This window comes from Candidatus Thiodictyon syntrophicum (genome assembly GCF_002813775.1).
Lineage (GTDB): Bacteria > Pseudomonadota > Gammaproteobacteria > Chromatiales > Chromatiaceae > Thiodictyon > Thiodictyon syntrophicum.
This window is the reverse complement of sequence record NZ_CP020372.1, coordinates 341,951-399,621: the sequence shown is the minus strand read 5'-3', so window position 1 is coordinate 399,621 and position 57,671 is coordinate 341,951. Positions and strand designations below refer to the sequence as shown.

Sequence of the window (57,671 nt, the reverse complement as noted above, 5' to 3'; positions counted from 1 at the left end):
ATTTGACCTGGGGACCGACGGCGAAGACCTGGCCGCGGAAGCCGTTCAGGAAGCTGTAGCCATTGAGTTCGTCATCCGTGGTCTGCTGGTAGTAGTAGCCGCCGACGCCGAGGCTCCAGGGGCCGGTGTGATAACCCACCGTATAGTCCAGGTGGAATTCCTGGCCCGATTGGTAATTGGTGTCGTGGTTCTCGGTATTGAAATCGTACATCAGCTTGGCGGACAGTTCCAACCCGCCGTCACTCAAATACGTGAAGGCGAAGATGGGCTCGAAGGTCCAATAATTCCGCCCGACATTGGCCAGGTTGTGCTGATTGAAATCGCCGGTCGGCACATAGATGTCGAGGCCGGTCGTCACATGCCAGTTCTTGCCGTGCCAGCCGAGGATAAAGGGGTCGATGATCAGGTCACCGACGCCGAAACGGGAGTCGGTCTCCCGGGCGAAGGGCGCCGCGATCCGGCGCGACACCTCGACGTTGACCAGCGGCACGAAGAGGTGGGCCGCCCAGTTCGCCCCCAAGATCTGGAACTTACTGACATGGATCAGGCGTAGCGTGTCGGCGACGACGTTGAGGTTGAAATCCGTGAAGAGCCGCTCGCCGCTGTCGTCACGGAAGGATGAGGCGTTGTACCAACTCAAATAGTTGAGGAAATAGTTGCCGGGTGGCGGCAGCGCCCCGACCATGAAGTCCTCAGCGCCATTGGGATAATGGCCGCCGCCCCCTTCGGTGGCCGCGACGGGCGGGGCCAGGCCCAGGGCGGCGGTGAGTCCGGCGGCCACGCAAAGGGCGCGGGCGCTCGATCCGGTCGCGGGGTCCGGCCGCCGCGCGGGGGCTAGGGATTCAGGCATGTTGTTCAAGTCCCAAGTCTGATTGGCAAGAAGGTGCCCGTGCGGCAGCGCCCATCACCAGGCCAAAGACCGAGTACGGCGCTCACCGATGACGAACCGGTGGGGCGCGGCAGTATCCCCCAAACGGCGTGCCTTTGGAAGTCAGCGAAAGATCGCGCGCGCGGGCTGTAAAGCGTCTGACAAATCAGCGGTGCGGGTGAAAGGGCCGCGGGTCACAGTGGTCGTTGGCCGCGGCGCAGGGCTCGTTCAACCACTCGTAAAAGGCGCGGGGGTCGCCGTCGATCGCGTACCGCACCCGCTCGACGCTTGGGAACTGGCGCAAGGTGCGGTCCAGTTGGGTGCGCAACTGCGCGGCTCCGCAACTCGAGGTTGCCCCGGACAGCAGGTCACGCGGATCGTTAAGGTCCACGTAGGCCGTGCCGGAGGCAATGCGAACCCGCTTGAGCAGACCGGCGGTGGCGGACGAAAAAAACGAATAGTACCCGGCCTGGCGCTCATCCGGCGTGGGACCGGCAAACAGGCCGCGTAACGCCGTCGTGGCCACCGCCGCGGTGCGGGGTACGGTGCGGGTGACCGGAAACACCGCCGCGCAGTCCCGCGCATCGGTGTTCAGGCCATCGTTGTTGAAGTACAGTGTGAAGCTGGTCAGGTTGGCGTCCACCGGCGCGGCGCCCGCCGCGGCGAACGTCATCAGCAGCGACAGGGCCGCCGCCCACATGGGGCCGGCGGCCCGGTCGCCGCACCCGCGGTACCACGACCGACGCGCCATGGATCTCGCGGCGGTCATCGTCAGTCCGGGATCGACAGCAGGTTGCGCTCCGAAGACCAGACCAGCGTCACATCCTCATCGACGGCCGTCTCGAACAGCACCAGGTCGCCCTGCATCACGCGCAGTTTCCGGCCTACGGCGGCCTCGTCGCCACGCGCTGAGGTCTGCAGCAGCGCGGCCGTCTGCTCCAATACCTTCTCGGCGTAATCCGCCTCCCAACCACCACCGGCGAGCGCCGCACCGCGGTCGTTCGGCCTGCTCCGTTTGTACTTGTGGCCGACGCTGAAGGCGATCAGGCCGCCGGCGGGAAAGCACCGCTGGATGCTCTCGTACAGCAGCCGGGCCAGCGCCGCCTGCCCGCTGTCGCTGCGAATGATGTCCGCCCGTTGCGGATTGCTTGCGAACAGCGGCTCCAGCAGCACCGCCGGCATACTGGTGTACTTGACGTTAGCGTCGCCACGGCCATTCCAGCCGCCGACCAGGAGGCCCTGGTCTCCGCCGATCCTGGTACCAAAGTGCGTGGCCACCTCCTTGGCGTACCAACGCCCCCAATTGCGGCTGGTCTGCGAGGCATTGGACCCCACCACCACGACCGCATAATCCGCCTGTGCCGATGCGCTACTGTTGAAGTGGTGCTCGACATAGGCTACCGCTTGATCGCGGTTCGCCTCGCGCTGACGGTCGATGTAGTCGCCCTTATAGAATTTCACGGTATACATGGTGTGATCTCCAACTCGAGGTAATGTCGTTAGGGAACGGTTTACTGTAAGTTAAATAACTCCATTAGGAACTGCCGACAACGACAACGATTGTGTTCGTGTTTAGCTTTTCTTGACTCGTTACCTGACGATTCACCCAACTGGCCGGCGCGCACCGCCCGGCAATACGCCTGAGTTTAGATCATGTCGACCTCTTGGCAAGGTCATTCCCAACATTCTTTTTTTTGTTCGCAGAGGACCCGCCGGCCGGGTGACGCAGCGCACCGGTGTCACCGGGCGACGCTCAATTACTGCGTTCGTTGGTCCAGGTCAAGCCCGGCCGGATAAAGGTCATGATCGGGACCCTGGCGGAAGCTCGGGGCGAGGCTCCGGGAGGAGGACCAGCCCCCGCCCGGGACCTCGCGACCGCCGCGGGTCGGCTCGAGCGGCTTGCATCGGCGCGGCCGTCTGGCCAGAATCGCCCAATGCCTGACCGCGAACCCACGCCCATGACGACCCTGAGCTGCCGGTGATGTCACGGACCCTCGCCCTGCTGCACCGCCTGTTCACGACGCGGTATCGGCCGCTGCCGCTGCTGCGCGGCTTTCTGTCGCGGGCCCAGGTCCAGGCGGACCGCTCGGCGCAGGTGACCGCGGTGGTCCTGGATGCGGCCGACAGCGCGCAGGTGTTTGGCGTGCCGCTGGCGCGACGGGGCATTCAGCCGGTGTATCTGCGGGTCGAGAATCGCGGCACAGTGCCGTTGCGCCTGCAACTGTCCAGTATCAGTCCCAACTATTTCACACCGCTGGAGGCCGCCGGGCTCAATCACTTTTCGATCGTCAGGCAATTGTCCGCGTTCGGGGTCGCCGGCTGGCTCTTCCTGCCGCTGTTGGTGCTCCTGCCCACCAGGCTGATCACGGCGCGGCGGGCCAACCGCCGGATGGACGAGTGCTTTTGCGCGCAGGCCTTCCACCTGCGGCCGATCCCGCCCGGGGCGGCGACGGAGGGCTTCGTGTTCACGCCGCTCGATTCAGGCACCAAGATCGTCCACGTCTGCCTGCATGAGACGGGCGAGTCGCTTGCCTGCGCGGTGCGGGAGCACGCGGTCCGCGAGGCGGCGCCCGCCCCTGCCGCCCCACCGGCGACGGCCGCCGCGGCGGTCAATTTCACCTTCGCGCTCGCGGTGCCCGGCATTGACGCCGACTATCTGCGCCGCGACTTCGCCGATCTCAATCCGCCTGATTCGCTCATCGATTGCGATGTGCCGACCTTGCTGGAACGGCTGGCGGCGCTGCCGGTCGCCACCACGAACCGGCGGCAGACGCGCACCGGTGACCCCCTGAACCTGGTGGTGGTCGGCGAGTTCGAGACCCTGCTCAGTGCGCTGGCGGCGCGCTGGGACGAGAGTGAGACCCTGACGCTGGCCACCTGCGCGAAGACCGCCCGCGCCTTCCTGCTCGGCGCCCAGTACCGCTACTCGCCGGTCAGTCCGCTGTACCTCTTCGGCCGCAGCCAGGACGTGGCGTTGCAGCGCAGCCGCCGCTCGATCAACGAGCGGCTGCATCTGCGCCTGTGGCTGACGCCCCTGCGCCTTCATGGGCGGGGTGTCTGGGTCGGGCAGATCAGCCGCGACATCGGGGTGCGCCTGACCAGCCGGGCCTGGAACCTCACGACCCATCGCATCGATCCCGATGTCGATGAGTCACGCGACTACCTGATCGAAGACCTGACCCAGGCCGAACGGGTGGTCGCGGCCGGCTATGTCGACGGCGCCGGCGCCTGCGCCGCCGCCGCGCCCCGGCACAACCTGACGGGCGATCCGTACTTCACCGACGGCAAGCGGGCCGCGATCCTGCTGTCGACGGCCCGCACGACGCCGCGCTTTGTTGCCTGGGGTTGATGGGTATGGCGACGGGGCTCAGGTCCTGGGCCACAGAATCATCTGAGTACAGCGGAACAGGGCGATCTTGCGCCCGTCGGCCTCATCGGTGACCACTGCATCCCAGACCTGGGTCGTGCGTCCCAAGTGCTGCGCCGTGGCGAGGCAGGCAATACTGCCTTCCTTGACGGTGCCCAGGTGATTGCTCTTGAGTTCAACTTCAACTCAAGCATCTCGATGCCCAGGTAGCCGGGCAGATACTCGGCTCCCCGTTCATTGAAGAGCTCAATTGAGACGCCCTGACGTAGACTGCCCATCGGTCATATCCTCACTGGTTGATCCGGATTCCGGTTGATGACGCGGAGCGCCCGCGCGGCATTCCCACGCGGAGCGTGGGAACGAGAAGCCCATACCGGGTAGCCGCGTACTTGACTCGACGGCATTGCGGTACACCTGGTCCGGCCTTGATCAAAATCCCGGCCAGGCCGCGCCGGTGAACGGCATGCGCGCCGCCCCCTGGGAGCGCCGCACCCCAGTGCGGCGCGGCCTCGCGTGCGACCGCGGCGTGGCGTGCTGCGGATAGGCCGGGCCGCACTGGGGTGCGGCGCTCCCAGTGCCGGAGCGATGATCGCGGCCCTCGAGTACCACCAGGCGCAATTGTGCGGTCCGTTGGGGTAGGGTGCGCCGCGCGCACCTTGAGAGGCCGCGCCCGCGTGCCGTGGTGAGTGTCTCCGGCGGCGCCATGGTGCGCACGGCGAACCCGACGGCTCGGTCATTATCCCGGGCAATGTGCCAACGGCGAGCACTTTTCCCATGAGCGGTAAACCGCGGTCTGTCGCCGATTCTTCCCCTGATGCCTCGTCCAGATTCGTGGGGATACCTCAGGGTCTGTGCCCGGTTCTTTTCGGCTCTTCCTGCTCTGTGCCCGGTCTTCTCTTGCGGCTCGGAGTAGCGCTACATAGCATACACATGCTAGTACCTTGTTGCGCCTAATCTTGCGCCGCTCAAGCGCCGAAGGGGCGCGACATACCAGCCCAGGGCAACGCCCTGGCTATGACGGATAACAGACCCCAGCCCTGAAAGGGCCTGACATAAGGAACCCCGCCGTTGTGTGACGCCCTTTCAGGGCTGGACCGAAAAAACAATCTTAACCCAGGGCGTTGCCCTGGGCTGGTATGTTCGACCCCGTTGGGGTCGGTATACAACATAAGGTGGAATGGGGTACGAGAACCTGGAGCTAAGCCCCGAAGGGGCGCGACATACCAGCCCAGGGCAACGCCCTGGGTATGACGGATAACAGACCCCAGCCCTGAAAGGGCGTGACATAAGGAACCCCGCCGTTGTGTCAGGCTCGGAGTAACGCTACCGATCATATGCGGTTTCCCCGCGGTCGGGAAGACGTTTCAAAAGCCTTTGCGGCTTGGAGTAGCGCTACGGGTTGACTCGTAAAGGGTACTGACCCCTTTACTCCCTTAAAGGGTACTGACCCCTTTACTCCCCTTGAATGGATTCACCAATGCCGCATCGAAAGGCAAGAAATCCGACACGTTTCTCGTCACTACGACCAGTCCGTGAACGAGTGCCAAGAACACCTTGTTCAACCGAGCGCAGTCACCGAACGCCTGCGTGCATTGCCGCGCGCGGGGATGGAGAAATCGGCGCGCGCGGACTCATGCAGCAACAGTTCCTTGAGCGAAGGCCTGGCGGCTGCCGTGAGCCGCCGCCACTCGTCGATGGACACCAGCACCGCCGCCTCGGCCCCGCGCCTGGTTACCATTTGTGGACCCTCCGCCAGGCAGGTGTCGAGGAGTTTGCGCAAGCGTGCCTTCGCGTTCTGAACAGGCCAAGTTTGCACGGGCATCCCCACTAATGACTAGTCTTCTCATCAGTTTAGCACGCCGCTGCGCCGCGGGCTGAGCTCCTGGCTGAAAAATAGCCGATTAATCAGAGCGGCAATGCGCCCTGTGTGGCTTTGCAAGGTGACAGTCGAATTGCTTGTCGCCACGGCCGCGCGCCTCCTGACCTGGATGCGCGCCGCCCCCTGGGAGCGCCGCACCCCAGTGCGGCGCGGCCTCGCGTGCGACCGCGGCGTGGCGTGTTACGGATAGCCCGGGCCGCACTGGGGTGCGGCGCTCCCAGTGTCGGCGCGATGATCGCGGCCCCCGAGTACCACCAGGCGCAATTGTGCAGCCCATTGGGCGTAGGGTGCGCCGCGCGCACCTTGAGAGGTCGCGCCCGCGTGCGGTGGTGAGTGCCCCGGGCGGCGCCACCGTGCGCACCGCGCACCCGACGGCTCGAGAGTCAAGGGTTTGCAAGATGAAGTTTCAATAGCCTTTGCGGCTCGGAGTAGCGCTACTGTTGGGACCGGCTTGGCTGGGAGCCCGTCACGGTTTCAATAGCCTTTGCGGCTCGGAGTAGCGCTACCTTCCTGATGTTGCCCAATCGGAGAATTTCGGAAAGTTTCAATAGCCTTTGCGGCTCGGAGTAGCGCTACGTGTTCGGTTTTGACATCAAGCGTGTCGTGAGCGACAGTTTCAATAGCCTTTGCGGCTCGGAGTAGCGCTACCCCTAAGCTAGGTGAGATTATAGAGGTTGCTATGGTTTCAATAGCCTTTGCGGCTCGGAGTAGCGCTACGTAATGGTGGCGGCCGGGGTGGTCACAGTGTCCGTTTCAATAGCCTTTGCGGCTCGGAGTAGCGCTACTCAATTCCGATGTTATCAACCAGCTGTTCAACGTCTCGTTTCAATAGCCTTTGCGGCTCGGAGTAGCGCTACTACCCAACCTGTTCGGAGACGATCATGAGTGAAAAGTTTCAATAGCCTTTGCGGCTCGGAGTAGCGCTACGGCAGCGGGGAATCCTTCCGAGTATCAGATTGTTTCAATAGCCTTTGCGGCTCGGAGTAGCGCTACGGGGCGCACGTTCGTGGACGGACGCAACAGCGATTGTTTCAATAGCCTTTGCGGCTCGGAGTAGCGCTACCCTTGTAATCGCCAAGGCCTGCGGAAATCCGGAAAAGTTTCAATAGCCTTTGCGGCTCGGAGTAGCGCTACGTTTTTCGCCTTGTCGGCGTGGAGTGCCCTTTCGCTGTTTCAATAGCCTTTGCGGCTCGGAGTAGCGCTACGCAGCAACCCCGTCCTGAGAACCATCGCCGCCCTGATGTTTCAATAGCCTTTGCGGCTCGGAGTAGCGCTACTGGTGCGGGATCGGAATAACGTCCTTCCAGATGCTGTTTCAATAGCCTTTGCGGCTCGGAGTAGCGCTACGATCTTGAGGAGAGTCTCAATATCCTGGCGAAAGGTTTCAATAGCCTTTGCGGCTCGGAGTAGCGCTACCAACTTCGGCAGCTCCTGGACGGTGAGGATACCCTGTTTCAATAGCCTTTGCGGCTCGGAGTAGCGCTACAAGTCTACGAATTGGTAACTTTGCACTCCCTCCTAGTTTCAATAGCCTTTGCGGCTCGGAGTAGCGCTACACCTTATGTTTTCGTCTACAAAGATGGTTCCTGGGTTTCAATAGCCTTTGCGGCTCGGAGTAGCGCTACAACGGCGCAGCAGACGGTTTTACTTTCGCCGATGGAGTTTCAATAGCCTTTGCGGCTCGGAGTAGCGCTACGGAGTGCTGGCATGGGTATTCAATGTGGTGCTTGGGGTTTCAATAGCCTTTGCGGCTCGGAGTAGCGCTACTCCGGACTTCATTTTGCCAGTCCGCCCCGCGCCTTGCAAGCCGGAATCGGGAACCTGCGGAAGTCGCGGCCGGGCGGGCGGTCCCGGCGTCCGCCGGGGCCTGGGTGCAGGCGCTAAGATGCTGATTGTTAAAGAGCCGGGAACCTCTGACCGGAGTCGTCCTGAGGTCCTTTCCGTAGTGTGCTGGTTCTGCTGGACTTGCGGTCGGCGGCCGACACCCGCGCCGGCCGGCCCGGGAGGTTCCCGGATCACCGGCGAGGGCCTGACCGCCGGCGCGCGATGCGCGGTCTGTCGTGCGTCACCAGGCCGGCCTCGTTCATCGTTGCGGCCGGCGATGCGCAGTTGGAGTCCAAGGCTTCAGCCTTGGCGTGCCCATCCAAGGCTGAAGCCTTGGACTCCGGCCGGCCGGAACTATGACCAGGGCCACCAGGCCCCCTTGTGCAAGCGCGACCGGGGGGCCGGGTCCAGTCCCCCGCTCACAGGATCACCACCAGGTCCCGCCGTCCCAAAGGCGCGCCGTCCAGCCGGTGCGAGTCCGCCAGCGCATCGGCGGTCAGGCGGTAGAAGCGGACCTCGGCGTCGGCCGCGGCGAGGATGGCGCGCAATTGCTCCTTGATCGCCGCGAGTTCGCCCTGGCGTGCCAGATGGACCTCGAACACCGAGTATTGTACCCGCTCGCCATAGCGTTCCAATAATTTGGCGACGCGGGTGCGCTCGCGGTCGTCTTCGATATCGTAACAGATCAGATAGGTGTACATGGTCACTTGATGCGGAAGGCCTGGAACTGGCCCTCGCGGCCGTTGAGCTGGGCGATGAGGGTGCGGGCCATGCGCCACAGGTGGTCATAGAGGGTGCCGCGGCTGCCGTCGGCGGCGTTGTCCAGGGGTGCGATGAGGCGGGCGGAGAGGGCGGCGAGGTAGCTGTGCAGGGCGGGGCGGCTGAGCCGGCAGCCCTGTTGCGGGTCGAGCAGGAAGTCACCGGGTTTCAATTCGCCGCGATTGATCATGCTGAGCGCCTGGCGTTCGACCAGGTGGCGGAAGCACTCCATGAGATCGGAGGCCAGCGCGGCGTGGCGGCCGTGGCCCTGGTGATAGAAGCCCTGGCTGGGCAGGAGGCCGGCGGCGCGCAGGACGGCGTCGGCGCGTTGGTAGATCAGGGTATAGCCCAGCGAGAGCAGGGCGTTGAAGGGGTCCGGCGGCGGGCGGCGGCGCCGGTTGGTGAAGCCGAAGTCGGGGGGCAGGATGCGCACTATCCCTTGAAAGAAATGGGCGGCGGCGAGGCCCTCGATGCCGTTGAGTTCCATGAGTCCGGCGGCCCCCGGGACCCGCTGGGGCAGGGCGCGCAGGGACGCCAGTGCCAGCTCCAGGTCGGCGTCGGTGCGGGCGCGTTGGCGCAGGACCTCGACCTGGTTGTGGATGCGGGCGCTGACCACCTCGCGGGCCAGGGGGAGGGCGAAGGCGGGGTTGATGAAGGACGCGCGCTGACGCAGCCAGAGGGCGGCGCCCTCGGGTCCGGGCCATTGGTTGCTGAGTACGCCCTGATAGCGCCCGCCGCGGCTGGCGAAATGGATCGGCACCCCGGCCTCGAGCGCGGCGGTGAGGGTGGGGCCGGTGATGCGCTGGCGGCCGATGAGCAGCACGGCGCCGATCGCGGCCAGCGGTTGCTCGTGGGTCTGGCCCGCGGGGCTCGCGATGTGCAGCCGGCCGTTGCTGGTGCTCAGCAGGCTGCCCTCGGTGGCGACCAGCAGGGTGCAGGGTTCGTCGCTCATGGCTTCGGGCGCGACGAGCCGCTGCACGGGTTGGGCGCCGGGTGCCGGGGATGTGGCGGCGGCCGGGTCCGGTGGTGGACGGCCGCCCGGGTCCGCGGCCGGGCGGGCGGCCGGGCGGGCGGCCGGCGCGGGGGGAGCGCGGTTCCCGGCGGGGACGGCCGGCAGGTAGGTGATGGGCGCGTTGTCCAGCACGCGCGGGACGCGGTGCGCCAGCCGCGCCAGCCAGGAGGCGGGGGGCAGGTCGTCCAGGCGCAGCGGGGCGTCCACCTGGCGGGCGGCCTTGGCGACGTCGACCGCCAGGTCGCGCAGGAAGGTGTAGCCGAGGAAGCGGAAGCCGCGGTCGAAGCGGGTGATGCCGCTCTTGTCCTCGTTGAGACTCAGATCGATCTCGGCGAGTGACTGGCGCACCCGCGCGGCGGCGGCCTCGGCCTCCTCGCGCGAGCGGCAGGCGATGACGAAATCGTCGGCGAAGCGCACCAGCCGAAAGCCCATGACCTCCAGGTCGGCGTCGAAGTCATCCAGGAGCAGATTGGCCAGCAGGGGGCTCAAGGGGGCGCCCTGGGGGAGCCCGGCGGGGCGCTCGATCTGTTCGCCGCGAAAGCCCACCGGCGCCGCGACCCAGGCCATGAGCTGGTCCACCACCGGGTCGTCGGGGAGCAGGCTGCGCAGGCGGGTGTCGAGCCGGGCATGGGAGACGCTGTCGAAAAAGTCGTCGATGTCGGCCTCGTACACCCATTCGTAGCCCTGGCGGTAGAGGGCCTGGAGGCGGTCGCGGGCGTCCCGGCGGGAGAGGCCGCGCCGGTAGCCGAAGCTGGCGGCGGAGAGCAGGGGGTCCAAATCGGTGCGCAGGACCTGCAGGACGGCCCGCTGGGCGACGCGCTCGGCGAAGGGCGGGACGGCGAGCGGGCGCGCCGACTTGCCCTCGCGCTGCAGGATCCAGCCGCGCAACGGCTCGGCCCGGGGGCCATAGGCGGGGGCCTGGGCGCGGTGCGGCGGCGGTGCGGACGCCGCCGGGTCGGCCGCGTCGGGTAAGGCGTCGGCGGGCCCCGGCGCGGGCGGGGCGAGTGCGGCGGCGCGCAGCCCCTGGGCGACCGCATCGAGCAGTTCGTCGATGGGTGCCGTGTGTTCGGACCAGGCGAGCGCGGACAGGTCCTCGTCCAGCGGGTCCAGCTCCGGCGCGGCCCGGCCATCGGCGTTGGCGCGGATGCTGCGGTAGGCGAGTTCGACATTGGCCGGCTCGGCGGCGCGTGCCAGGACGCCGCGCGACGGGCGCCGCGGCGGCCTGGTACCGGCGCCGGTGGCGGTCTCCAGCCGGTAGCGGCCCCAGCCGAAGGTGCGCCGCTGGCCGATGCCGACATATTGACCCAGCACCAGGGCGGGCAGGGCGGCGGCGTCGATCAGGTCGAGCGTCGCCCGGCCGATGACCCCGCCCATGGGGTTGGCATCGCCGTCGGCGTCGTAATAGGCGGTGTCGAACCAGCCGATGTCGTCCTCGGTGACCAGGACGCGCGAGGCCCCGCGGGGCTGGGCGGCGGCCCCGACGGCGCTGAGCAGGGCGCCCAGGGTGTCGTCGATGCGTTGGCCAAGCAGGTCGCCGACCAGTTCGCCGCGGTCATGCACATAGCGCCCCTCGCCCTTGGTCGGGCGCCCGGCCTGCTTGGGGCGCAGGAGTCGCGCCGGGGCGAGCAGGCGCAGGGTGGTGGGCGGGTGCGCGAGATAGAAGTCCAGTTCGCGCGCCAGGGCCGCCGCGTCATAGGGCAAGAGCCGCGCGACCCCCTCATAGCGCCCGCCGGTGAGTGCGTCGGCCGCGGACACGAAGCGCAGATTGGCCCCGAGCGCCAGGCCGTGGACGGCCCCCGGGAGCCCGGCGGGCAGGCGGCGCAGGCGCTCCACCAGGGTCTCCAGCAGCGTCTCGCCCCCGCGGCAGGCCCAGAGCGTGATCCGGTAGCTGTCGCCCTGGGCAAAGGGCACCCGACCACTCTCCGGCGCCTCCAGCCACAGCCGCGCCTCGTCCGCGAGCGCGTCGCCCATCAGGTGGCGCACCAGCGCGCCTACGAGCGGCTGGTGGAAGAACCGCAGGCGGGTGGGGGCGGTGAGGGTGAAGGTCAGGTGGAGGCCGCGGATGGGGAGGATAGGCAAGGGGGAATTCATGGCTGGATACCCCTTACCTGATATCCTCGCTGGGATACCTGTCCGGCAAGCGACTGCCGAGTGCCTCGTAGACCCGTCGGAGACTGTCCGCATAGAGCCCCGCCGGGTTTTCGATGCCCAAGGTGTCGAATACGTTGGTAACCAGCGGTGTCGACAGGAAGCGTTCGCCCGGTACCTCAGTTATAGGATCGAGGTTCCAGAGTGGGCCGATGGGTGTCCCCTTCCAGTTACAGGACGTGGTTGCCAGTTTGATCACCATGCCTTCGTCCCGCAGGGCGGCATGGCTTAGCTGATTACGGTGGTCGCGCAGGCTCGCACCAGCGACGGCATGTTGCAGGAAGCCCTCCAATTGCTCAATAGCAAGTCCCATTTTATCCCAGTCCGGTCCTCCGATGTTAAACTGTTGCTCCCGGAGCCATAACCGGGCCTTTTTCGCTTGCGCTCCGAATACGGCCAGGCGCTCGGGCTTGTAGTTGGTCTGCAACTGCGGGGGCAGGAGCCGGTTGACGCCAGGCCCGATCGGCGCGCCACGCGCGTCGAGATAGACCCCGTCATCGACCCGGACCTCGGCAATGGCGTCGATGACCGCGGGAATAGCGCGGCAGAGCATCAGGTGCAGCGCGTGCTCGGAAAAGGCAGTGGTAGCGGCGAGAGCGTCGGGTATGCGACGATCAAGGCGCCCGCCTTGGAGTGCCGCTTCGACCTGAAACGCGCGATGAAGAAGCGTCGCAATGCCGGGCCGCAGGATGGCCGCCGGGGGTTGGCTGAACAGTCCCTCGTCACAACGCCCGCTGCGGAATAAACGGTCGATCCGCTCAACCGCCTCGAGCCATTGATCTTCGCCCTTTCCCCGTAGGTGCGAGACCGTGCCCCAGGCCCCGTAGATATCGCCCTGGGCGATCAGTCGACCACATTGTGCACGTGCGAGAATCGATGTCGTCGGTGTGACGAACAGGGGCTCCTTGTCAAACATGGCGATGGTGAATTCGCCCCCGCCCTCGGTTTCGATGTATTCGCGGCGACGGGTCGGAAAGCGCAGCTCGGCGCTCGCGACGATGCATGCCTTGGTGTCGTTGGAGCCGCCGGTCACGGCCACCAGGGCGCATCCGGCTCCGAAGTCGTGCCCGGCGTCGGCAATGGCATCGTCGATGTGGCGTGCGAGTTGTCGATGCAAGGGATGATCGGGGGTGCCCGCCTTGCCCTCGAAATGCGAGAGACCGGCCATCAGATTGACCCAGCGCGCCCCGTCGCGGCCGTCAAAAGGCTTGCCGTCCGCGAGATAGTCGAGTCCGAACAGCGGTGCCAGCCACCGGGCGAGGACCTCGCCTGTCATGAACGGCTCATTGTTAAAGTAGCTACCGGCGTACTCCTTGACCTCATCCGTAACATTGGGCGATCCCGCCGCGGTGAGTCGCAGTTCGTACTCGCGCGGGGTGATCCGGTCCGTCGCAAATACCAAGATGCGCCGGACCCTGAGCTTTCGCTCATCCCTGGCGGCCATCATCTCGGGGATCAGACGCTCGATCTTGGCCGGAGTCAGCAGTAGATTGCATTGATCGTCCAAGAGCATCGCGTGGCTTTGTGAAAATCGCTCACCTTGCTGCAGCTGATCAAGGAAGGCGAGCAGGCGCTCGTTACAGGTTGGCAGCGGCATCACATGGCTGGTGCGGATGGCGAGCCCTTGTTCATGTGTGACCGTGCTGATCCTGTCCGTCTTTCGCAACCGGTCCAGGTCGGTTGGCAAAACAATCCGGTAGCCCAAGAAATCAGATCCTCCGCCAACGATACCGTTCTTGAGCCACGCGTGGAGTCGGCGTCCGCGCAGACTGTCGCGGAAGCGATCTCTATCCGTGTCAGTGCTTGGCGGCAGCAGGCGCTTGATGTCCTGATCGCCGGTGCTGATGATGAGTGCCAGGTCGAGCGGGCGCATGGGAATTAGTCCTTGCCGGTGTGTGGAGGGGTGTTAGCGGCGATGTTTCACCGAAATGTCATACCTATTCGCTGAGCTGCCATGGCTGTTCGTCTGGCCACACCGGCCAGGCGAGATTGCGCTGATCCGCTAACGGTTGGGGGCGCCGACGCTGGTCCGAGTGGGCACGGCGGATCGCCGTATGATAGTTGTAGATGGTTTCTTCGGCGTCGGGTTTCGGACGCAACAGCGGGTAAGCAACATTCTGATCCTGCTGCCAGCGAATGGCGCGCAACCAATCCCTCAGTTGCAACCGCTTATCTTTGGTGACGGCGATAAACGAATCCACCTGGCGGGCTTGCCAATCGACCAGGTCAGCTATCGCTACCAAGCGGGGTCCAGCGTCCGCTGCCTCGTCGGGTGAAGCCTCGAGCAATAGTGCAGATGACAGATTGAAAGCGACGCTGCCGAACCCAAGCGGGCGGGCGTAGCCGAGTTTGAGCGCGAAGGCCGGTTGCTTTGCCGACGGCTGCCTCTGCAATGCCTCAGTGACCCATTTCTTGATCTTCTTCGTCTCCTTATCGAGGAGACCATCCGCCAACCCGGCCAGCACTTCGGGTTGCAGCGCGACCAGCACCGCACCGAGTTCCCAAGGTTCCAGATCGCGAAAACGCAGGGTGAAGCGAAAGCACGTCTCCGGTCGGCTCGCGTAACGGGCCAGGGTCGCCTGCTCGCTCGCGCGCGCCTGATCGCCGACGGCCAGACAGGGTGAGGTGGAAGCGATAACCCCGTCATTGATCTCGACCGCTTGGTGTCGGTAGAACTTACGACCATTCAGCGGTACGCCGGACTTGACGCCGGGGATTCCGGGTAGGTCGCCATAGGTTCTGGTAGCGCCGGGGATCGCCTCGACGCCGGTCTGATCGAGGTAGTGTTCCACCGCGCTCGGCTTGGGTTGACCAAGGATCTTGAGCGGCAATAGCCATGCGGCGTCGCCCGCCGCGCCGGCAAGCCTTACGAAGCGATGCTCGGGGGTTGACTTGTCGTCCGTGACGACCTCAATGGCATGATTGATGGCGATGCGGCCGGCAAGCCGCGCAAAGTTCTGCTCGCCGATCCTCTCATTACCTGACTCGTCGCTGCTGTCGATCGCGTAACCGAACAGGAGGCGTGCGCCACTGAGTTTGCCGGCGGCACTGTCGGTGCTGTCGGCAACCTGTTCGCCGACCAGGGGGCTTAGCTCCGCACGGTTCTTATGTGTCCGGCGTTCGACCCCTGTTCCATTCTGGAGTTTCCGCACTGAATCCGCATAGCGCCAGCGATAGCGGAAATTGTGACCCAGCGAGACGATTGAGTCATTGTCGGCGGTATCGATCTCGACATAGATGAGCTGATTCAGGACAAATTCCTGCGAGGTGTCTTTCAAGGCTTCGCGTATCCTGCTCTTGGTGGCCGAGGTCTGCGCCTCGTCTGAACCAAAATCACCCGGATGTCCGGCCAGGTGGCCGTATTTTTCGTCGCCGAGTTCGTGTGCGGTTTCGCGATATTGCTCGATTACCAGATCGGGGACGGGTTTCGTCGCCGCTTGCTGGAGTGACTCAAGCGGAATCAGTGCCGTCTTGTAGGTCTTCTTTGGTGTTGCATGGGTGTCGCTGCTGAATGTCCGCGCAAGCTCACCGCGACCGTCGGTGCCGCCACGGTACGCCACAACCAGTTGATCAAGCCGGGAGCCTGGCATAGTTTGACCTTTGCGGGTTTCGAGGCGGTACTTCTGGGCGTTTAGGGTGTAATCGCAAAGCGGGGTACCGGCGGGAATCGTATGGCCATGTTTAAGCGGGAGTTGATCGCCACTGGCCTGCTGCACCATAATCGCCTGACGTTCCGGGCCGAGAATGGCTATTTCAAGCGGATCGATTGCGACGACCACGGCCTCGCGGCAGCAATAGCGCAAAGCGCCCTCCGGCCATTCCTGATTGGGCCGGTAGCTGAACCAATGATCGGCGACACGCTCCATGGGTGCGTTCAGGATCGCTGCGAGCGATTGGCGCAGCACACCCTTGATGCTGCTACCCGGGATCAGAACGCGCCGCTTCGTCCAGTCGTTGGCACTGAGTGATCGGCCTGGTTGCTCCAGCTGGTTAGCCCCGGTCAGATTCAGTATGGCGGGCTCGAGAATCGTCTTGTCGTCGGGGTAATCAATGTCGAGTACTGAGCGTCGCTTGGGATAGCGATACTGCCCGACCAGCAGGGGTGTCAGCGCTTTCACTTCTAAATGCAGTTCGCCCGAGAGGCGTTTTGCGGCTCCCTGACCGTCGTGGAAGACGGCTGGAAACAGAGGGCGGCTGGTGTCATTGCTCGCAATGATAACCGGTACGAAGGTGTAGGGCGCCTTACGGTTGCTGGGCGTTGCTTCGGCCGGGCGCTTGCCCGCATAAGCCGGATGCGGCCCCGGGTTGCCCTGCGCAGGACGGATCTCTGTCGCGTACATGACACCGTCATTGTCACTCGGGTGGAAGTGCACTTGGGTATTGGGGAGCAGCTTCATACCCTGCTGCTCGGCGGCAACGTGGTCTCTTGTGAAGGCGTACTGCTTGCCGTTGGAGTCTTTGATGACGCCGGGTTTGTTCGGCAGTGCCATCGACAGGATCTTTCCGCTGGTCATGATCTGTGCCCCCTCGTTTGCGTTAAGGTCCAGCCGATGACGACGCCGGCGCGGCGCAACAGGTTAAGGCCGAATGTCTCAATAGCGGCCGTGTTCTTGATCCCGAAAAATCGCTGTTGGTCCTGCAACAGCAAGGCGTCGACCGGGTCCAGGGTAAGTCCAGGTGTTGGTTGGGCCTGCGTAGCCTCGATTGCGCGACGGGCGTCCGGGTCGGGTGGTTCGCTCCCGGCGTTGACGTCAAAGGCCCAAAAACTCCACCGCGTGCCCCCATCACCCTCGTCGATGAGATACAGGCTGCCCCAGGGCCAAAAGAGCCGGGCCTCGTCGATGGCGATGCCGGCGGGCGGGTTGAGCGGACCGGGATGCAGGAGCGGATGGAGCTTGGCCGGTGCGGGCCGCTCATTCGTTTCGCCTGGTTTGTCGAGGCCGCTGCCGGGGCGGGGTTCATACCAGGAGTGATGGGGTTGCGGCAGGTCCAGAGCGGCGATGCAGTCGCGGATGTCGCCGGGGTGGCTGCCATGGGCGAGTACGCAGGGGGTCGTCATGGTGTCACTCCATCGGTTTGATCGTCGGCGCCCGCAGCGGCGTCGGGGCACGCGTCCGGCTGCCACTCCCAGCGCACCCAGCCGTGGCCGCGCCATTGGCCGCCGCCGATGGGGACCTGGCGTTGTTCGCCGAGTTGCCTCAGGGTGTCGATCAGCCGGTCGAAGTCGGCCAACTCGTTCGCGTTGCGCGCCTCAATAAAGTAGTGGAAGCGAAAGACGCCTTTGATCAGCGCGAGGCGGTTGAATTTCTGCGCACCGCAGGTGGAGGCGGTGAATTCGTCCTCGGCGTGCTGCTCGATCAGCCAGGCGCCGCCGGTGCGTGTCGGGTCCTCGCCCTCGAGTTCAGCGTCGGACAGCAGCAGCCCGGCGCTGTAGCGGGCGGTGCCGAACAGGCGGTCGACGGCGCTGTCCGGCGCAGCGCGGTCCTTGGCCCGGGCGCTGTGCAGGCCGGCCGGGGTGTTGGGGTCGATGATGGTGTGGTCGCCGCGGCGGCGCTCCCACCAGGCCAGGGTGTGACGCAGCGGGCCGCGCAGGCCGGAACCGGGCAGGAATGGTCGCGGGGCGCCGGCGGCGCCGTCCCGCGGGCAGGTCCAGGCCAGGATCAGGTCGGGCTCCGGCGGCTGGCCGTCCTTGCCGGTCGGCAGTTGCGCAAAGGCGCTGTTCAGTGCGTCGTCCTGCATCCTGAGCATGGCCTCGCCGCCGCCGAGTGAGAGTGTGTCGAGACCCCAGGGGGTGTCAGTGCCGCTGCCGATACGCTCGGTCCCGATGTGGATGGTGCCGGTGCCTGAGCGGATGAAGCGGGGTCTGGTCGTGATCGGGCACTCGGACTTCAGGGCGGCGCCCCCGTCCGACTGGATGCGTTCGGCCGGAATCTTCTCGATGGCCTTCAGTGGTTCCTCTTCGGCATTCGGCCAGTGCCGGACGTCCTCGGGGAGCAGCCGGTAGACCAGGACATCCGTGAGCAGGCACCAGCCGAGTCCGCGCGCGACGTCCCGCCCCACGAAGCAGCGATGCTGCTGCTGCCATTCGTCGAGGGTGTGCAGGGCGATGGATAAGGCCAAACCATTGCTGGTGTCGCGGTATTCGTCGATCTCCAGGAGGAAGGGCCAACGGGTGCCGGCCGGGATGGTTTCGGTGTCGAACTTGGTGCCATGGGCCGCGGCGCCGGTGTCCTGGCGGATGCCGACCCCGGTGCGGATCTCGGGCCTGGGCGGCGGCCCCTCGAGGTGGCTGTGGTAGAAGCGCCAGACGGATTCAAACAGGCGGTCCTGGTGCGTGCCCCGTGGCAGCGCGCGACGATCCCGGTCTTGCTCATCGGGGCTGCCGGCGGTCACACTGGGGGGTAGTTCGTCACCGACGATGGCCCGAGCGGTGGCGATGAAGGCGCCGGCCAGCCCGGTGCCACGCAGGATGAGCCGGTCCTGGCCGTCGCGGGCGAGTGGGGCATCGGCCATGGCATGGGGATCGTTACCCCCGATACTGAGTGCGGTGGTCTGCACCAGCGTGGCCCGGATCAGGGTCTTATAACGTTTGGCGTCGGTCACTGGGCAGCCTCCTCAGACGTGCTCCCGTGCGGGTTGGTCCCCGGCTCGGGCGCCGTGGGTTGGGGGTCCTCCTCGTCGGCTGCGGCGTACCGTCGCAGTTCACGCAGGAAGAGGTCGGCGTCTTGCGTAACGCGCCCGGGGCTCACGCAGCTGCGTTGCAGGGCATCGATCAGGCCGTGCGTCGGCGTGAAGACCTTGCTCCAGGTTCCGCCATCCCGGCGTTTGCCGACGCGCTTGGCGTAGTCAAGGAGGGCCTCGCTCAGGCCGGCGAAAGAGGCCCCCTGCGGCAGGCCTGCGACCACCCCGCGCAGGTTGCCGCACTGGCTGCGCGTCAGACCCCGGGACCGGCCGGGGTCGTTGGCGAAGGCGGCGGCAAGTTCGACGGCATAGCGCTCGGCACTTGCGAGCAGGTCCTCGCGCCGGCCGATCCGCGCGCGTCCGGCCGCGTGGCCGGGGTCCCGGGCCGGGGCCGCTAAGGCGTCCAGATCCCCGGCCGCCGGGGCAAAGTCGAGCAGGAAGCGTCCGCAGCCCTCCCAGCGCCGCTCACCGATGGCGTCGCGGCCCTTGAGACGGTCGCGCAGCAGGCCGGCGAGGGGGCCATCGATGCGCAGGGTCGAGCCGCGCCGGAGCGCGATCTTCGGGGCCATCGGCAGCCCGGATGCGGCATTGAAGCCGATGTAGCGCTGGGTGTCGCTGAAGCGGCGTTGCTTGGCGTGTTGCGCGGGCGGTGGGTCCGGCTCCAAGGCGTCGCAGAGGGCCGCGACGCTGAACTGGGTGTGAAAGCCGAGCCTGAGCGGATCGCGGATGATGGTGTCGGTGGTCAGGGTGATGCGCAGTTGGTCGGTCTCGGCCTCACCGCACTGGTGCAGCGGCGCGTGCGTGCCGCTCGGCTCGGCGGTCTGGCCGCTGATACGCAGGCACCAGCCGATCACCTCCACCGGGCCGCCGCCCCGGCCGACCCGCAGTACCCCGGTCGGCCCCGCTGTGCCGCACAGGCCGGGGAGGACGTCGCGCAGTTCTCTGAGGTCGCTCGTCGAGTCGGCAGACAGGTCGGCAATAAAGCAGGTGCCGGCCGGGATCTGTTCCGTGGTGAACAGGGCGGTGTCGGTCTCTTTGATGTCCCTGAGTGAGGTGCCGCGCTGGTTGCGCATCCGCAGACCGACCGTCGCATCGAAGGCGTGCCAGCCGGACTCGCCGCCGTCTGCGCTGAACAGGTAGGCCTGGGGCTTTGGTCGCTTTGCGCGGGTCTTGTCCTGGGGCGGCGCGTCGCTGGTGGGCTCGGCAGGGTCCGCGAGTTGGTCGATGAAGCCTGGGCTTGTCTGCGCGTGCGGGTGCGCCGGGCCGGCCCAGTGCGGCCAGACCCGGTGATCCTCCAGGCCCGGCTTCGGGGTGTAGAGGCACAAGGGCAGCGGCAGGACCTGGAACCCGGCCAGTTCATCGGCGTCCACTGGTCGGTGTTGCGGGGGCAGGGGATAGGCGGGGCCGATCCGCACCCGGCGTTCGAACAGGGCGGCCGGGTGCCGGCCCTGGTCGAGGGCATAGCGCGCCAGGCTGCCGAACAGCATCCGGCCCGGGATGTGGCTCTCGCTGGGGACGATGTTGCCCGGGAAGCCGGTGGTGGGGATGCACAGGGGGGCGAGCGCGCGCAGCAGGAGCCGCAGACCGGTCGCGGGTTGGTTGGGGTCGGCCGGGGCGAACCCGGCGTCCGCCGCGAGCCATTGGAAATCGGCGATACGGATCAGGCCGCTGCCGCGCGTGCGCTCGCTCCCGAGGCGGTCGGTCATGCGTCGCACCTGGGCGAAGGCCAGCGCCAATTGCGGGTCGTCGCTGTTCAGGTACCCGATACCGGCCAGGCAGGTGCCGGCCGGCAGGTATTCAGTGCGACGCAGGCTGTGATCGTCGGGTACGCGGCTGCCCGTGCGCCGGGCCGTGGCATTCCAGTCGAGCGTGGCGGGGGAGCTCGGCGGGTCCGAGACGGCGCCCTGGTCGGCGATCGGCTTGAGCTCCGGGGCGATGAGGCAGCCGCGCTGGCCGCCGGCCATGCCGAACAGGGCCTGCCAGCGGTCTTGCGTGATCAGGTCGAGGTCGCTGGTCTCGCTGATGGCAAGCAGCCGCTCGCCGTTGTCCCGCCAGATGCCCTGCAGATGACTGCGGGGGATGATCGGGCGGCCGTCCGGGTCACGGGCGAGCGCGCGATCGACCACCCCGGAGCCGGTGCCGCAGCCGGTATGCAGGTCTTCCAGCAGTTCGATGACGAGACGGAAACGGCGTTTTGGGATGGTGGCATCAGTCATGGGGCTGTTCCTCCTGCTCCGGTGCGGCGGCGGCTTGTTGCATTACCTCGGCGCTGTCGAGCGCTTGCTTGCGGCGACCTAGGTAGCGCAACTCGGTCAGCTCGATCAGGTCGCGCAGGTGGGTCAGATACCGATGGTCGGTGGCAGTGACCCGTTGCCATAGTGCGCCGTCGCGCGTGATGCAACTGTCGAGCGTCCGGCGGTGTTGGTCATCGAGTTGTTGCCTGAGCTCCGCGTAGCGCAGCTCGGCCCAGCGCCGTCCTTGGCCGAGCTCGCCCAAGAGGTCTTTGATCTGGCCGCGGGGGAGGCTCGGTGACTGGCCGTTGTCGGCACCGCGGTCGGCTGATTGCGCCGCCGATCCCGCGCCGGCCCCTGGTTGAGGCGGCGCCAACTGATCGGCGGCGCTTACCAATTGCTCCAGGGCGATCTCGTCCGCCGGGGTCGCCAGGTCCTCTTGGAGCACGAAATAGGGCTTGGCGGTCAGTGCCAGGGTTTCGGTATGGCCGTCGCCGAGCCGATAGCTGACCAGATCATCGTGCCGGCGTGCGCTGTCAGGATCGTCACCCCAACTGGTGGTCAGGACCGCCCAGTCGGCCACTGAGCGTTCGACGTGTGTACCGTCCGGCTGCCTTCGCAGATAGGCCCGCTTGGCGCTGGAGGCGAGGCCCTCGGCCAAGGCATGGAGCCGATGAAAGGGCAGGCTGTGCTTGGCAATCACGATGCCGGCACCGATGCTGAGCGGTTTGTGGTCGGGCAGGTCCGGCCGTCGCTTGAGTGCGCGGGCGTAGGCGACGGTGAAGGGTAGGGCGTACTGCGGCTGACAGAGCAGCAGCAGGTCGTCGCCGCCAAGCATCAGCAATTGGTAGGGGATGCACCTTTTGTGGTGCTGCAACACCGGCGTGAAGACTGCGTCCAGGGCCGTCACGACCGCGGCACGGGCGGCGACACGCATGTGGTGAAAGAAGTGCTCGGTCTGTATCTCGTACCGCAACGGGTCCCCTTTGAAGGGCTCACGGTAGGCGTTGAGGCGCTGCCCGATGCGGTTGCCGTCGGCATGGATCAGGGCAAGGTAGCCGCCGGCGTCACTGAGGTCCTTGAGGTTTTTGGGTTCCTTGCCGCGGTCGCCAGGCAGTTGGCCCTGGGCGGCCAGGAGGCTGACGAAATCATGATACCGGGTGTAATCGTCTTGGAACCACTTACCCGCCTCGAGCTTGTCCTGCGAGGCTCGGGAGAGGTAGCGCATCGTCGCGGTTTCGTCATCTTCCCGCACCGCCGCGGCAACGCCGAACCCGCTTTCCGTGCAACCCTGAAACTGCGGGAGCTCGGCGAGTTGTGCGGTGCTCGGCACTTGTTCCTGCCCCGCGTCGGGCTTGTCCTTGTCGGCCCACGCGATCAGCCGAATCGAGACGGGCAGGTCCGGGAGTGTCCTGGCGAGTGTCGCGTAGGCCGCGTCGATGAAGGCCCGTGCCTCGGCCGTACCCTGACCCCGGTCCGCGAAGGCGACCGTGAGGTGTCCGCCGTCACGGGCCAGGATTCCGTACTGGTAGCAGGCGGTCGGGTCGTCCAGCGACGTCAGGCCGGTGGGGCCTGGCGGCGTCGCCTTGGTCAGCGGATCACCCTCTGGTGGATCGCCATCGGGCGGGTCGCCGCGCCGCGGCGCATAGGGGGACGCGCAGGTGTTCGACAAGACAAGTGCGGGTAGGACGCTGCGCAGCATGTCCCCTAACAGCGCATTGGCGCCGAGCATCGCCCGCAGGCGCGGGACGGCGAACAGGAAGGTCTGGATGCGCTGGATCTCGATGCGCACGATCCAGTTGGGTACGTCGGGTAGGCCCAAGGTAGCTGCCTCCTGCGGCAGACAGCCTGGGCTTCCTGCCGTTTGTTGTTGATGAGTCGGCGCCGGTGCCGGTGCGGCCGGGCGGCGAAGCGCAAGGGACTTGGTCAGGCGCGGCTCAGGTGTATAGCCTTTAGTGGCTCGCTGTCAACTGGGCAAGGGCGGGCGCGGGTACGGCAGCATCGTCTAGCCCGAAGTTCCAGCATCGCCTAAGCGATAGGCTATTGATTCTCTTTATTTTTCAGAAAATCGTCGTGCAAACGTCTGGCTACACGCGGATCGTTTTGATCAAATCGAATGCCGTCTGCTGCTTGGGGTTAGGAGTGGTGTCGATGTTGAACAGCGCCTCATCGGCACTGGCCTGTTTACGTCGGCAGGTATTGCGAACGATGGTGGCTAGTTCATTGAGAAGGGTCCGGAAGCTGTGCGCCGGTGAGCCGTCGGCGAGTCGCTTGCTCGCCACTTTTTCCAAAGCCGCGTCCGAACGGGTCGCGGGCGCCACGGGATCGCGCTGGGTGAGACGCTCCTGATCTTCATCGGCGAACAGAAGACTGCGCCACGCCTCGCCCATGTGCCATTTGACGTAATAGGCGAGCATGCATAGAAACAGATGGGCACGCACCCGCTCTTCGGTATGGTGGTAGATCGGACGAATCTGTAGATCATCGCTTTTCAACGAGCGGAACGCCGCCTCGACGTGACTCAACCCCTTGTAATGGAGTACGACCTCGGCGCTGCTGACCTGCGCGACCGGCAGGGGCGTGCGAATGACGTAGAGCCCGTCCAGCGCCGCCTCTGCGGCCACCGACTCCTCATCGATATGGAAAACGAACTGCGTGGCGGTGATGTCCAGCACGACATGCTTGGCCATCTTGTACTTGTTGATCACGCGCCCGACCCGCACGCCGATCTTGTCCGGATCCTTCAGTCGGCCATTGGCGACCATCCGTTGTACCGTCTCTAATTCGGTGGTGGTGGCCGCGAGGAGCTGGCGCCGCTTAGCCGCACGCAATTTCGCCAGTTGCGGATTGCGACACGCGATCAGCCGCTCGCCGGGAAAGTCCTCGTCGGTGCATTCAAAGAGATTGCGCTCGTCGAATAAATCCATCTGGAGCGTACCGGCCGCCGCCAGTTGGCGAATCGCCCCGCTCTTGAGTGCCGTGATCCACGCCACTCCGGCACGCTCCCGCAGGGCCTCAACCTGGGTTTGCGAGATCATTCCGCGATCCCCCACCAGGATGACCGATTGCAGGGCAAAGTCGTGTTGCAGCTGATCCACCTGCGCCATCAAGGTCTCGGGGTCAGTGGTATTGCCCGCAAAGGCCGAGATGGCCACCGGACAACCGCGCGCATCAGTCAGCAAGCCGTAGTTGACTTGCAGCAGCCCCTTCTTCCCGTCACGGGAGTAGCCACGCGCGGCCAGGGGGCAGGACTCACCCTCGAAATAGCTCGACGAGAGGTCGTAGAGCACGCGGCCCCCCTCGTGCAGGTGGCGCTTGGCCAATCGTTGCTCAATGACCGCCTGACGCTCCCGCAGCCAATCCAAGGCCGCGTACAGCTCATTTTCATCAGCATCACTGACCCCGAACAGCTCGCCCAGGGTGCTGTGCTCCCAACTGCGCGTGGTCGCCAGTTTGCTTTGCGGGTCTAGCACCCGGGCGGCGATCATCGCCAGCACCAGATCCCGCTCTCGGCAGGCTTCGCGCCCCAAGAGCGCACTCAGCCGCAGGTGCTCCATCGCCAGCCTGATCGCATTGACCGCACCATGCGCGCGCGAGCGGATGATTTCAAAGACCTCATCAACGGCGGCCAACGGCTTGCCTTTGAGAACGGCACGAATCGCCTCGGCTTGTGACAGCGACAAGGCCGAGAGGTTGGCGATGGTGCGCTTAAGGATCTTCTTGCCTTCGCGAAACGACTCGCGGAGCAAGATGGCAGGGGGCGAGCTGCGGTTTGGAACGATGTCGATGTACATGGGAAAAAATATAGCAGGAAAACTCGAAATAACAAGCTATCTACGACCGTTTACATGGGTACACTTTAGAGCGGAATGACGGCAACAAGTACCTATTGAACAAAAATTTCAAGGGCTTGCGACGAAGATGAGAATGGTTCTCGCTGGAACTTCGGTCTAGCCTCTGATTGTGCAACAAAAAAGAAACAGCCGATCAGGCTGCCCCGCTCGGCAGATCTCGCGTGTACTGTATCGCGATGAATATTAAATATTCGTAGGTTTGAGGCGAAAAAAGCACATTGTTGCTTGACTGCAACGCCTGGCGCGCCCATCCTCCTGGCATTACTCACTCGTCCCGGCGCCCTCGGGCCGCCCCGCGGCCTGCCGCCGGGACCTGCCGTTATGGCAGGAGGTTTTCTATGTTTCGTCGACTCTCTTTCGAGCGGCGCCTGGCCGACGGCTCGGCCTACCGGATCCGGCCTTCCGGTGCGGATGACCGCGGACTGCTGATCCGCTGCTTCGAGTCGCTCTCGCCGCAATCCCGGCGCCTGCGCTTCTTCAACGACCGGCGGGCCCTGGCCCCGGATGAACTGGACCGCTTCTGCGCCGTGGACGGGCGCGACCACATTGCCTTCGCCGCGGTGCGGATCGATGCGGCTGGGCGGGAGTTGGAGCCCCTGGGCTTCGCCCGTTGCATCCGTCTGACCCCCGGGGGCGAGGTGGCCGAGTTCTCGATCGCCACGGTGGACCTGATACAGGGCCAGGGGGTGGGTGCGGCGCTCCTGTCCCATCTGATTGCGGCGGCCCGGCGTCAGGGCATCCGCCGCTTCTGGTTCGAGGTGCTGGCGGAGAACGCCGGCATGCGGCGGCTGGCGTGGCAACTCGGCGGTGAGCCCCACTGGGTGGGCGACGGGACCCTGGAATACGATTGCCGCCTGCCCGAGTCCCGCCCCGCGGCCCCTGCATCCGTGCCGCTGCGACCGGCCGCGCACCCGGTGGTGCGGGCGCTGCCCCTGGGGCTGCCTGCCTATCTGGACCCGGGGGTCTGGGTGGAGCCCTGGATCGCGACCTGGCGGGAACGCCTGGGCCGGTCTGCGGCCTGGCCCCCGGCCGCCAACGAGGCGATCGGTCACGGCGTGGAGGCGGGACGCCCGGCGAGCGGCCGGCGGCGGCGCGCCGCGGCCTGAGGTCGTGCGCGCCGTGAAGTAGCAGCGGCCATTTGGGCCGCGGTCGGCGGCGGCCTCATGAGGCCGCCCCGCGTAGGAGTGGTCCGTGGATTTCGTTCCCGCTCGTCCACTTCACTGTCTGCCTGGGGTCCAAGGCTTCGGCCTTGGCGCGCTCCAAGGCTGAAGCCTTGGACTCCAGGCGCTTGGGCCGCGGCGCTTGACTCAACGGCAGTGGCTCGTCCACTTGCGTCCTGGCGCGACCGCGAGCCCCAAGGGCTTCAGGCCGCCATCGCAAAGCAGGGTATCTGCGTCTGTGCGCTGGTGCGCTTGCGCAGTTCCGCGACCATCTCGGCCGCCAACTGCCGGGCCGTGTCGCGCAGCAGCAGGCGCGTCGTGCGGGCCTCCAGACCCTCGTTGATGTGTTCGTTGCTGTGCTCCGCATCAATGATACGCATCAGCGCCAGCGCCTCTTCGATCATCGCGGTTTGGGGGTCCCGGTAACTGTAAGTCGTGTTGTTCATGGGATTCTCTGACACTTGCCATAACCCTGGGAAGGTCTTGGCCGTCCGGCTCAGGGCTTGCCGGTGTGGCGCCCTGCCGACGCGGTCTCTTGCCTGGTACGAAGCACGGAGCGTGCCAGCAACCATACACTGCTTGCTGAAACAGAAATAACTAGATAAATCAGCTATTTGTGTCGCCGCGTCGGCTGCGCGGCCCGGTTTTCCGCGGCGATTGCCGGCCTCAACTATGGAATGGATTCCATAGTTCTAGAACTTGGACCAGAGTCGAAGGGCACCCAGTCAGGCGCTTAACCTGATCGCAACCGTGATTTGCGCGACCGGTCAGCGAGACCGAAAGGCTTCGGCACCAGGCGGAATCCAGCAAGCCAGGCCACCTTTCCCGCATTTTCCGGAGCTTGGTCCGGGACGCGGAGCGCCCGCGCTGCATTCCCACGCTGGAGCGTGGAAACGAGAGACGAGGCCCGAGCGTCCGGGCTTGAGCGCCCGGCACCCGGATCGTACTGCATACCCATGCACTAGGGAAACGTTCAACCCTCGAAGCAGTAGCTGAAGCCCGCCTCCGCTACCCCGATGCTGATCCGCTCGATCCCCTTGCCCGCCATGGTGCGGTTGAGGATCTCCCGACTGATGGCCGGCAGGACCGTATTGGTGAGTATGGCATCCACCACCCGGGCCCCGCTCTCGACCTCCGCGCAGCGCTTGGCGATCAGGTCCACCACCGCCTCGTCATAGCGCAGCTCGGCGCGATGGTTGTCGGCAATCCGCTGCACGATCCGCTCGAGCTGGAGCCGGATGATGGTCGCCAGTATGTCATCGCTCAACGGGTAATAGGGGATGGTGACGATGCGCCCCAGGAGCGCGGGCGGGAAGGTCTTGAGCAAGGGTGCGCGCAGGGCCTGGGCCAGTCCCTCCATATCCGGCATCAGCTCCGGGTCTTTGCACAGTCCCATGACGAGATCGGTGCCCACGTTGGTGGTGAGCAGGATTACGGTGTTATGGAAGTCGATATAGCGGCCCTCGGCGTCCTCCATCCAGCCCTTGTCGAAGACCTGGAAGAAGATCTCGTGGACATCGGGGTGGGCCTTCTCGACCTCATCCAGGAGCACCACGCTGTAGGGCTTGCGGCGCACGGCCTCGGTGAGGATGCCGCCCTCGCCATAGCCGACATAGCCGGGGGGCGCGCCCTTGAGGGTGGAGACGGTATGGGCCTCCTGGAACTCGCTCATGTTGATGGTGATGATGTTCTGCTCGCCGCCGTAGAGTGCCTCGGCGAGTGCGAGCCCGGTCTCGGTCTTGCCCACGCCGGAGGGGCCGGCGAGCATGAAGACGCCGATCGGCTTGTTGGGGTTGTCGAGTCGGGCGCGGGAGGTCTGGATGCGGGCAGCGATGGCGTCGAGTGCGTGGCGCTGGCCGACGACCCGCCGGTTGAGGGTCTCGGCGAGGTTCAGCACTGCTTTGACTTCGTCCTTGACCATGCGGCCTACCGGGATACCGGTCCAGTCGGCGACGACGGAGGCGATGGCCTGGGCGTCGACGCTGGGCAGGATCAGGGGGCTTTCCCCTTGCAGTGCGGCAAGCTCGGTCTGGAGTGCGCGCAGCTTCTCCAGTGCCGCGGCGCGCTCGGTCGCGGACAGCGCAGGGGCCTCCTGGGTGACGGGGGCAGGGCTGCCCGCCGCGGCACCGGCGGCCTGCTCCAGGGCGCTGCCGGTCCCCTCGACCGGGGCCGCCGTGCCGCGCAGTTGCGCGCGCAGGTCCAGGATCTGCGCCACCACCGCCTGTTCCGCGTCCCAGCGGGCCTGGAGTCCCACCAGGCGTTCCCGCTCGGCGGCGAGCTTTCCGCCGGCCGAGCGCTCGCGCTCCGCGGTCTCCACGCCGACTGCGCTCTCGCGGCCGATGATGCCGAGTTCAGTCTCCAGGGCCTCGATCCGGCGCCGACAGTCCTCGACCTCCGCCGGCTCCGAGGACTGGCTGATGGCGACCCGGGCGCAGGCGGTATCGAGCAGGCTGACCGCCTTGTCGGGGAGTTGGCGCGCCGGGATGTAGCGGTGAGACAGGCGCACCGCGGCCTCCAGGCCCTCGTCCAGGAGCTGGACCTGATGGTGATTCTCCAAGGTCGAGGCCAGGCCCCGCAGCATCAGGATCGCCTTCTCCTCGCTCGGCTCGTCGACCTGGACGACCTGGAAGCGGCGGGTCAGGGCCGGGTCCTTCTCGATATATTTCTTGTACTCGGCCCAGGTGGTGGCGGCGACGGTGCGCAGGGTCCCGCGGGCCAGCGCGGGCTTGAGCAGGTTGGCCGCGTCACCGGTGCCGGCGCTGCCGCCGGCACCGATCAGGGTATGGGCCTCGTCGATGAAGAGGATGATGGGCTTGGGGCTGGCCTGGACCTCCTCGATCACCTGGCGCAGCCGGTTCTCGAACTCGCCCTTCATACTGGCCCCGGCCTGGAGCAGACCGACGTCGAGCGTGCGTAGCGTGACCTCCTTGAGCGGCGGCGGCACGTCCCCGGCGGCGATGCGCAAGGCAAAGCCCTCGACCACCGCGGTCTTGCCGACGCCGGCCTCGCCGGTCAGGATGGGGTTGTTCTGGCGGCGGCGCATCAGGATGTCGATGAGCTGCCGGATCTCCTCGTCACGCCCGACGATGGGGTCCAACTCCCCCTTGCGGGCACGCTCGGTCAGGTCCACGGAGAATTGCTTGAGCGCCTGCTGCTTGCCCATCTGGGCCGGGGCCATGGCCTCGCTCGCCTCCCCCGGGGCCGCGCCGCCGTCCAGGGGCGAGCCGGCGGTCGCCGCCATGCGCTCCTCCGGGGAGCCCGCGACGATGGCGGCGAATGTGTCGATCAGGGCATCGATCTGGACCTTGTCGAACTGGCGGGAGATACCGAGCAGGGTGCCGCGCAGCCCCTTGGTCTTGAGGATGCCCACCAGCAGGTGCCCGGTGCGCACCTGGGACGCGCCGAACATGAGCGTCGCATAGGACCAGGCCTCCTTGACCGCCTCCTCGACGTCGGACGACAGGTCCGAGCTGGAGCGCGCGCCGCGCGGCAGCCGGTCCAGGGCCTCGGTCAGGTCCCGCGCGAGCCCCGCCGGGTCGAGTTGGAAGCGGCCGCTGATCCGGTGCAGGTCCGAGTCCTGGACCTGGATGATCTGGTTGAACCAATGCACCAGTTCCACATAGGGATTGCCGCGCAGCTTGCAGAAGGTGAAGGCACTGTCGATCGCCTTGTAGGCGAGCGGATTGAGCTTGCCGAAGAGGGCGGCGCGGCTGATCTCGGTCATGGGACGACTCCTGGGCCTGTGGTAATACGGCGGATGGGTACTGGTTTCGACAGAGAGGTTGCGGACGGGGCGAATGCCCCGTCCGGCCCGAGTGCATTGCTTCTCCAATTACGATTACGACAACGACAACGATTGCCTTCTGGCTCCCACGCTCCTGCGCTCCTGCGTGGGAGCAAGTGCGGGCGCTCTGCGTCCATTGCCAAGACCGGACGCGGAGCGCCCGCACTGCATTCCCACGCTGGAGCGTGGGAACGAGAGAGGCTTCAGCCTTGGCGTGCTCCAAGGCTGTTCGGATCAAGCTTCAGATCATCCCCATCGCGCCCGAGTGGTCCGCTCGCGAGCCAGGTGGTCCAGCCCAGCCGCGGACCGCGGCCCAGGCACAGCCGCGGGACCTGGGCCGCGGCCAGCACCGGGTTGAGGTCCCACTCCAGCGCGTCGCCGACATAGTTGCGGACCACTGAGGTGACCCGTGCCAGGGCGGCGTTGCCGGGCAACAGGCCCAGGTACTCGGTGAGCCTGACCGGGCCGATGCGCACGCGAAACTTGGACTGATGGTCCCAGACCCGCCCGCCCAGGGTCGTGGTCGCGCCCAGGGCCCCGGTCTGCGGTGTCTCCCCCAGCCGCAGTCGGCAGTCGGGGGGCAGTTCCAGCCAGCGGCCGACGAATTCATCGATCTGCACCGGCAGGGCCAGCAGGTGCCGCAGGATGGCGACCAGCCCCTCCGGGTGGCGGGTCTGGCAGCCGAGGTGGCCGGCGTAATGGCGCTTGGCCAGGTCCGGCATGGCGTCGCGGTCCTGGAAGGCGGGCATGGCGGTGCCGCTGAGGCTTGCGAGATAGGTGCCGAAGCGGTCCTGGTCCGGGCGGTCGAAGCTGACCGCCGGCTGTGCCTGGGCCCAGGCGCGGTAGAGCAGCGCGAGCATCCGGTGATTGAAGAGGTCGAGAAAGCGCGCGAAGCTGGTGTCACCGGCATGGCGCTCGCGCTCGCGCGCGTATTCAGTCAGGTGCAGGGGCAGGGGGCCGTTGGGTCCGAGCAGGCCCAGGAAATAGACCAGCAGGCGCGGTGCCCGGGCGGCCCCGGACTGCGCCAGGGCGGCCAGTTCGGCCGGGGCGAAGCGCATGGACGGCCGTTGGCCCAGACGCACCGGGTCGTCGGCGGGCCTGGCGGTGGCGCCGATGCGCGGGCGCTCCGGTTGCAGGCAGTCGAGTCGGCGCAGCGTCTGGCAGAAGCCGAAGGCCCAGGGGGCGGCGGCCAGTTCGCCCAGCAGGAGTGCCCGCGCGCGCTCCCGGTCGGCCGCGGCCGCGGTGCCAACCGCGGGGGCGGGCGCCGTCACAGGGTCGGGCGGCGGCCGATGATCGCCGGCCATCGCATCAGCTCCCCGCGCCCGGTCTTCAACACCGTCTCGGTGAAGGCGTTGATGGAACAGTAGCGCGCAAAGAATCGGGCCAGGACGGCCCCGAGCAGAAAGGCACCGGTGCCCTCGAAGGCGGTCTCGTCGCACTCCACCGCGACCTCCAGCCCGCGCCCATAGGTCACCGGCCGCACCCCGGGCAGCCGCCGCACGATGGGCCGGGAGGACACCCGCAGGATGCCGTCCACCTGCTTGCGCAGGTCGGCGTCGGTGAGCCCGCCGTAGAGTCCCAACAGCTCCCGCAAGGCCGCGGCGCCCTGGCCGCCATCCGTGTCGGCGAGCGACAGATAGTTGAGCGAGAGGTGGCTGATCAGCCGCCAGGCGGTGTCTCCATGGGCGTGGGAGGGGCGGGGCGGGGTCGGTCCGGCGCGCACGCGCACGGCGCGCACCGGGGCCCCGGACTCGAGCGTGAAGTCGGTCTTGCCGGTCCCGACCGGCATGAGCAGCGGCAGGTCGCGATTGGTGCAGAGTCCGGTCACCGCGAGCTGTCGCAGCTCGGCCGACCAGGGGGCCTGCGCCGCATCCACCAGATTGATGAAGACCTCGCTCCCCACATAGCTCGAACGCGTGCCCCGGCGCTGTTGGCGCGAAGACAGGCGGCGCGGGACCCGGTGGACGCTGTAATAGGCGGGCGGCCCGCCCCCCTGAGCGAGGGTGGCGGGGGCGTAGAAGGGCCGGAATTCGCGCGCCGCGGTCGTGCCGGACCCATAGCCCGTCACGCTGTCGACCCGGTAGACCTCGAAATCCAGCGGACGGGTGCGGTCCGGGACCAGGTGCTGCTCGGGGCCGGTCGCGTTCAGATGGATGCGGTCGAGGCGTTTGGGAAAGAGGTTGATCGCCGGGCTGCAATGCAGCGCGAAATTGGCCGCGTCCAGCACCCGCTCCAGGCCCGGCGCCGGCTGCCCCAGGAGCAGGATCAGGTCGACCTCGGGGGCGTCGAGGCGCCGCAGGACCGGCCCCAGTCCGTCGATGGCGATGAACAGATAGCGCTGCGGAAAGGCGAAATATTCGTGGAGGTTGCGATAGCCCTGAAAGGATGCGGGGGCATAGGGCAGCAGCGACTCGTCGTCCGCGAAGCCCAGGGGGCGCAGTGCCGTGGCTGGCAGCGTCTCGATCCAGGGCAGGGGGCGCGCCGTGGGCTGCACCAGTACCGCGACCGTGTCGCCCAAGAGCCGGGCGTAAAGCTCGAAGGGCAATTGGTCCGCCCCCTGGAGGAACAGCACCAGTTGGAAGCGCTCCGGGCGCCCTGGGGCGAGCTGGGCGAAGGTCAGATTGGCCGTGGTGCGCAGCCGCAGGCGGATGCCCGCCTTGCTGCGTTTGAGCGCCGGCAGGTCGGCCTTGGCGACCGGCCCGGTATGGCTGAAATACTCGGCCGCGGTCAGTTCCATGGGCCAGAGGCGCACCGGGTGGGCGGTGCGATACTCGCAGGCGGTCTGGGCGTCGCGGCCCAGGGTGCCGCGCAACACCGTGTCGCGGGGGAGGTCGAAGCCCTCGGCCAGGGCGCCCTCGTCCAGGTCCGGCTGCAGCTCCACCACCGCCATCGACGGGGTTGGGGCCAGGTAGTGCGGGTAGACCATCTCCAGGAAGTGTTGGGTAAAGGCCGGGAATTCCGCGTCGATCTTGAGCTGGACCCGGGCGGCGAGGTAGGCGAAGCCCTCCAGCAGGCGCTCCACATAGGGGTCGGCGCACTCGAAGCTCTCCAACCCGAGCCGGGCGGCGATCTTGGGGAATTCGGCGGCCAGTTCGCCGCCCATCTCGCGCATGAAGCGCAGTTCGCGGTTGTAATACCCGAGCAGGCGTGGGTCCATCGCTTGGTGTCCCTAGCCCGTGTAGGGGCTGACCGTGACATCGCCCATTTCGAGGTCGATCTCGGTCTTGAGATAGATGCGCAGCGGGACCGGCTGGGCCCACAGGTCGCCCTCGATGAGAAAGGTCATGGCATGGTGGGTCATCTGGCCCTCGTTGACCTCGAGACGAACGTTCAGCGTATGGCGGATGAGCCGCGGCTCGAAGTCCGTGATCGCCTGCCGCAGGGTGCGCTCGAGCGCCGCCGGGTCGGTGCCGGAGAGGGTGGTGCCGGAGAGGTCCGGGATGCCGAAATTCAGCACGGAACCCGAGACCTCGGGGTAGGCGCTCAGGTCCTGCGCCGCGGCGAGGTTGGTGGTGTTGAGCAGCCAGGCCAGGTCGCGCAGGACCGTCTCGCGCAGGCGGCTGAGCGAGAAGTCCCGCTGCTCGCGCGACTCGCGCGGATTGCCGGGCTCGTCATCGGTGAGCCGATCGAGCAGCGAGGGTTGCAGCCGCTCGCGATGGATCAGCTCAGCCACCGGTGCTGTCCGCGGCGGCCGGGGTCGGCCCGGGTGGGTCGGTTTGATATGCCGCGGGGTCGGTCGCGAACAGGATGGTGCGGACATCCATCAGGGGGTACTCGCCGCCGTCGGTGAAGAACATGCGCTGGCCCAGGCCGACAAAGGTGTCGCCCGCCTGCTCCAGCCAGTCGGTCCGGCGGCTGCGGCACACCTCGGCGTCCGGTGAGGCTTCCGAGCCGGGGTAGCGGGTCGGGATCAGGCCCACGGCCTCGCCGGCGTTGGCCCAGGTGAAGTGGGCCGGCATCCACACCAGGTCCCGCAGGTCCTGCGGCGGGTCCAGGTGGATGGCGCGGATGCGTTCAAACGGAATCCAGTAATAGCGCCCATTGACGATCGCCTCCAGGACCGGCCCCAGGCGGCTGTCGCCGTCCATGATCCACGCGAAGGGGGTGCCGTCGATGGTTCCGGGCGTCGCCGGGGCGGCCTCCAGGGCGCGCTCGCGCAGCGCCCGCGCCTGTTCGCCCGCCCCCTGCGCGACCAGACGCTGCGCCTGGAGCAGGAGTGCGAACCATTCCTCGGGCTCGCCGAAGACCATCGGCGAGCGCCCGCCGGCAAAGATCTCCGCACGCAACACCTCGCAGCGCAGCGCCTCACGGTAGGTCTGCACCATGGCCAGGTTCCCGGCGTCCAATTCGCCGGCCACGGTGAGTTGAGTCAGGGCCCGCTCCCACTGTCCCATCAGGGCCAGGAGTTGGAAGAGGAAGACGCGATAGCGCGCATTGGCGGGCTCGCGGCGCACCTGTTCCTGGAGTCGGCGCAGAGAGTCTTCCGGGTCGCCCGCGCGCCACCGGTCTTCGGCCAGCATGATGATCTCTCCCGGCGGCGGCGCGGCGCGGCGCGTCCGCGCCATCGCGCGGACGCGCCGCGGCTCCTCAGTCTGGGGCAGGCCGTGCCCCGCGGCTACAGCTTCGTGTTCTTCGCGATGTCCCAGCCGTATTTGACGGGGCCGCCGTCCTTGCTGCCATCGGGCTTCTGCGGCTGATAGTCCACCTTGACCGAGGCGAAGTTGAGGGTCACATGCTCGGTCAGCCGGTCCTCGCCGCCGGAGCCGCCGGTGCCCAGGGACGTGACGATGACGTCCTTCATGGTGATGATCAGGTATTCCAGTGGGCTATCGCCGCCGGCCTTGCGCACGGTGAGTTTGCCCTCTTTGAACTGGGTGCCGGCGGAGCAATAGGTCATCAGGGTCGGTGAGGACTTGTCGACCCACTTGGTGAACGACAGGTCCTGCACCGCGACCTTGCCGGCGCCCTGACCGCCGCCGGCGTGCGCACTGCCGGATTGGCTCATGCCCCAGGACCAGGCGAGCACATCGATCTCTTCCTTGTGGGACTTGTCTTGGGCCTCGCCCTTGACGTCGTCGAGCTTCATGAACATGTCAACAGCCATAGCTTAGCTCCTGAGGGTGGTGGGATGAACGGGCGTTGGGGCCGGGCCCGGCGGTCAGCGCCGCCGCCGCCGTGAGCGGGCGGCAGCGGGGCTCGGCCTCAGGGCCCCTTCGCCGACGGCAGCTTGGAGACCAACCGTAACGACACGGTCAGCCCTTCGAGCTGGTAGTGCGGGCGCAGGAAGAACTTGGAACTGTAATAGCCCGGGTTGCCTTCCACCTCCTCGACCACCACCTCCGCCGCCGCCAGCGGCAATTGGGCCTTGGTGGTTTCGCTCGAATGCAGCGGGTCCCCATCCACATAGTTGAGGATCCAGTCGTTGAGCCAGCGCTGCATGTCCGCGCGCTCCTTGAAGGAGCCGATCTTGTCGCGCACGATGCATTTCAGATAATGCGCGAAGCGGCAGGTCGCGAACAGGTAGGGCAGGCGGGCGGCGAGGTTGGCATTGGCGGTTGCGTCCGGGTCGTCGTACTCGAACGGCTTTTGCAGTGACTGGGCGCCGATGAAGGCGGCGAAGTCGGTGTTCTTCTTGTGCACAAGCGGCATGAAGCCGTTCTTTGCCAACTCCGCCTCGCGCCGGTCGCTGATGGCGATCTCGGTCGGGCACTTCATATCGACACCGCCGTCGTCCGTGGGGAAGGTATGGCTGGGCAGCCCCTCCACCGCGCCGCCGGACTCCACACCGCGGATGCGCGAGCACCAGCCGTACAGCTTGAAGGAGCGGTTGATGTTGACCGCCATGGCATAGGCCGAGTTGGCCCAGCAGTACTTGCCGTGCTGGGCGCCTTCGGTGTCCTCCTCGAAGTCGAAGGCATCGACCGGATCGGTCTTGGCGCCATAGGGCAGCCGGGCGAGGAAGCGCGGCATGGTGAGGCCCAGATAGCGCGCGTCGTCGGACTCGCGCAGCGAGCGCCAGGCGGCATATTCCGGGGTCTGGAAGATCTTGGTCAGATCACGCGGGTTGGCCAGCTCCTGCCAGCTCTCCATCTGCATCACGGCGGGCGCGACCGCGGAGATGAAGGGGGCGTGGATGGCCGCGGCGATCTTGGCGAGCCCCCCGAGCAGCTCCACATCCGGCGGGCTCTGGTCGAACTGGTAGTCGCCGACCAGGCAACCGAAGGGCTCGCCGCCGAACTGGCCGTACTCCTCCTCATAGAGCTTCTTGAAGAGCGGGCTCTGATCCCAGGCGGTACCCTTGAATTTCTTCAGGGTCTTGTGCACCTCCGCCTTGGAGATGTTCATGACCCGGATCTTGAGCATCTCGTCGGTTTCGGTATTGTTGACGAGATAGCTCAGCCCGCGCCAGGCCCCTTCGAGCTGCTGGAAGTCCTGGTGGTGCAGGATCAGATTGACCTGCTCGGTAAGCTTCTGGTCGATCTGCGCAATCATCGACTCGATGGTGCGCACTGCGTCGTCGGAGATCAGCGCGGTCTGCGCCAGGGCCTGGGAGGCCAGCGTGGCGACCGCGCCCTCGACCGCCTCGCGGGCCCGGTCGGTGCGCGGCTTGAACTCCCGCTGGAGCAGGGCGGCGAAGCTGTCGGACTCGAGGGTGGCGGTCTGGGTCTGGGGTTGCCCCGCGTTCTGGATATCGGTGGCGGCCATGATCAGTTGGCCTCCGTCGGGGTCTGGTCCGCGCCCGCCGGGTCGGCCGGTTTGGGCGCCGCGGCGAGCGATTGCAGCAGGCTCGGGTCTTTCAGCACCTGCGCGATCAGGTCCTCGGCGCCGCTCTTGCCGTCCATGTAGGTCAGCAGATTGGCGAGTTGGGTGCGCGCCTGCAACAGCTTGTTCAGGGCGTCGACCTTGTGCGCCACGGCCGCGGGGGAGAAGTCGTCCATCGACTCGAAGTTGAGTTCGACGCTGAGATTACCCTCGCCGGTCAGGGTATTGGGCACCTGGAAGGCGACCCGCGGTTTCATCGACTTGAGCCGCTCGTCGAAGTTGTCGATGTCGATCTCGAGCAGCTTGCGGTCCGCCACCGGCGCCAGGGGCTCGGCGGGCTTGCCGGAGAGGTCGGCCAGGACCCCCATGATGAAGGGGAGTTGGACCTTCTTCTGCGCCCCGTAGAGTTCCACGTCATATTCGATCTGGACCCGCGGGGCGCGATTGCGGGCGATGAACTTCTGGCTGGTCTCTTTCGCCACTGGCGTTCTCCGTTGGTTGTCGTTAGAGGGCCGCGGGGAGCGTGCCGGGGTTGGCCCGGTCCGCCGCCCCGTCAGGCGTTGTCCTCGATCCCGCACACCCGCTCGATCTGCGACAGCGCCTCCGGGGCCAGGTCGCGCATGATGTCCACGAAGCTGCCGTTGACCAGGCGCTGGGCGCGCCGCAGCAGCAGGGGGACGGGACTCGAGGGTTCATTGCGCGAATAATAGTCGCAGATCCGCTCGAGCGTGCGCACCACGTCCTCGCGCGAACCGATCGATCCCGGGTCGCGGGCCGCCGCGGCCCCGGTCGCCGTGGACGAGGCCGTCGCGTCGGGGTCCGCGTCCGGTGCACTGGGGGTCGCCGCCCCCGGTTGGCGGGTCGTCAAGTGGGCCTGGAGGACGGTCTGAAGCTGCGTCAACGGCTCTGCCAGCGGGTCGAAGCTGGGCAGTTGGGCCCGCTCGATGCGTGCCTCCAGGGCCTCGCCGATCGCGGTCAGGGCCGCGAGTGCCCCGGCCGCGGCGGTCGCGGCGGCGGCCAGGCCGTCCAGGTCGCAGTCCTGGAAGGCCCCGGCGATGCCCGCCTCGTCCAGCGGTTGGGTGCCGGGGGCGGCGGGCGCCTTGCCCTGGGCGATCTCGATATCCCGGCCGCAGACCGGGCCGAAGACGCGCGAGCGGATCAGCGGCGTGGTGCGCAACTGGGCGAGCAGCGTCTCCCGGTCCGTGAGTTCCAGCAGCACATTGACCCGCGCCGTGGGGTCGTTGCCGTCGCTCGCGTCGAGTTCCGGGTAGAGGCCATCCCAGAATCCGAGGATCAGCCCGTGGATCAGGTCCAGTCCGGCCTGCAGGCCCCGCAGCCCCTCGAGCCCCAGCATGGCGCGGGTCACGAGGACCGCCAGGCGCAGGTCCTTGGAGCGGTCCAAGAGCGCCAGCGCGGACTCCAGGACCAGGCGCCAGTCGGGCTCCTGCGCCGCGACCACGCTGTCGCCCATGCGCCGCTCCGGGGTGCCGGTCGCGGCCGCCGCCAGGGCGAGGAAGTCCGGGTCATACTCCAGGTCTTCGCCCGCGGGCCGCTGCGCGGACACGGCCTGCAACAGGGATTCGGTGGCGAGCACGCTCATCGGGGGCAGGATGAAAGCATCGGGAGGCCCTCTGGAAACACCACGACCGAATATCAGATCGCGTTGCCCTGATACTACGCGACGAACCGATGGTGTCAAGTAGTGTCAAGGTCCGGGAGGGCTCGCCGACCTCGCGGCCGGGCCCCGGCGCGACTTTGGCGCGCCTTTGGCGCCACGCCCGTCGTGTCATAGGGTAGGATGACCCGGTCAGGGGGCGGGGCACCCCGCGCAGTGACCTCTGCACGCACGCGAGCGTGCTTACTGGAACCCTCGGGGGGTGGTTGACGTGCTTGGAACCGTTCGTGACGCCTGCAAGATCCATCCGATGGTCTACGACTACCGGATGACCGAGGCCATCGAGAACCTCTCGGACCTGATCGGCGGGGCCGGGGACGGGGCCGAATTCTTCGCCCGCAACTACGTTACCCAGGGCATGGATACCCTGTTTCGCGAGGGCCTGCTGCGGCTTGCCGGCCAGTCCGACCAGGCCGCCTTCGAGTTGGCCCAGGCGATGGGCGGCGGCAAGACCCACCTCATGGTCGCGCTGGGTCTGCTGGCGAAGCACCCGCACCTGCGCGCCGCCGTGCTGCCCGCCGACCTTGCGGCACGGCTGGACTTCGGCCCCGCCCGCATTGCCGCCTTCAACGGCCGCAACGATCCGGAGCACTATATCTGGGGCGAGATCGCCGAACAGTTGGGTGAGGCCGACCTGGTGCGCCCCTACTGGATCGATGGTCCCCGTGGGATCGACGAGAAGAAGTGGCTGGAAATCATCGGCGACGCGCCGACCCTGATCCTGCTGGACGAGTTGCCGCCCTATCTGCTGAACGCCGACACCCGCCCGGTCGGCAAGGGGTCCCTGGCCGATCTGGTGACCTACAGCATCAGCAACCTGCTGACCGCGGCAATCCGGCTGCCGCGCTGCTGTGTGGTCATCGCCAACCTGTCGGGCAGCTACGAGGCCCAGACCAAGGATTTGGCGCGGATCATGTCCAACCTCCAGCAGGAGTCCCGGCGCCAGGCCCAGACCATCACCCCGGTCCAACTCGCCGGCAACGAGATCTACCAGATCCTGAAAAAACGCCTGTTCACCGAGTTGCCGGGGGACGCCCTGATCGAATCGGTCGGCGAGGCCTTTGCCGAGCAGGTCAAGGCCGCCGAGGACGGCGGCTACATCGCCGCCCGGGCCATGGAGCAGGTCGCCCTGGAGGTCCGCGAGACCTACCCCTTCCACCCCTCGTTCAAGAACCTGGTGGCCCTGTTCAAGGAGAACGAGGGCTTTCGTCAGACCCGCGGTCTGATGCAGTTCACGGCCCGGCTGCTGCGCAGCGTCTGGAACCGGGAGGCCAATGACGTCTTCCTGATCGGCACCCAGCACCTGGATCTCAACGATTCGCAGGTCCGCGACGAGGTCCAGCGTGTCAACCCGGCGCTCCTGCCCGCGGTGGTCAACGACATCGCCGACCACGGCAACGCCCGCGCCGAGGAGATCGACGGTGATCTGGGCAGCGACGCGGCCACCCAGGTGGCCAGGTTGATCCTGTCCGCGTCACTGTCCCGCGCCGTGGGTGCCCACACCGGCCTGACCCAGGCCGAGATCATCGAATACCTGGTCGCACCCTATCGTAAGGCCGACGAATTCCTGGCGGGCCTGGAACGCCTGCGCGACCGTGCCTGGTATCTGCATCGGGAGAATGATGCCTTCTATTTCAAAGAGACCGAGAATCTGGGGCGACGCATCGAGCGCGACGCCAAGCAGATCCCGCTACCCAAGCTGGAGCAGGCCCTGATCAACCGCTTGACCGGGCTCTTTCAGGCCCAGAGCAAGTCCAAGGCGGCCTATCAGGAAGTCCAGATCATGCCGCGCCTGGATGACGTGCGGCTCGCGGGTGCGCGTATCCTGCTGGTGGTGCAACCGGATGGGCGCACCCCACCCGAGGCGATCCGCAACTTTTTCGTGTTCCAGCAGGAAAAGAACAACGTCCTGATCCTGTCCGGACACGACAGCCACCTGGCAAATGAGGTCGATGCCAGGCTGCGGGAGCTGTACGCCGTCGAGAAAATCTTCAGCACACTCAAGCCGGGCGATACCCTCTTCGAGGAGGCCCGCGACAAGCTCGAAGAGTTGTCCGAGCGTTTCACCAAGGCCGTCTCCGGCGCCTACAACCGGCTGTTCTTCCCTGGTGGGGCCGGCACTGAACAAGGCGAACTCGTCATGGCCACCATCGACAACGGCCTGACCTTCGGCACGGGCGAACATGCCGCCGAGGCCCAGATCGAAAAGCTCCTGGCCAGCGGACGCTGCGACAACAAGCTCGCCCTGGACATGCCCGACGAGTTGCCGGCCTACTGGGCCATGGCCGAGACCTACCTGTGGCCCGCCAAGGATCGCCGCGTCCCCTGGCGCGATCTGGTCATGCGCGCCAAGACCGATCCGACCTGGCCCTGGATGCCGGGGGCGCGTGGGCTGGAACAGCTCCGCGACGAGGCCCTCAAGCAAGGCCGCTGGCGCCAGACGCCGGAGGGGCATATCGAGAAGGGGCCCTTCCCGGCCGCGAAGACCTCGGTGAACGTGACTCCCCAGGGGACCAACCGTGAGACCGGCGAGACCACCCTCGCGCTCGTCCCCCGCAACGCCGGTGACAGCCCCCGGGTCTATGTTGCCAAGACCGCGGCGGTGTCGGACCAGGACCACCAGGTCCAAGACCTCGAGGACTATCGCACCCCTGAGGCGACCCTGTACTTCATCGCGGTGGACAGTGCCGGCAAGTACCAGGTGGGCGAGCCGACCCGCTGGACCGTGGATCTCACCGTCCGCCATCAGGTTCTCACAATAGCCGACACCCGCAAGGTCGCGCTGCGCTGCACCCCTGATGCCGAGATGCGCTACAGTCTCGACGGCACCAACCCCAAAGAGGGGATCATTTACACTGACCCCTTCCAGGTGCCGGCGAAGGGCTGCACCATCCTGATTGCGGCCAAGGCCGGGGAGGTGGAGAAGAGTGCCAAGATCCAGATCCCGTCGGCCGGCGACGATCGGGTCATCATCGACGAGCGCAAACCGGCACGACTGGCCGCTACCAAGCGGGTCTCGATCGACACGACCGACAAGGCGTTCGGCTTCATCCAGCGCTTCAAGGACCGCACCGACACCCTTCTCAGCGGCGTTCAGATCATCCTGGGCGAGGGCGAAAACGCCGTTCAGATCCGCTTCAACGAGCGCCGCCTCACGGCCGCCGCGATCGAGACCGCCATCCGCGGCATCCGCGCGGCCTTGGGGGACGAGAAAGCGGCGGTCCAGGTATTGATCAAGGGCGGCGTCACCTTCGGCGATGGGTTTGCGCTGAAGGAATTCGCCGAGATCGCGGGCGTCGAACTCAAGTCGGGCGATGTCATTCAGGATTAGGACGAAAAAGGATTCTCTCACGGGGACACGCAGCCACGGAGAAGATAAGGAGGGGACTAAGGGCAAAGAAGATTCTCTCACGGAGACACGGAGGCACGGAGAAGAGAAGAATGGGATTAAGCTGCAATTTCGCTACATTATTGTGCACGCTTGGTCGCCCGCCCGCCTGTTCTTTCTTCCTTTGTGTCTTTGTGTCTCCGTGAGAGAATCTTCTTTCTTGTACAGGGCGCCCGTGTCTCCGTGAGAGAATCTTCTTTCTTGTGCTTCGCGCCCGTGTCTGCGTGAGAGAAATCCCAGTGACCCAACCTGAGCGCCTCGCCTACGCCAACCCCACCCTGGGCTTCGGCGTCCCGGCGACCTCCGATCCCCATCACTTCGTGGTCGCGATCCCGCGCGGCAACGCGGCGCCCGTGCTGATCCGCGAGCACCTGGGGATGGGCTCCGAGACCGCCCGCGAGCAGGTCATCGACCGCGTCCTGCTGGAGCGTCACCGCTGGACGGCCATCCGGGCGGAGGTAGGCCGCGCCTTCAACGCCCGGCTCAAGGAACACGACCTGGCCACCGGCACCTGGAAGATCGGCGACACCCCGGTGGACCGCCTGCTCGGCAAGGAACTGTGCGTCCTGGCCTGGGCCATCGAGCGCCTGGACCCCGAGAAGATCGGCAGCGCCGTGCGCAACTGGCTGGCGCTGCGACCCGAGGAGCGCTGGTGGCTGTTCGGCATGACCGCGATGACGGTCGGCGGGATCGGCGATGCGGACCGGGGCTGGCGCGTCGCCTTGCGCTATGCCCTGGGGGATACGGCGCAGAGCGAGTTGTTCAAGCCGCGGCGCCTGCCTGAGAAGACCGGGCCTGGAGGGCAGACCACCTTGCCCCTATTCGACGATTGATTTCGACCCCAACGGGGTCAAACATGCCAGCCCAGGGCGACGCCCTGGGTATGATGGGTCAATCCAGCCTAGCCCTGAAGGGGCGTGACATAAGGTGCCGCAGCGTTATGTCACGCCCCTTCAGGGCTAGGCCGATTTAACGGCCCTGTCCCAGGGCGTTGCCCTGGGCTGGTATGTCGCGCCCCTTCGGGGCTCAAAACAACCGCAAGATTAAGCGGAACAGGGTGCTGGCAGTTGAGCGCCATCTCGCTCCCTTAGAGCAGGCGATCGAAGCGATGCTTGCCGATACGCAGGAATGACCGCGATGCACGATACCATACTGGCGCATGGCAAGGCCCCGTTCGCAGGGGCCTCTCGGCTCGAGCCTTTCGCCCTCAAGGACGCCCCGGCCCTGATCGAGGCGGTGTTTCCGGCGCAGAAGGTCTCGTTCGAGGCGCAGCGCGAGCGCAAGGCCGGGGCGGGGCAGACGCTCACCGCACTGGGTTCTTACTGGAAGGGCCGCAAGCCGCTGATCCTGGTGCGGGCCATCGTCCTGGGCAGCCTGTTGCCGCAGACCGATGATCCGGAGAAGGACCTGGAGGTCTTCGAGCAACTCATGGCCTTCGACGAGGGCGGACTGGCGCGGCGGGAGCCGAAGATCAACCCGGCCGACATCGCCCAACGGGTCGCGTTGGAGGAGCCCTGGAACTACTTCATTGCCTCACTCAAGGGCAATTCGCAGGATAAGCAGAAAATCGCCGACGCCCAGTTCCCGCTGGACTTGGATCTCTACCCGGGGCTCAACATCCGCTGGCGGCGGGATATCGACGAGGTGGACAAGCTCGACCTGCTCGCCCGCGCCCTGGCGACCTGGCCCACGTATGAGGAGCGCGCCGCCCTGTGCAAGCGCCCGGAGGAGATGGATCAGGCGGTACTCTACGCCCCGATCTGGCCGGCGGTGAATGCCCACCTGGGACACCTGGGGATCGAGGCCCATTCGCACCAGGAATTGGTCGAGCAATTGGGCATCCTGCGCTATGGCCACCGGCCGCGGGTCGGCGACACCTTCTGCGGCGGCGGCTCTATCCCCTTCGAGGCGGCGCGGCTGGGCTGCGATGTCTATGCCTCCGATCTGAACCCCATCGCCTGCATGTTGACCTGGGGGGCGCTCAACATCATCGGTGCCCCGGCCGAGAGGCGCGCCGAGATCGAGCGGGCACAACGCGAGGTGGCCGAGGCGGTGGATCGGGAGATCACGGCGCTTGGCATCGAGCACGACAGTCAGGGCAACCGGGCCAAGGCGTATCTCTATTGCCTGGAGACACGGTGTCCGGAGACTGGATGGATGGTGCCGATGGCGCCGAGTTGGGTAATTTCCAAGACGCGCAATGTGATCGCCCAGCTGATCCCTGACAATGTGAATCAGCGCTTCGACATTGAGGTGCAGTCTGGGGTCTCCGCCGCAGCAATGAAGGCTGCGGAACGAGGCACAATGCACGAGGGAAATCTCGTCTATGAGCTTGACGGGAAGACGCACCGAATGCCGATCAAGACACTGCGCGGCGACTATAGTGACGCCGACGGGGATGTGGCGAATCTACTCCGTCGCTGGGAACAAGAGGATTTCAAACCTCATGCGGGCGACATCTTTCAAGAACGCCTGTACGCCATTCAATGGATAACGAAAGAGACGCTGGATAGCTCCCGCAGGGAAACCTTCTTCGCTTCCGTCAGTGCCGGCGATCTTGAACGTGAGCGTAAGGTCGATGCGATTGTTGAAAGGAATCTCGCTGAGTGGCAGGAGCGGGGCTTAGTACCGGATATGGAACTTGAGCCTGGCGGTCCGCCTCGATATCAGGGCAAGAGCCTTATCACCAATCTCGGATGGCGGTATTGGCACCAGTTGTTCAACCCTCGTAAGCTAATTCTTGGGGCGATACTCAGGAAATATGGAACGTCGCCGGCAAACTTGGTCTTTCTCGCAAGAACCCTCAATCGATCTTCAAAGCTCTGCATGTGGGAGGGGCCGTCCGGGTACGAAAGCACGAGCCACGTATTCACGAATCAAGCCCTTAACGCGCTGAATAACTGGGGTGTTAGGGGTTGGGTTTTCCTTGAAGACTTGTATTTGTGCGAAACGCTTCAATGGGACGTATCTCAACGGTATCTTATTAAGCAATGTCCAAGCAACGTCGTCGACTTCGACGCGGATTTTTGGATTACCGATCCGCCCTATGCCGACGCGGTGATGTACCACGAAATAACGGACTTTTTCATTGCCTGGCTACGCAAGAACCCGCCCCCCCCTTTCGACCAATGGACCTGGGACTCCCGCCGCGACCTCGCCATCAAGGGCTCCGGCGACGACTTCCGCCGCGGTATGGTCGAAGCCTATAAGGCCATGACCCATCACATGCCGGACAATGGTATGCAGTGCGTCATGTTCACCCACCAGGACAGCGGTGTCTGGTCCGACATGGTGAGCATCTTCTGGGCCTCCGGACTCCAGGTGGTCGGCGCCTGGTATATCGCGACCGAGACGACCTCGGAACTCAAGAAGGGGGGCTTCGTGCAGGGCACCGTGATCCTGATGCTGCGCAAGCGCCCGTTCGGTGACCGCCCCGGCTTCAAGCAGCGCATCCTCCCCGAGGTCAAACGCGAGGTGGACGCCCAGATCAAGCAGATGATGCATCTCAACACCGAGACGCAGACCAAAATGGGCGCCCCGGTCTTCAACGACTCGGACCTGCAGATGGCGGGCTACGCGGCGGCGCTCAAGGTGCTGACCGGGTACACCAGCATCGGCGGGGAGGACGTGACCGCCTTTGCGTTGCGCCCGCGGCGCAAGGGCGAGACCACCGTGGTGGATGAGATCGTGGAGCAGGCGGCGGAGACCGCCAACGGACTGCTGGTCCCGGAGGGCCTCGAGCGCGAGACCTGGGCGGCCATCGGCGGGATGCAGCGCTTCTATCTGCGCATGTTGGACATGGAGACCACCGGGGCGGCGAAGCTCGACAACTACCAGAATTTCGCCAAGGCCTTCCGTGTCGCCGACTACGCCGCGGTGATGGCGAGCATCAAGCCCAACGCGGCGCGGCTCAAGTCCATCACCGAGTTCAAGCCCCGGGATCTGACCGACCGCACCGAGCTCGGCCCCACCCCACTGGGTGCCCTGATCGTCGCCATCCAGGAGTTTCTGGCGGAGAAGGACCCCGCGGTCGTCATGGCCAACCTGCGCGACGCCCTGGTGGACTACCTGGACAAGCGCCCGATCCTGATGGACATGGCCGATTTCATCGCCGCCAAGGCACGCGGCGCCGAGATCCGCCGCGCCGCTGAGGCCATCGCCAGCCGGATTCGCCACCAGCGGCTACAATGAGCCGCGAAGGCACCCAAGTGGGACGCGGCATTCGCCTGCCAGGCGGGACGGGGTATTCACCCCGTCCCGAATGTTTCGCGGCTGCCAGCAAAGCCTGCGGGCATGAGGAGCACCGAAAACGTTCCGGACGGGGCGCATGCCCCGTCCGGCCCGTAAACACTGCAAATTCACGGACCAACCCTGACGGCCTGATGTGGCCCCGGCGGAAACATGCGACACGACCTCAACGAGAGCGTAACGACGACTGAACTGGTGCGTAATCTCTCGGTCGTGATCGACCGGGTGCGGCTGACGGGCCGACGACTGGCCATCACCAAGGGCAGTCAGACCGTCGCTGAGCTGAGTCCGCCGGCCAAGAGCGGCTACCCCATTGCGCGACTCGGCGAATTGCTGGCCTCCGTGCCCAAGCTGGATGGAGACGCCCGAGCTATGGCGGACGATCTGGCGCTGATCCGGCGGGCGGCAGAAGTGGTGAACGTGTTGTGAGTGACTCATTTTCCAGTCCGCGGTTCGTCAAGACGGTGATGATCAACTGGAAACAGCGGGACATACCATTAAAATCGTCTGCCACGTCATGCCAGAGAGGTGTAACAATGATGAAAGCAATCGAGTTCGAGGCTACGGCGCAGAGCAACTCGATCCGCCTTCCGGACACGATACCGGACGGCACCCACCTGCGGGTTTTACTGCTGATGGACGATAGCCCCGCATTGTCGGCCGATGAAGATGATCTCAAGCACCTGTTGGCTGGACTGACCGATGGCTTGACCGCTGATGACCTTCAGCGCCCCCGAGATTGCGGCCGCGGTGATTCTGAATGGGCTTCCTGATCGACACTAACGTACTTTCTGAATTGCAGAAAAGAAGGCGTGCAGACGTGGGCGTCGTCGCCTGGTATGCGAATACCCGCAGCCGGGACATCTATCTCTCGGTCCTGGTTCTTGGCGAGGTTCGCCAAGGCATCGAACGGCTGCGGCGACGCGATCCCGATCAAGCCGCGCGATTGGAGCGGCGGATGGCACTTATCCAGGTTGGTTTTGAGGATCGAATCTTGCCGGTAACGCGCGCTATTGCCGAGCGGTGGGGAAACAACAACGTCCCAGACGCATTGCCCGTGATTGATGGTCTCTTAGCGGCAACGGCATTAGAGCACGACTTGATTCTGGTGACGCGCAATGTGCGCGATGTTGAGCGCTGCGGGGTGCGCTTGCTGAATCCCTTTGTCGCTGCGGTCGGGCCGTGACTATCCGCCGCCTCTCCTCGCGCACCGACCGGCTCGATCGCAGCTTCCTGGCCGAACACCTCCAAGGCGCGCGCAGTTACCGGCGCATCGCCGGCTACTTCACCAGCTCGCTGTTCGAGGTCGCCCACGAATGGCTGGAGTCGGTGGCGGAGGTGCGCATCGTCTGCAATGTGGACCTGACCCCGGAGGACCTGAAGGTCGCCCAGGTACGCGAGGCGCGGATGCTCGGGCGCTGGAACGAGCGCTCGATCGAGGCCGAGTCGCTGCTGAACCGGGAGCGCTATCAGCGCCTCGACGCCTTCCTGGCGAAGCGCGGCCAGGTGATCCGGGTGGCACCTGACAGCATCTGCGGCTTCGTGCACGGCAAGGCCGGGGTCATCGAGCGGGCCGACGGGCGCCGGGTCGGCTTCATCGGTTCTATGAACGAGACCCGCCACGGCTGGCAGGAGCATTATGAAATCCTGTGGGAGGACGATTCACCCGAGGGGGTCGCCTGGATCGAGGCCGAGTTCGAGTTCCTGTGGAACGCGGCCCGCCCCCTGCCGGAGGCGGTGGTCCGCGAGGTCCGGCGCCGCAGCCGGCGCACCGAGGTCGGGCTGCCGGAGATCGATAGCGAAGACACCCTGGCCCCCGCCGCCCTGATCGAGTCCCCGCTGTACCGTGAGGGCATGGCCCTGCAACCCTGGCAACAGGGGTTCGTGACCGAGTGCCTGCGCCATTACAACGATCATGGTCAGGTGCGCCTGCTGCTGGCCGATGAGGTCGGTCTGGGCAAGACCCTATCGCTCGGGACCGCGGCCCTGACGCTCTGCCTCTTGTCCGAGCGGCCGACCGAAACCAGGACGCGCCGCCGCAAGCCCATCGTGATCTTCGCCCCGGCCACGCTGTGCGAGCAGTGGCAGACGGAGATGATAGACAAGCTCGGGATTCCCTGTGCCCGCTGGCATTCAACGCGCAAGGTATGGCTCGACCCCGAGGAGCGGGCGATCTCCCCGAGTGGACCCGAGCACATCGCCCGCTGTCCCTTGCGCATCGGGATCATCTCCACCGGGCTCATGGTGCAGCCGTCGAAGGAAAAGGAGGTCCTGACCGGATTGAGCTTTGATCTCGTCATCCTGGACGAGGCCGACAAGGCGCGCTCGCGCCAGGGCTATGGCCAGCAGGCCGGTGAGCCGAACGAGTTGCTCGCCTTCATGCACGCGGTCGCCAACCGGGCGGACCATGTGCTGCTCGGCACCGCCACGCCCATCCAGACCCAGGCCGAGGACCTGTGGGACCTGGTGCGGGTGCTGCATCGGGGCAGCAACGGCTTCGTGCTCGGTAACGAGCTGGCTACCTGGCACAACCCGGGGCGGGTGCTGCCCATCCTGTGCGGCGAGGAGCGGGTCCTTGATCTCCATTCAGGTTGGCGGTTGCTGCGCTCGCCGTTGCCGACCATGGAGTCCACCAACGAGCCCAACGCTCGCCGGTTGTTCCGCAACCTGCGCGAAGAACTCGGGCTGCGTCGGACCGAGCATCTGGCGGGCGCTTTGCCGTTGCTGTCGGAAGAACTGCGCGACGATCTGGAGACCGAGCTTGAGCGGGTGATCGACGGCGCCTCTTTCTTTCAACGCGAGAACCCTTTGGTCCGCCATGTGGTCCTGCGCAAGCGTGCGACCCTGGAGGCCCAAGGGCTGCTCGATAAGGTCGCGGTCAATGTCCATCCGGACGGGGGACTGGTCGAGGACCAGCACCGGTTCAACGCACTGTTCCAGGGGATGGCGCTACGCACCGCGCCGGGGTTCGACCGGGCCTACGAGGAGGCGCGCGCCTTCGGGCGGGTCCTCGCCAAGCGCGGTAAGGGCGGAGGCTTCATGAAGAACCTGATGGAGCAGCGGGTCTGTTCCAGCCGCGTTGCCGGTATCAACACCGCGACCACCTTGCTTGCCGGGCGTGAGATCGAGCAAGAGTCCGAAGACGCCGAGGCGCAACTGACGATCCAGACCGACGCGGAGCGTGCCGCGCTCGAGGCCTTGATCGCCGCCCTGAACGGCATGGACGATGATCCGAAGCTGCAGGCGATCCGGTATTACCTGAACGACGAGGGCTGGCTGGACCTGGGCTGCATCATCTTCAGCCAGTACCATGACACCGCCCGGTGGGTGGCCGACGCCCTGGCCTTGGAACTGCCGGGCGAGGTCATCGGGCTCTATGCCGGTGCGCAGCGCAGCCGCCTGTATCGGGACGGCCAGGCGGTCGGCATCGCCCGCGAGGCCCTGAAACGGATGGTCGCCGACCACGATATCCGCATCATGGTCGCCACCGACGCCGCCTGCGAGGGCCTGAACCTCCAGACCCTGGGGACCCTGATCAATGTCGATCTGCCCTGGAATCCGACTAAGCTCGAACAGCGCATCGGCCGCATCAAGCGCTTCGGCCAGACCCGCGCGACGGTGGACATGCTGAACCTGGTCCATCAGGGGACGGTGGACGAGAAGGTCTATGAGCGCCTGTCCGAGCGGATGCGCAACCGCTACGACCTGTTCGGCGGTCTGCCGGACACCATCAAGGACGACTGGATCGACGATATCGCGACCCTGGGCGAGAAGATGGACCAGTACATCGAAGAGCGCCGCCAGGCCTCGGGCTTCGACCTGCGCTACAACGACAGCATCAAGCCCACCGACGATGCCTGGCGCGACTGTGCGGCGGTGCTGGCGCGCCGCGATCTCGACAACCTGATGCGGCAGGGGTGGGGAGGCTAGATGGGCTGCGCCAGTGGTCAGCGCGCGCCGCGCCGGTCACCATGACCGGCTTGAGATAAGGTACATTATCAGCAATGTGCCCGGTCCCCGCTCACGGCGTCCGGACCGCGCGGTCATCCGAGCGTGCGTCCGCGCCAGGTGGCGAATCCCGCCGACCGACCTCAACTGAGCTTCATCGATCAACCTGGCACGGGAGCCCGAGTCATGCACGCGCATCAGCACCCCAGCCCCAGCCTCTATGAACAGCTTGAAGCCCTGCCCGCAGGACTGACCGGCGAAATCCTGAACGGTCAACTCTACGCCCAGCCGCGCCCCAGCCTGGAGCATGGCTATACCGAAACGTCGCTGGCTGAAGAACTGGTCGGACCCTTCCAGAAAGGGCGGGGCGGGGGTCCGGGCGGTTGGCTGATCGTGGTGGAGCCCGAACTTCACTTCATCCGTGACACCGAGGTGGATGTTCCGGACCTGGCCGGATGGCGACGCGCACGCCTGCCGCATCTTCCGAAGGCCCAACACCGGGCGCTGGTGGTCCCGGATTGGGTGTGCGAGATTCTGTCGCCCTCCACCGAGAGTAAGGACCGCAAGATCAAGATGCCGATCTATGCGCGGTACGGCGTGCCCCACGCCTGGCTGATCGACCCGGTCGCGCACACCCTGGAGGCCTACGCCCTGGACGCGGGGGCCTGGCGGGAGATCGGCCGCTTTGTCGGCGCGACGCCGGTGTCGGTTGCGCCCTTCGATGCAGTGACGATCGACTTGGGCGCTCTTTGGGCGCCGACCGAGTAGCGGCAACGCTGAGGGTTCCCCCGTGGGAGCGGCTTCAGCCGCGACGGGCCGCGCGGGGAACGCGGCGTCTGCGTTGGACGCGGCGCCTCGTCGCGGCTGAAGCCGCTCCCACAGCGTCGCTGCGCGACCTTCACGGTCAGCCTCGAACTCCAGTCGATGCCGCGGCGCTGATTGGAACCATAATCACATGTCGCAAAAGCCCAGCGGGCTTTTGCGACCGCGGTATCATGCGCAGTCTGTCGCGGTGCCCGTCGCCGCCCCTCCCGGCATCCAAGAGGAACCCCTATGCCAGACCCCCAGTCAAGCCTTGCGCAGCGGCTGCGCGCCGCCGCGCGGTCCTTCGTGAAGTGGCTCGTCATCGCCGCCAAGTGGACCGGCCGGATGCTCCGGCACCTTGGTATCGCCCTGCTGGTCTTCGGGCGCGCCCTGTACGACCCGGCGTTCGCCCGCGCCTTCAACCGTGGCTTCGACCCGACGTCCCCCCAGGGCGAGACCGGCGCGCTGCCCCCGGCGGCACCCGCCCCGGCCCCGCTTCCGGTTCAGAAGGTTGCGCCGGCCCCGCTGGCCACCCTGGACAAGGCCCCGCCGGATTCGGCCCTGCTGCTGCTCGGGCTCTTCCAGAAGGAGGCGCGGTTGGTGGACTTCCTCCAGCAGGACGTCGCCGACTATTCGGACCAGCAGGTCGGCGCCGCCGCCCGGGTCGTGCACCAGGGGCTGCGGCGGGTGCTCGACGACCATGTGACCATAGCCCCGGTGCGCAGCGAGCCCGAGGGCGGCCGGGTCACGCTGCCGGCCGGTTTCGACCCGGCCGAGGTCCGCATCACCGGTCAATTGGTGGGTGAGCCGCCCTTCCGCGGCACCCTGGTCCACGGCGGTTGGCGCGCCACCGAGCTGCACCTGCCCAAGGTGGTGAGCGGGCGCGACCTGGGCATCCTGGCGCCGGCGGAGGTGGAACTGTGAGCGCGGCCCGCTATTGCATCGGGATCGACCTGGGAACCACCCATTGCGCCCTGGCCTACATCGATTCGCAGGAGGGCGACGGGGACACCATCGTCGATGCGATCCTGCCCATCCCCCAACTCACGGCCCCGGGCGAGGTGATGGAACGCCCGCTGCTGCCGTCCTTTCTGTATCTGCCCCACCCGGAGGAGTTCCGGCCGGTCGACCTGACCCTGCCCTGGCCCAGTGACCCGAGCCGCATCGCCGGTGACCTGGCCCGCGCCCAGGGGTCCACGACCCCGATCCGGCTGGTGTCGAGCGCCAAGTCCTGGCTCTGTCACCCGGATCTCGACCGGCGCGCCGCTTTCCTCCCGGAGGGCGCCCCGGACGAGGTGACCAAGATCTCGCCCTTTGCCGCCAGCGTGCAGTACCTCTCGCACCTGCGCGAGGCCTGGAACGTCGCCCATCCCCAGGAGCCGCTGGAGGCCCAGGAGGTCACGGTCACGGTGCCGGCGTCCTTCGACCCGGCGGCCCGGGAACTGACGGCCGAGGCCGCCCGTGCCATCGGTATCGCCAACCTGGTCCTGCTGGAGGAGCCCCAGGCGGCGCTCTACAGTTGGGTCAACGACAGCCATGGGGACTGGCGCACCCAGGCACGGGTCGGTGACATCATCCTGGTAGTCGATGTCGGCGGCGGCACCACGGACCTGTCGCTGATCGCGGTCACGGAGGAGGAGGGGGCATTGGAGCTGACCCGTATCGCGGTCGGTGACCACATCCTCCTGGGCGGCGACAACATGGATCTCACGCTCGCCCACCTGGTGCGCACCAAGCTCAAGGCCGACGGGGTGGAACTGGACCGCTGGCAGTTCCAGGCCCTGACCTATGGCTGCCGCCAGGCCAAGGAGACCCTGCTCGGTGACGCGGACCTGCGCTCGGTGCCGGTGGTGGTGCCGAGCCGCGGGTCGCGCCTGATCGGCGGCAGTATCCGCACCGAACTGACCCAGGAGGAGGTGACGACCACCCTGGTCGAGGGCTTCTTCCCCGAGGTCGCGGCCAACGCCCGGCCCATGACACGCGCCCGCAGCGCCCTGACCCAGGTCAGCCTGCCCTACGCCCAGGACCCGGCCGTGACGCGGCACCTGGCCGCCTTCCTCGCCCGCCAGGCCGGCGCCACCGAGGACCTGAACGGCTTTGCGCAGCCCGCCGCGGGGGCGAGCTTTCTGCACCCCACCGCGATCCTCTTCAACGGCGGCGTCTTCAAGCCGGTGGTGTTGCAGGAGCGGGTCATGCGCATCATCAACGCCTGGCTTGAGGCCGAGCGGGCGCCGCCCGCGCGCCTGCTGGACGCGCGCGATCTCGATCTGGCCGTCGCCCGCGGCGCCGCCTTCTATGTCCACGCCCGCCACCACGGCGGGGTGCGCATCCGCGGCGGCACCTCCCACGCCTACTATGTCGGCATCGAGGCGGCGGCCCCCGCCATCCCCGGGCTCGACCCCGAACTGCACGCGCTCTGTCTCGTGCCCTTCGGTCTGGAGGAGGGGTCCGATCCGGTCAGCCCGCCCCAGGAATTCGGGCTGGTGGTCGGCGAACTGGTGCGCTTCCGCTTCTTCAGCTCCAACGTGCGCCGCGACGATCAGGTCGGCGAGCTGCTGGCCGACTGGCCCGCGGACGAGCTGGCTGAACTCGAGGAGATCCAGACCGAACTGCCCGCCGAGGGCCGCAAGCGCGGCGAGGTGGTCCCGGTGCGGCTCCAGGCACAGGTGAGCGAGGTCGGCACCCTGGAACTGACCGCCATCCCCATCGCCGGCGGCGCGCAGCGCTGGAAGGTCGCCTTCAACACCCGCGGCACCGGCGTGGACTAGCCAGGCCCGCTGCGCCCGTCGGATCGTTAAAATCCAGAAAGAGCAGTTTAGCCGCAAATGAACGCAAATTGACGCAAATAATCAGAGACTTGGCCTTTGCTGCATGTTCACCGTCCGGGTGACGCCCGCGACGATGCCAACCAGCGGATGTATTTGCGCTTATTTGCGTTCATTTGCGGCCAAATACTCTTTTTAGGTTAAAAGGCCTTGCCGGAGACGGTCCCGACCAGGTCGTCGATCTGATCCAGGTCGCGCTGGATCGCCGCCGCGCGTGCCTTCAGGTCGCCGACCGGCTGCTGGTCCGGATGGACCCCGCGCAAGGCCCCCTTGGTGCGCGTGACCTGGGCCTGGGCCTGGTTGATGCGCCGCAGTTGCGCGGACTGGCCGCCGGCGGTCCGCAACTGCGCCCGCTGTTGGGCCAGGCGCCGCTCCAGGTCGGCCAGGCGGGCCTGGGAACGGTTCAGATCCGTGCGTACCGCGGCGCGCTCCCGTTCCAGGTCCCGGGCCTGCGCCTGGAGCCGCTGCTGGGCGCTCAATTCCCCCTGGTAGGCCCCTTCGCGGTCGTCGATCCGGCGCTGGTAGCCGCCCCCGGCCAGACCCACGATACCGCTGACGAAGCCGCCCTGATGGGGGTCCTCGCTGGTCGCACAGCCGGCGAGCCAGAGTGCCGCTGCCACGCCGGCCGCCCCGCGCGACCGGCCCGGACGTCGGCGCACGGCGCGCGTACTTTGGGTATCAATCACGATCAGGCCCCTCAAGCGACTGAAACATTTTGCGCAAGACTGTCGAGGGTCTTGAGGTTCTTGTTGTAGGTGTCGAGCTCGCGCTGCATCCGCGCGGTGTCGGTGCCCGGGTGATCCTGGCGGAACTGGCGCTCGGCACCCTGGAACATGGTCTGCTTTTCGCGGGCGCCGCTGCTGGCCTGGGCGACGACCCGCTGGTTGTCGGCGAGGCGGCGGCGGGTGTCGACCAACTGGGCCTGGGACGCCTGGCCCTTGCGCACCTGCTGCTCGACCGCGGCGAGGCGCCGCTTGTCCTCGGCGATGACCTGGCGCACGCTGACGATGAGTGACTGGGTCTCCTCATTGGATTTGCGCACGTCCGCGATCATGGAGTCCAGTTGATCCTCCTTGCCCGAGTACTGCTGCTGTTTGTGAGCGATATAGGCCCCGGCGAGCCCACCCACGGCGCCGCCGATCAGGGCATCCCTCACCACGTCTTGCGCCCGCTCGCGGCGCAGCAGACCGTACAGGGTGCCGGCACCGGCGCCGATCAGAGCCCCTTCCCAGACCGTTTTCTGGAAGGCCCGGCTCTGCTCGCGCAGCCGCCGCTCGGCCGGGGTCAGCGACGCGTCGGCGGTGTCGTCCGTGGGCGTCCGGCTGGCTTGAGCGCTGCCGATGCTCGGGAGCCAGCCGGACGCGGCCCCCGCGGCCCCCTGGAGGTCGCCGGGTGTTACGCAGCCCGCGCCGGACAGCGCGGCCGTCAGGGTGATCAGCACGCGGCCGCCGAGGCGCATCAGCAAAGGTCGTCTCATTTCTGGTACCTCGTCAGGATTTGTCCCAACAACCGCTGGGGTGGGTTGCCGATCGCACGGCGTATTCTTTAGGGTAGATCATACCCGAACACTCGAGGTTTACGGCGGTCGGTCGCAGCCGATCACCGAAAGCCTTGACGCCAGCGGGGGAGTCTTCATACACTTGGGGCGGACTTGGACCGGCAGCGCGGCGACCGGTCCCTGATCGAATCGTTTAACTTATCAATGAACCCTGCCTTATCGACATATCGGAGTCATCATGAACAACGCCTGGGCGCAGCACCGGTCACCCTTGCAGTTATGTGGATGCCTCTTTCTCGCCATGGCGGCGGCCAGCGGCGCGGTGCGTGCGCAAACCTGTCCCGCACCAGCGAACAACCAACTGTTCAACGCCTCCCTGTGTGTCGAGGGGCAGGTCGCGACGGTCGGCGCCAATCGGCTCCAGGATATCATCGACGCCATCGACAACGAACAACTGAGCAACACCTTCTCCGGCTACAATCGGGACCTCTCCGGGGGTCAGTTCCGCATCGATATCCGTGGACTCCCGGTGACCCTCGGATACGAAACCAACTCTACCCAATTGGCCTTTGCGGTACCGAGTCTCGGCATCAACCAGACCTTCAGCGGCGGTACCCGGGATGCCAGCAATGACCTGTTCGAAGACTACATCAAACAAAATGGGGATGCGATCCTGCGCGAGTTGCTCCGGGTGTCCCCGGTCGACCCTTTGGCCGGTAATCCCGCGAGCGTCCAGAGCCAGATGGTCGTCGGCGACTATGAGGCCGGCGTGGATGCGATGTACGACACCGCCGCACCCGGCAGTGCGTTCAGTGCTGGTGTACGCTTCGGCAGCTTCGGTCTGGACCGCTTCACGCAGAATGTCTACACCCTGCCCCTGTCCTACACCTATACCTTCTCCAACCGTGATGTCTTGATGGTTCGTCTGCCCCTGACCTATGTCGAGGTCGAGGGCGCGGCGGCCTATCGCGGGATGCTGGGGCTGAGCTACAAGAAGGTCCTGTCTTCGCGATGGGCGCTGACGCCGTCGCTGGGGTACGGGATTGCCGGTTCCGGGGACCTCGGATCGCTCGGACACATATTGTCAGCGTCCCTGACCAGCGACCTGCAACTTTACAATAACGGCAAATTGTCGCTCAGTATGGGTAATCTCCTGGGCTATTACCTGACACTGCCGGTGCGGATCGGCGACTACAGTGTCGACTACAACCTCAAGAACACCATCACCCGCAACGGCCTGCTCCTCTCGATACCCCTGCAGCAGCGGCCTTGGGGCCGGGAACTGAGCATCGATTTCTTCGTCACCGGGACCTGGTTTTTCGGTGACGCACTCTACACCAACAACTACCAGGAGATCGGATTCAGTATCGGTCCGCGGCGCGCGGCCGATAAACGCAAGCCCAATCTCTCCAGCCACCCGTTCGGTATCGGCGTGAAATATACCCGCGGGGAGGGTGACGTCAGTGGCTTCGAGGTGAATTTCGGTTATCGCTTTTGACCACGCCGCGGTCGCCGTCGCAGGAACCCTGTCATGACGCAGATCTTCATCAGCCACTCCAGCAAAGACCTGGGATTCGTGCTGGCGTACCTCAAGCCGATCCTCACCGACGCCGGGATGCTTGCCTGGTGTTCCGGCACCGACCTGCGCGCGGCCGCCGATTGGGAAAAACAGATTCGCACCGCGCTGGTCCAGACCGATTGGTTTATCGTCGTCCTGTCCCCGGACGCCCAGCAGTCGGAGTGGGTTCAGTCCGAGACACACTGGGCGCTCGAGCATCTGCGTGGTCGCGTCATCCCGGTAATGGCGCGCGCCTGTGATCCCTATGACCTGCATATCCGACTCGGCACCCTCCAATATATCGACTTTCGTGTCGATCCCGCGCTGGCCGCGGTCCGTCTGCTCGCCCTGATCAACGGCACGGGGCCGGACCTGGAACCCAAGACCCGGATCCCGGAGCCCGCCGCGGGTCTGGACCGGACCACGATCATCAGCACTGCCCGCGAGGCCGACCTCAGGTTGTTCATCGAGTTGCCGAACGGCCCCGGCGGTGAGCGCCGGGTGCAGGTGCGGCGCTGCGCCATCGTCGGGCGCGCGGACGATGCGGACCTTCAGCTCGCCGACGATTGTGTCTCGCGCAAACATGCCAGGCTCACCGTCGTGCCTGGGGAGCAGGGCGCGCTCCTGACCCTGACCGATCTGGAGAGCGCAAACGGGACCTTCGTCAATGACCGCCGGGTCCTGTCCGAACAGCACCTCCAGGTCGGCGACCTCATCAGCATGGGTAACACCCGGCTGCGCCTGCTCGCCATTGACGAGACCCGCCCGCGTAACTGAAGGCCGGCCTCGGGATCAGGCCTTCCCCATGCTTGTCGCCAGGGTGTCGAGCGCGTCGAGCTTGGCGCGATAGGTCCTGAGTTCCGCGGCGAGGCCGGCGGTCGTGACGCCGGGATGCTGCTGCTGGAAGCGGCTGATGGCACCCGCAAACACCCGGTACTGATCCTGGCCCCCTTGGGACGCCTTTTCAACCACCCGGCGATTGGCCCAGGCGTGACCGCGCTCTTGGAGCAGGTCCGCATTGGTCGCCGCGCCGCGGGCCACCCTTGCCTGGACGGCGGCCAGCCGGCGACGGTCTTCGGCGATCACCGCGCGCACCTGCGCAATCAATGCCTCCGTCTCCCGGTTGGAGGTCTTCACGTCGGCAATCATGGCGTTGAGTTGATCCTCCTGGTCGGCATAGCGTTGTTGCAGTTGGGCGACATAGGCCCCGGCGATGACCCCGAGGTTGGCGCCGAGGACGGCACCGCCGACCGCGTCCTTGGTGTCGCCGCCGGCCAGGACGCCGATCGCGGCACCGGCCACGGTGCCGATCAGTGCCCCCTCCCAGACCGTTCGGTCGAACTTGCGGGCCTGTGCCCGCATGGCCGCCTCCTCAGCGCTGAAGGTGCCCTTGTAGCC

General features: G+C 66.3%; 40 protein-coding genes and 1 CRISPR repeat array (2 of these 41 running past the window's edge). Of the genes, 14 read left to right on the top strand and 26 right to left on the bottom strand.

The features are described from left to right. From THSYN_RS32940 to THSYN_RS32930, 3 genes are all read right to left on the bottom strand, one after another. On the bottom strand, positions 1-850 hold the 5' portion of the coding sequence (locus THSYN_RS32940) for a SphA family protein (protein ID WP_100923259.1). The gene continues 107 nt to the left of window position 1, outside the view; 850 of the gene's 957 nt are visible here — the first part of the coding sequence; its start codon is at positions 848-850; its stop codon lies off the left edge, out of view. Between the two features lie 184 nt (positions 851-1,034). Then, positions 1,035-1,619: a GerMN domain-containing protein gene (locus THSYN_RS32935; RefSeq protein ID WP_157818106.1), complete on the bottom strand. Its 585-nt coding sequence runs from the start codon at positions 1,617-1,619 to the stop codon at positions 1,035-1,037. 20 nt (positions 1,620-1,639) lie between these two features. Beyond that, positions 1,640-2,338 carry an N-acetylmuramoyl-L-alanine amidase gene (locus THSYN_RS32930; protein ID WP_100923257.1) on the bottom strand — a complete coding sequence of 233 codons (699 nt, stop codon included), beginning with the start codon at positions 2,336-2,338 and terminating at the stop codon, positions 1,640-1,642. 511 nt (positions 2,339-2,849) lie between these two features. On the opposite strand from THSYN_RS32930, the gene THSYN_RS32925 reads away from it, so the two are divergent. After that, entirely contained in the window at positions 2,850-4,217 is a 1,368-nt protein-coding gene (locus THSYN_RS32925) for an LssY C-terminal domain-containing protein (protein ID WP_100923256.1), read from the top strand. Between the two features lie 1,576 nt (positions 4,218-5,793). Here THSYN_RS32925 and THSYN_RS32915 read toward each other — a convergent pair. The 10 genes from THSYN_RS32915 to THSYN_RS32870 form a co-directional block, all read right to left on the bottom strand. Beyond that, on the bottom strand, positions 5,794-6,051 hold the full coding sequence (locus THSYN_RS32915) for a type II toxin-antitoxin system Phd/YefM family antitoxin (protein ID WP_100923337.1): 258 nt from the start codon (positions 6,049-6,051) through the stop codon (positions 5,794-5,796). A 466-nt stretch (positions 6,052-6,517) separates the two neighbouring features. After that, positions 6,518-7,881: direct repeats of the CRISPR family, unit length 35 nt; unit sequence GTTTCAATAGCCTTTGCGGCTCGGAGTAGCGCTAC. A 476-nt stretch (positions 7,882-8,357) separates the two neighbouring features. Continuing rightward, positions 8,358-8,639 carry a CRISPR-associated endonuclease Cas2 gene (cas2, locus tag THSYN_RS32910; protein ID WP_100923255.1) on the bottom strand — a complete coding sequence of 94 codons (282 nt, stop codon included), beginning with the start codon at positions 8,637-8,639 and terminating at the stop codon, positions 8,358-8,360. Between the two features lie 2 nt (positions 8,640-8,641). Next, positions 8,642-11,800 carry a CRISPR-associated endonuclease Cas1 gene (cas1, locus tag THSYN_RS32905; protein WP_172965428.1) on the bottom strand — a complete coding sequence of 1,053 codons (3,159 nt, stop codon included), beginning with the start codon at positions 11,798-11,800 and terminating at the stop codon, positions 8,642-8,644. A gap of 13 nt (positions 11,801-11,813) precedes the next feature. Then, positions 11,814-13,730, bottom strand: coding sequence for a hypothetical protein (locus THSYN_RS32900; RefSeq protein ID WP_100923253.1), 1,917 nt, complete (start codon positions 13,728-13,730; stop codon positions 11,814-11,816). A 64-nt stretch (positions 13,731-13,794) separates the two neighbouring features. Further along, complete coding sequence (locus THSYN_RS32895; protein ID WP_100923252.1) at positions 13,795-16,371, bottom strand: TIGR03986 family type III CRISPR-associated RAMP protein; 2,577 nt, start codon at positions 16,369-16,371, stop codon at positions 13,795-13,797. Continuing rightward, positions 16,368-16,916: a hypothetical protein gene (locus tag THSYN_RS32890; protein ID WP_100923251.1), complete on the bottom strand. Its 549-nt coding sequence runs from the start codon at positions 16,914-16,916 to the stop codon at positions 16,368-16,370. Before THSYN_RS32890 ends, THSYN_RS32895 begins: the two co-directional genes overlap by 4 nt. Continuing rightward, complete coding sequence (locus tag THSYN_RS32885) at positions 16,913-18,460, bottom strand: RAMP superfamily CRISPR-associated protein (protein ID WP_100923250.1); 1,548 nt, start codon at positions 18,458-18,460, stop codon at positions 16,913-16,915. The genes THSYN_RS32890 and THSYN_RS32885 overlap by 4 nt, the downstream gene beginning before the upstream one ends. Beyond that, positions 18,457-20,754: an RAMP superfamily CRISPR-associated protein gene (locus THSYN_RS32880; protein ID WP_100923249.1), complete on the bottom strand. Its 2,298-nt coding sequence runs from the start codon at positions 20,752-20,754 to the stop codon at positions 18,457-18,459. Before THSYN_RS32880 ends, THSYN_RS32885 begins: the two co-directional genes overlap by 4 nt. Continuing rightward, entirely contained in the window at positions 20,747-22,591 is a 1,845-nt protein-coding gene (locus THSYN_RS32875; protein ID WP_100923248.1) for a Cas10/Cmr2 second palm domain-containing protein, read from the bottom strand. Before THSYN_RS32875 ends, THSYN_RS32880 begins: the two co-directional genes overlap by 8 nt. Before the next feature lie 265 nt (positions 22,592-22,856). After that, a complete protein-coding gene (locus tag THSYN_RS32870; protein WP_100920668.1) occupies positions 22,857-24,563 on the bottom strand; it encodes an IS1634 family transposase in 1,707 nt (568 codons plus the stop codon). Between the two features lie 398 nt (positions 24,564-24,961). Between THSYN_RS32870 and THSYN_RS32865 the strand changes: the two genes are divergently transcribed. Continuing rightward, entirely contained in the window at positions 24,962-25,729 is a 768-nt protein-coding gene (locus THSYN_RS32865; RefSeq protein ID WP_100923247.1) for a GNAT family N-acetyltransferase, read from the top strand. A gap of 257 nt (positions 25,730-25,986) precedes the next feature. Here the strand turns inward: THSYN_RS32865 and THSYN_RS32860 are convergent, their stop codons facing one another. The 10 genes from THSYN_RS32860 to tssA all read right to left on the bottom strand — a co-directional run bounded on the left by THSYN_RS32860 (position 25,987) and on the right by tssA (position 37,929). Further along, positions 25,987-26,229 carry a hypothetical protein gene (locus tag THSYN_RS32860; RefSeq protein ID WP_100923246.1) on the bottom strand — a complete coding sequence of 81 codons (243 nt, stop codon included), beginning with the start codon at positions 26,227-26,229 and terminating at the stop codon, positions 25,987-25,989. A gap of 527 nt (positions 26,230-26,756) precedes the next feature. Continuing rightward, the gene (gene tssH / locus THSYN_RS32855) at positions 26,757-29,507 is read right to left on the bottom strand and encodes a type VI secretion system ATPase TssH (RefSeq protein ID WP_100923245.1); all 2,751 of its coding nucleotides are present in this window, start codon (positions 29,505-29,507) and stop codon (positions 26,757-26,759) included. A gap of 263 nt (positions 29,508-29,770) precedes the next feature. Next, a complete protein-coding gene (tssG, locus tag THSYN_RS32850) occupies positions 29,771-30,871 on the bottom strand; it encodes a type VI secretion system baseplate subunit TssG (RefSeq protein WP_100923244.1) in 1,101 nt (366 codons plus the stop codon). Further along, the gene (gene tssF / locus THSYN_RS32845; protein WP_100923243.1) at positions 30,835-32,724 is read right to left on the bottom strand and encodes a type VI secretion system baseplate subunit TssF; all 1,890 of its coding nucleotides are present in this window, start codon (positions 32,722-32,724) and stop codon (positions 30,835-30,837) included. The genes tssG and tssF overlap by 37 nt, the downstream gene beginning before the upstream one ends. A gap of 12 nt (positions 32,725-32,736) precedes the next feature. Continuing rightward, positions 32,737-33,240, bottom strand: coding sequence for a type VI secretion system baseplate subunit TssE (gene tssE / locus THSYN_RS32840; RefSeq protein WP_100923242.1), 504 nt, complete (start codon positions 33,238-33,240; stop codon positions 32,737-32,739). Further along, positions 33,233-34,087 carry a type VI secretion system accessory protein TagJ gene (locus THSYN_RS32835; RefSeq protein WP_100923336.1) on the bottom strand — a complete coding sequence of 285 codons (855 nt, stop codon included), beginning with the start codon at positions 34,085-34,087 and terminating at the stop codon, positions 33,233-33,235. Before THSYN_RS32835 ends, tssE begins: the two co-directional genes overlap by 8 nt. Positions 34,088-34,182: 95 nt before the next feature. Continuing rightward, positions 34,183-34,671 (bottom strand): Hcp family type VI secretion system effector, encoded by a 489-nt coding sequence (locus THSYN_RS32830; RefSeq protein ID WP_100923241.1) that lies wholly within the window; start codon positions 34,669-34,671, stop codon positions 34,183-34,185. 98 nt (positions 34,672-34,769) lie between these two features. After that, positions 34,770-36,272: a type VI secretion system contractile sheath large subunit gene (tssC, locus tag THSYN_RS32825; RefSeq protein ID WP_100923240.1), complete on the bottom strand. Its 1,503-nt coding sequence runs from the start codon at positions 36,270-36,272 to the stop codon at positions 34,770-34,772. A 2-nt stretch (positions 36,273-36,274) separates the two neighbouring features. Next, positions 36,275-36,811, bottom strand: coding sequence for a type VI secretion system contractile sheath small subunit (tssB, locus tag THSYN_RS32820; RefSeq protein WP_100923239.1), 537 nt, complete (start codon positions 36,809-36,811; stop codon positions 36,275-36,277). 71 nt (positions 36,812-36,882) lie between these two features. Then, positions 36,883-37,929: a type VI secretion system protein TssA gene (tssA, locus tag THSYN_RS32815; RefSeq protein ID WP_100923238.1), complete on the bottom strand. Its 1,047-nt coding sequence runs from the start codon at positions 37,927-37,929 to the stop codon at positions 36,883-36,885. A gap of 286 nt (positions 37,930-38,215) precedes the next feature. Between tssA and THSYN_RS32810 the strand changes: the two genes are divergently transcribed. The 10 genes from THSYN_RS32810 (at position 38,216) to THSYN_RS32765 (ending at position 53,160) form a co-directional block, all read left to right on the top strand. Next, positions 38,216-41,335, top strand: coding sequence for an anti-phage-associated DUF499 domain-containing protein (locus THSYN_RS32810; protein WP_236849074.1), 3,120 nt, complete (start codon positions 38,216-38,218; stop codon positions 41,333-41,335). Positions 41,336-41,631: 296 nt separating this feature from the next. Continuing rightward, positions 41,632-42,225 carry an anti-phage-associated DUF3780 domain-containing protein gene (locus tag THSYN_RS32805; RefSeq protein WP_236849073.1) on the top strand — a complete coding sequence of 198 codons (594 nt, stop codon included), beginning with the start codon at positions 41,632-41,634 and terminating at the stop codon, positions 42,223-42,225. A gap of 304 nt (positions 42,226-42,529) precedes the next feature. Next, positions 42,530-45,583: an anti-phage-associated DUF1156 domain-containing protein gene (locus THSYN_RS32800; protein ID WP_100923335.1), complete on the top strand. Its 3,054-nt coding sequence runs from the start codon at positions 42,530-42,532 to the stop codon at positions 45,581-45,583. Between the two features lie 210 nt (positions 45,584-45,793). Beyond that, the gene (locus THSYN_RS32795) at positions 45,794-46,069 is read left to right on the top strand and encodes a hypothetical protein (protein WP_100923235.1); all 276 of its coding nucleotides are present in this window, start codon (positions 45,794-45,796) and stop codon (positions 46,067-46,069) included. Between the two features lie 107 nt (positions 46,070-46,176). Continuing rightward, the gene (locus THSYN_RS32790; protein WP_236849072.1) at positions 46,177-46,413 is read left to right on the top strand and encodes a hypothetical protein; all 237 of its coding nucleotides are present in this window, start codon (positions 46,177-46,179) and stop codon (positions 46,411-46,413) included. Further along, positions 46,401-46,826, top strand: coding sequence for a type II toxin-antitoxin system VapC family toxin (locus THSYN_RS32785; protein WP_100923234.1), 426 nt, complete (start codon positions 46,401-46,403; stop codon positions 46,824-46,826). The genes THSYN_RS32790 and THSYN_RS32785 overlap by 13 nt, the downstream gene beginning before the upstream one ends. Further along, positions 46,823-49,570, top strand: coding sequence for a phospholipase D-like domain-containing anti-phage protein (locus THSYN_RS32780; RefSeq protein WP_100923233.1), 2,748 nt, complete (start codon positions 46,823-46,825; stop codon positions 49,568-49,570). Before THSYN_RS32785 ends, THSYN_RS32780 begins: the two co-directional genes overlap by 4 nt. Positions 49,571-49,774: 204 nt before the next feature. After that, positions 49,775-50,356, top strand: a complete 582-nt coding sequence (locus THSYN_RS32775) for a Uma2 family endonuclease (RefSeq protein ID WP_100923232.1) — start codon at positions 49,775-49,777, stop codon at positions 50,354-50,356. Between the two features lie 285 nt (positions 50,357-50,641). After that, on the top strand, positions 50,642-51,316 hold the full coding sequence (locus tag THSYN_RS32770) for a DUF2760 domain-containing protein (protein WP_236849071.1): 675 nt from the start codon (positions 50,642-50,644) through the stop codon (positions 51,314-51,316). Continuing rightward, entirely contained in the window at positions 51,313-53,160 is a 1,848-nt protein-coding gene (locus tag THSYN_RS32765; protein ID WP_100923231.1) for an Hsp70 family protein, read from the top strand. The genes THSYN_RS32770 and THSYN_RS32765 overlap by 4 nt, the downstream gene beginning before the upstream one ends. 197 nt (positions 53,161-53,357) lie before the next feature. Here THSYN_RS32765 and THSYN_RS32760 read toward each other — a convergent pair whose 3' ends face one another. Further along, positions 53,358-53,837 (bottom strand): hypothetical protein, encoded by a 480-nt coding sequence (locus THSYN_RS32760; protein WP_100923230.1) that lies wholly within the window; start codon positions 53,835-53,837, stop codon positions 53,358-53,360. 77 nt (positions 53,838-53,914) lie between these two features. Continuing rightward, positions 53,915-54,694, bottom strand: coding sequence for a hypothetical protein (locus THSYN_RS32755; protein ID WP_216644832.1), 780 nt, complete (start codon positions 54,692-54,694; stop codon positions 53,915-53,917). A 259-nt stretch (positions 54,695-54,953) separates the two neighbouring features. On the opposite strand from THSYN_RS32755, the gene THSYN_RS32750 reads away from it, so the two are divergent. Next, the gene (locus THSYN_RS32750; RefSeq protein ID WP_100923229.1) at positions 54,954-56,213 is read left to right on the top strand and encodes a hypothetical protein; all 1,260 of its coding nucleotides are present in this window, start codon (positions 54,954-54,956) and stop codon (positions 56,211-56,213) included. A gap of 33 nt (positions 56,214-56,246) precedes the next feature. Then, positions 56,247-57,050 (top strand): TIR domain-containing protein, encoded by an 804-nt coding sequence (locus THSYN_RS32745; RefSeq protein WP_100923228.1) that lies wholly within the window; start codon positions 56,247-56,249, stop codon positions 57,048-57,050. Between the two features lie 15 nt (positions 57,051-57,065). Here THSYN_RS32745 and THSYN_RS32740 read toward each other — a convergent pair whose 3' ends face one another. Then, a protein-coding gene (locus tag THSYN_RS32740) for a hypothetical protein (protein ID WP_100923227.1) crosses the window boundary here: on the bottom strand, positions 57,066-57,671 show its 3' portion. 156 nt of this gene lie beyond the right edge of the window; the window shows 606 of its 762 coding nt (coding positions 157-762); its start codon lies off the right edge, out of view; it ends in the stop codon at positions 57,066-57,068.

Bases quoted from the DNA above. Each gene is read 5' to 3' on its own strand.
- THSYN_RS32865 (WP_100923247.1), top strand. From the start codon at position 24,962: ATGTTTCGTCGACTCTCTTTCGAGCGGCGCCTGGCCGACGGCTCGGCC.
- THSYN_RS32890 (WP_100923251.1), bottom strand. From the start codon at position 16,916: ATGACGACCCCCTGCGTACTCGCCCATGGCAGCCACCCCGGCGACATC.
- tssA (WP_100923238.1), bottom strand. From the start codon at position 37,929: ATGAGCGTGCTCGCCACCGAATCCCTGTTGCAGGCCGTGTCCGCGCAG.
- THSYN_RS32745 (WP_100923228.1), top strand. From the start codon at position 56,247: ATGACGCAGATCTTCATCAGCCACTCCAGCAAAGACCTGGGATTCGTG.
- tssG (WP_100923244.1), bottom strand. From the start codon at position 30,871: ATGGCCGGCGATCATCGGCCGCCGCCCGACCCTGTGACGGCGCCCGCC.
- THSYN_RS32750 (WP_100923229.1), top strand. From the start codon at position 54,954: ATGAACAACGCCTGGGCGCAGCACCGGTCACCCTTGCAGTTATGTGGA.
- THSYN_RS32785 (WP_100923234.1), top strand. From the start codon at position 46,401: ATGGGCTTCCTGATCGACACTAACGTACTTTCTGAATTGCAGAAAAGA.
- tssF (WP_100923243.1), bottom strand. From the start codon at position 32,724: ATGGACCCACGCCTGCTCGGGTATTACAACCGCGAACTGCGCTTCATG.
- THSYN_RS32835 (WP_100923336.1), bottom strand. From the start codon at position 34,087: ATGCTGGCCGAAGACCGGTGGCGCGCGGGCGACCCGGAAGACTCTCTG.
- cas1 (WP_172965428.1), bottom strand. From the start codon at position 11,800: ATGAATTCCCCCTTGCCTATCCTCCCCATCCGCGGCCTCCACCTGACC.
- THSYN_RS32870 (WP_100920668.1), bottom strand. From the start codon at position 24,563: ATGTACATCGACATCGTTCCAAACCGCAGCTCGCCCCCTGCCATCTTG.
- THSYN_RS32790 (WP_236849072.1), top strand. From the start codon at position 46,177: ATGATGAAAGCAATCGAGTTCGAGGCTACGGCGCAGAGCAACTCGATC.
- THSYN_RS32860 (WP_100923246.1), bottom strand. From the start codon at position 26,229: ATGAACAACACGACTTACAGTTACCGGGACCCCCAAACCGCGATGATC.
- THSYN_RS32795 (WP_100923235.1), top strand. From the start codon at position 45,794: ATGCGACACGACCTCAACGAGAGCGTAACGACGACTGAACTGGTGCGT.
- cas2 (WP_100923255.1), bottom strand. From the start codon at position 8,639: ATGTACACCTATCTGATCTGTTACGATATCGAAGACGACCGCGAGCGC.
- tssH (WP_100923245.1), bottom strand. From the start codon at position 29,507: ATGACCGAGATCAGCCGCGCCGCCCTCTTCGGCAAGCTCAATCCGCTC.
- THSYN_RS32830 (WP_100923241.1), bottom strand. From the start codon at position 34,671: ATGGCTGTTGACATGTTCATGAAGCTCGACGACGTCAAGGGCGAGGCC.
- THSYN_RS32925 (WP_100923256.1), top strand. From the start codon at position 2,850: ATGTCACGGACCCTCGCCCTGCTGCACCGCCTGTTCACGACGCGGTAT.
- THSYN_RS32775 (WP_100923232.1), top strand. From the start codon at position 49,775: ATGCACGCGCATCAGCACCCCAGCCCCAGCCTCTATGAACAGCTTGAA.
- THSYN_RS32900 (WP_100923253.1), bottom strand. From the start codon at position 13,730: ATGCGCCCGCTCGACCTGGCACTCATCATCAGCACCGGCGATCAGGAC.
- THSYN_RS32935 (WP_157818106.1), bottom strand. From the start codon at position 1,619: ATGGCGCGTCGGTCGTGGTACCGCGGGTGCGGCGACCGGGCCGCCGGC.
- THSYN_RS32770 (WP_236849071.1), top strand. From the start codon at position 50,642: ATGCCAGACCCCCAGTCAAGCCTTGCGCAGCGGCTGCGCGCCGCCGCG.
- THSYN_RS32755 (WP_216644832.1), bottom strand. From the start codon at position 54,694: ATGAGACGACCTTTGCTGATGCGCCTCGGCGGCCGCGTGCTGATCACC.
- THSYN_RS32880 (WP_100923249.1), bottom strand. From the start codon at position 20,754: ATGACTGATGCCACCATCCCAAAACGCCGTTTCCGTCTCGTCATCGAA.
- tssC (WP_100923240.1), bottom strand. From the start codon at position 36,272: ATGGCCGCCACCGATATCCAGAACGCGGGGCAACCCCAGACCCAGACC.
- THSYN_RS32800 (WP_100923335.1), top strand. From the start codon at position 42,530: ATGCACGATACCATACTGGCGCATGGCAAGGCCCCGTTCGCAGGGGCC.
- THSYN_RS32895 (WP_100923252.1), bottom strand. From the start codon at position 16,371: ATGACCAGCGGAAAGATCCTGTCGATGGCACTGCCGAACAAACCCGGC.
- THSYN_RS32930 (WP_100923257.1), bottom strand. From the start codon at position 2,338: ATGTATACCGTGAAATTCTATAAGGGCGACTACATCGACCGTCAGCGC.